The organism is Roseateles terrae (genome assembly GCF_014192155.1).
GTDB lineage: Bacteria > Pseudomonadota > Gammaproteobacteria > Burkholderiales > Burkholderiaceae_C > Roseateles > Roseateles terrae.
Map to the genome: position 1 here is coordinate 400,851 of NZ_JACHXO010000001.1, position 57,671 is coordinate 458,521.

48 protein-coding genes, 1 pseudogene and 1 riboswitch (2 of these 50 cut by a window edge) are annotated in these 57,671 nt (G+C 67.0%); of the genes and pseudogenes, 14 read left to right on the forward strand and 35 right to left on the reverse strand.

Going from position 1 to position 57,671, the window contains the following annotated elements; genetic code table 11:
- A protein-coding gene (gene ligD, locus FHS28_RS01685) for a DNA ligase D (protein ID WP_088449383.1) crosses the window boundary here: on the forward strand, positions 1-2,641 show its 3' portion. Its footprint begins 299 nt before the window's first position; 2,641 of the gene's 2,940 nt are visible here — the last part of the coding sequence; its start codon lies beyond the left edge, outside the window; it ends in the stop codon at positions 2,639-2,641.
- 52 nt (positions 2,642-2,693) lie between these two features.
- On the opposite strand, the gene FHS28_RS01690 is transcribed toward ligD, so the two are convergent.
- Positions 2,694-6,548, reverse strand: a complete 3,855-nt coding sequence (locus FHS28_RS01690) for an ATP-binding protein (RefSeq protein ID WP_246409401.1) — start codon at positions 6,546-6,548, stop codon at positions 2,694-2,696.
- Between the two features lie 165 nt (positions 6,549-6,713).
- Here FHS28_RS01690 and FHS28_RS01695 point away from each other — a divergent pair, with 165 nt between their 5' ends.
- Positions 6,714-7,190 carry a SixA phosphatase family protein gene (locus tag FHS28_RS01695; RefSeq protein ID WP_088449382.1) on the forward strand — a complete coding sequence of 159 codons (477 nt, stop codon included), beginning with the start codon at positions 6,714-6,716 and terminating at the stop codon, positions 7,188-7,190.
- Between the two features lie 39 nt (positions 7,191-7,229).
- On the forward strand, positions 7,230-8,600 hold the full coding sequence (paeA, locus tag FHS28_RS01700) for a polyamine export protein PaeA (RefSeq protein WP_088449381.1): 1,371 nt from the start codon (positions 7,230-7,232) through the stop codon (positions 8,598-8,600).
- Between the two features lie 34 nt (positions 8,601-8,634).
- Here paeA and FHS28_RS01705 read toward each other — a convergent pair whose 3' ends face one another.
- The 9 genes from FHS28_RS01705 to FHS28_RS01745 form a co-directional block, all read right to left on the reverse strand.
- Positions 8,635-10,578 (reverse strand): helicase HerA domain-containing protein, encoded by a 1,944-nt coding sequence (locus FHS28_RS01705; RefSeq protein ID WP_088449380.1) that lies wholly within the window; start codon positions 10,576-10,578, stop codon positions 8,635-8,637.
- Between the two features lie 70 nt (positions 10,579-10,648).
- Positions 10,649-11,374 (reverse strand): lytic transglycosylase domain-containing protein, encoded by a 726-nt coding sequence (locus FHS28_RS24000; protein WP_246409403.1) that lies wholly within the window; start codon positions 11,372-11,374, stop codon positions 10,649-10,651.
- 68 nt (positions 11,375-11,442) lie between these two features.
- Complete coding sequence (locus FHS28_RS01715) at positions 11,443-12,525, reverse strand: type II secretion system F family protein (RefSeq protein ID WP_088449378.1); 1,083 nt, start codon at positions 12,523-12,525, stop codon at positions 11,443-11,445.
- A 15-nt stretch (positions 12,526-12,540) separates the two neighbouring features.
- Positions 12,541-14,346, reverse strand: a complete 1,806-nt coding sequence (locus tag FHS28_RS01720) for a GspE/PulE family protein (protein ID WP_088449377.1) — start codon at positions 14,344-14,346, stop codon at positions 12,541-12,543.
- Between the two features lies 1 nt (position 14,347).
- Positions 14,348-15,061 carry a hypothetical protein gene (locus FHS28_RS01725; protein ID WP_088449376.1) on the reverse strand — a complete coding sequence of 238 codons (714 nt, stop codon included), beginning with the start codon at positions 15,059-15,061 and terminating at the stop codon, positions 14,348-14,350.
- Positions 15,062-15,068: 7 nt separating this feature from the next.
- Entirely contained in the window at positions 15,069-16,487 is a 1,419-nt protein-coding gene (locus FHS28_RS01730) for a type IV pilus inner membrane component PilO (RefSeq protein ID WP_088449375.1), read from the reverse strand.
- Positions 16,488-16,498: 11 nt separating this feature from the next.
- On the reverse strand, positions 16,499-18,235 hold the full coding sequence (locus tag FHS28_RS01735) for a secretin N-terminal domain-containing protein (RefSeq protein ID WP_088449374.1): 1,737 nt from the start codon (positions 18,233-18,235) through the stop codon (positions 16,499-16,501).
- A complete protein-coding gene (locus tag FHS28_RS01740) occupies positions 18,232-19,128 on the reverse strand; it encodes a toxin co-regulated pilus biosynthesis Q family protein (RefSeq protein WP_088449373.1) in 897 nt (298 codons plus the stop codon). Before FHS28_RS01740 ends, FHS28_RS01735 begins: the two co-directional genes overlap by 4 nt.
- Before the next feature lie 65 nt (positions 19,129-19,193).
- Complete coding sequence (locus tag FHS28_RS01745) at positions 19,194-20,057, reverse strand: prepilin-type N-terminal cleavage/methylation domain-containing protein (RefSeq protein ID WP_184293991.1); 864 nt, start codon at positions 20,055-20,057, stop codon at positions 19,194-19,196.
- A 40-nt stretch (positions 20,058-20,097) separates the two neighbouring features.
- Between FHS28_RS01745 and ligA the strand changes: the two genes are divergently transcribed.
- A complete protein-coding gene (ligA, locus tag FHS28_RS01750) occupies positions 20,098-22,164 on the forward strand; it encodes an NAD-dependent DNA ligase LigA (RefSeq protein WP_088449371.1) in 2,067 nt (688 codons plus the stop codon).
- Positions 22,165-22,193: 29 nt separating this feature from the next.
- Here the strand turns inward: ligA and FHS28_RS01755 are convergent, their stop codons facing one another.
- The 3 genes and pseudogenes from FHS28_RS01755 to FHS28_RS01765 all read right to left on the reverse strand — a co-directional run bounded on the left by FHS28_RS01755 (position 22,194) and on the right by FHS28_RS01765 (position 25,416).
- Positions 22,194-23,087 (reverse strand): DMT family transporter, encoded by an 894-nt coding sequence (locus FHS28_RS01755; protein WP_088449370.1) that lies wholly within the window; start codon positions 23,085-23,087, stop codon positions 22,194-22,196.
- 128 nt (positions 23,088-23,215) lie between these two features.
- Positions 23,216-23,743: pseudogene (locus FHS28_RS01760) on the reverse strand (methylated-DNA--[protein]-cysteine S-methyltransferase); the annotation flags it as partial.
- Positions 23,743-25,416, reverse strand: a complete 1,674-nt coding sequence (locus tag FHS28_RS01765; protein WP_246409405.1) for a DNA-3-methyladenine glycosylase 2 family protein — start codon at positions 25,414-25,416, stop codon at positions 23,743-23,745. The pseudogene FHS28_RS01760 and the gene FHS28_RS01765, both read right to left, overlap by 1 nt.
- Positions 25,417-25,713: 297 nt before the next feature.
- Here FHS28_RS01765 and FHS28_RS01770 point away from each other — a divergent pair, with 297 nt between their 5' ends.
- Both FHS28_RS01770 and FHS28_RS24005 read left to right on the forward strand, forming a co-directional pair.
- Complete coding sequence (locus FHS28_RS01770) at positions 25,714-27,102, forward strand: phosphomannomutase/phosphoglucomutase (protein ID WP_088449367.1); 1,389 nt, start codon at positions 25,714-25,716, stop codon at positions 27,100-27,102.
- 6 nt (positions 27,103-27,108) lie between these two features.
- Positions 27,109-28,575, forward strand: a complete 1,467-nt coding sequence (locus tag FHS28_RS24005) for a 3-deoxy-D-manno-octulosonic acid transferase (RefSeq protein WP_310736724.1) — start codon at positions 27,109-27,111, stop codon at positions 28,573-28,575.
- A 176-nt stretch (positions 28,576-28,751) separates the two neighbouring features.
- Here FHS28_RS24005 and FHS28_RS01780 read toward each other — a convergent pair whose 3' ends face one another.
- On the reverse strand, positions 28,752-31,340 hold the full coding sequence (locus FHS28_RS01780) for a GspE/PulE family protein (RefSeq protein ID WP_184293992.1): 2,589 nt from the start codon (positions 31,338-31,340) through the stop codon (positions 28,752-28,754).
- Positions 31,341-31,460: 120 nt separating this feature from the next.
- Between FHS28_RS01780 and pcp the strand changes: the two genes are divergently transcribed.
- A complete protein-coding gene (gene pcp / locus FHS28_RS01785) occupies positions 31,461-32,099 on the forward strand; it encodes a pyroglutamyl-peptidase I (RefSeq protein WP_088449366.1) in 639 nt (212 codons plus the stop codon).
- Between the two features lie 103 nt (positions 32,100-32,202).
- Here pcp and FHS28_RS24010 read toward each other — a convergent pair whose 3' ends face one another.
- Entirely contained in the window at positions 32,203-32,370 is a 168-nt protein-coding gene (locus tag FHS28_RS24010; RefSeq protein WP_246409407.1) for a hypothetical protein, read from the reverse strand.
- 10 nt (positions 32,371-32,380) lie between these two features.
- Positions 32,381-33,217 carry a helix-turn-helix transcriptional regulator gene (locus FHS28_RS01790; RefSeq protein WP_246409409.1) on the reverse strand — a complete coding sequence of 279 codons (837 nt, stop codon included), beginning with the start codon at positions 33,215-33,217 and terminating at the stop codon, positions 32,381-32,383.
- A 93-nt stretch (positions 33,218-33,310) separates the two neighbouring features.
- Between FHS28_RS01790 and FHS28_RS01795 the strand changes: the two genes are divergently transcribed.
- A complete protein-coding gene (locus FHS28_RS01795) occupies positions 33,311-34,129 on the forward strand; it encodes a LysE family translocator (RefSeq protein ID WP_088449365.1) in 819 nt (272 codons plus the stop codon).
- Here the strand turns inward: FHS28_RS01795 and tolA are convergent.
- The 14 genes from tolA to FHS28_RS01865 form a co-directional block, all read right to left on the reverse strand.
- Positions 34,113-35,033, reverse strand: a complete 921-nt coding sequence (tolA, locus tag FHS28_RS01800) for a cell envelope integrity protein TolA (RefSeq protein ID WP_088449364.1) — start codon at positions 35,031-35,033, stop codon at positions 34,113-34,115. The genes FHS28_RS01795 and tolA overlap by 17 nt on opposite strands.
- 6 nt (positions 35,034-35,039) lie before the next feature.
- Entirely contained in the window at positions 35,040-35,477 is a 438-nt protein-coding gene (gene tolR, locus FHS28_RS01805) for a protein TolR (protein ID WP_058935041.1), read from the reverse strand.
- A gap of 27 nt (positions 35,478-35,504) precedes the next feature.
- Positions 35,505-36,197, reverse strand: coding sequence for a protein TolQ (gene tolQ, locus FHS28_RS01810; RefSeq protein ID WP_088449363.1), 693 nt, complete (start codon positions 36,195-36,197; stop codon positions 35,505-35,507).
- A 120-nt stretch (positions 36,198-36,317) separates the two neighbouring features.
- On the reverse strand, positions 36,318-36,770 hold the full coding sequence (ybgC, locus tag FHS28_RS01815) for a tol-pal system-associated acyl-CoA thioesterase (protein WP_088449362.1): 453 nt from the start codon (positions 36,768-36,770) through the stop codon (positions 36,318-36,320).
- Positions 36,767-37,975, reverse strand: a complete 1,209-nt coding sequence (locus FHS28_RS01820) for a pyridoxal phosphate-dependent aminotransferase (RefSeq protein ID WP_088449361.1) — start codon at positions 37,973-37,975, stop codon at positions 36,767-36,769. Before FHS28_RS01820 ends, ybgC begins: the two co-directional genes overlap by 4 nt.
- Positions 37,976-38,061: 86 nt before the next feature.
- Positions 38,062-38,580: a transcription antitermination factor NusB gene (gene nusB, locus FHS28_RS01825; protein WP_088449360.1), complete on the reverse strand. Its 519-nt coding sequence runs from the start codon at positions 38,578-38,580 to the stop codon at positions 38,062-38,064.
- On the reverse strand, positions 38,577-39,041 hold the full coding sequence (gene ribH / locus FHS28_RS01830) for a 6,7-dimethyl-8-ribityllumazine synthase (protein WP_088449359.1): 465 nt from the start codon (positions 39,039-39,041) through the stop codon (positions 38,577-38,579). The genes nusB and ribH overlap by 4 nt, the downstream gene beginning before the upstream one ends.
- Positions 39,042-39,053: 12 nt before the next feature.
- Positions 39,054-40,148 carry a bifunctional 3,4-dihydroxy-2-butanone-4-phosphate synthase/GTP cyclohydrolase II gene (gene ribBA / locus FHS28_RS01835; protein WP_088449358.1) on the reverse strand — a complete coding sequence of 365 codons (1,095 nt, stop codon included), beginning with the start codon at positions 40,146-40,148 and terminating at the stop codon, positions 39,054-39,056.
- Between the two features lie 45 nt (positions 40,149-40,193).
- Positions 40,194-41,357 carry a bifunctional diaminohydroxyphosphoribosylaminopyrimidine deaminase/5-amino-6-(5-phosphoribosylamino)uracil reductase RibD gene (ribD, locus tag FHS28_RS01840; protein WP_088449357.1) on the reverse strand — a complete coding sequence of 388 codons (1,164 nt, stop codon included), beginning with the start codon at positions 41,355-41,357 and terminating at the stop codon, positions 40,194-40,196.
- A gap of 9 nt (positions 41,358-41,366) precedes the next feature.
- Positions 41,367-41,783: a hypothetical protein gene (locus FHS28_RS01845; RefSeq protein ID WP_088449356.1), complete on the reverse strand. Its 417-nt coding sequence runs from the start codon at positions 41,781-41,783 to the stop codon at positions 41,367-41,369.
- Positions 41,780-42,901, reverse strand: coding sequence for a hypothetical protein (locus FHS28_RS01850; RefSeq protein WP_088449355.1), 1,122 nt, complete (start codon positions 42,899-42,901; stop codon positions 41,780-41,782). The genes FHS28_RS01845 and FHS28_RS01850 overlap by 4 nt, the downstream gene beginning before the upstream one ends.
- Complete coding sequence (locus FHS28_RS01855; RefSeq protein ID WP_184293994.1) at positions 42,898-43,560, reverse strand: PilW family protein; 663 nt, start codon at positions 43,558-43,560, stop codon at positions 42,898-42,900. The genes FHS28_RS01850 and FHS28_RS01855 overlap by 4 nt, the downstream gene beginning before the upstream one ends.
- A gap of 130 nt (positions 43,561-43,690) precedes the next feature.
- On the reverse strand, positions 43,691-44,128 hold the full coding sequence (locus FHS28_RS01860; protein WP_184294262.1) for a type IV pilin protein: 438 nt from the start codon (positions 44,126-44,128) through the stop codon (positions 43,691-43,693).
- Positions 44,128-44,712 carry a GspH/FimT family pseudopilin gene (locus FHS28_RS01865; RefSeq protein WP_088449352.1) on the reverse strand — a complete coding sequence of 195 codons (585 nt, stop codon included), beginning with the start codon at positions 44,710-44,712 and terminating at the stop codon, positions 44,128-44,130. The genes FHS28_RS01860 and FHS28_RS01865 overlap by 1 nt, the downstream gene beginning before the upstream one ends.
- Before the next feature lie 246 nt (positions 44,713-44,958).
- Here FHS28_RS01865 and FHS28_RS01870 point away from each other — a divergent pair, with 246 nt between their 5' ends.
- From FHS28_RS01870 to FHS28_RS01880, 3 genes are all read left to right on the forward strand, one after another.
- The gene (locus FHS28_RS01870; RefSeq protein ID WP_088449351.1) at positions 44,959-45,453 is read left to right on the forward strand and encodes a DUF2938 domain-containing protein; all 495 of its coding nucleotides are present in this window, start codon (positions 44,959-44,961) and stop codon (positions 45,451-45,453) included.
- Between the two features lie 109 nt (positions 45,454-45,562).
- Positions 45,563-46,156, forward strand: coding sequence for a flavodoxin family protein (locus tag FHS28_RS01875; RefSeq protein WP_088449350.1), 594 nt, complete (start codon positions 45,563-45,565; stop codon positions 46,154-46,156).
- 2 nt (positions 46,157-46,158) lie between these two features.
- Positions 46,159-46,386: a DUF2798 domain-containing protein gene (locus tag FHS28_RS01880; RefSeq protein WP_088449349.1), complete on the forward strand. Its 228-nt coding sequence runs from the start codon at positions 46,159-46,161 to the stop codon at positions 46,384-46,386.
- Between the two features lie 158 nt (positions 46,387-46,544).
- Here FHS28_RS01880 and FHS28_RS01885 read toward each other — a convergent pair whose 3' ends face one another.
- The 4 genes from FHS28_RS01885 to FHS28_RS01900 all read right to left on the reverse strand — a co-directional run bounded on the left by FHS28_RS01885 (position 46,545) and on the right by FHS28_RS01900 (position 49,945).
- Complete coding sequence (locus tag FHS28_RS01885; RefSeq protein ID WP_088449748.1) at positions 46,545-47,000, reverse strand: helix-turn-helix domain-containing protein; 456 nt, start codon at positions 46,998-47,000, stop codon at positions 46,545-46,547.
- A gap of 72 nt (positions 47,001-47,072) precedes the next feature.
- On the reverse strand, positions 47,073-47,516 hold the full coding sequence (nrdR, locus tag FHS28_RS01890) for a transcriptional regulator NrdR (RefSeq protein ID WP_058935056.1): 444 nt from the start codon (positions 47,514-47,516) through the stop codon (positions 47,073-47,075).
- Positions 47,517-47,529: 13 nt separating this feature from the next.
- Positions 47,530-48,780: a serine hydroxymethyltransferase gene (gene glyA, locus FHS28_RS01895; RefSeq protein ID WP_088449348.1), complete on the reverse strand. Its 1,251-nt coding sequence runs from the start codon at positions 48,778-48,780 to the stop codon at positions 47,530-47,532.
- 127 nt (positions 48,781-48,907) lie between these two features.
- A riboswitch (ZMP/ZTP riboswitch) is annotated at positions 48,908-49,041 on the reverse strand.
- Between the two features lie 40 nt (positions 49,042-49,081).
- Positions 49,082-49,945, reverse strand: a complete 864-nt coding sequence (locus FHS28_RS01900; RefSeq protein ID WP_088449347.1) for a lytic transglycosylase domain-containing protein — start codon at positions 49,943-49,945, stop codon at positions 49,082-49,084.
- Positions 49,946-50,212: 267 nt separating this feature from the next.
- Here FHS28_RS01900 and FHS28_RS01905 point away from each other — a divergent pair, with 267 nt between their 5' ends.
- A complete protein-coding gene (locus FHS28_RS01905; RefSeq protein ID WP_088449346.1) occupies positions 50,213-51,766 on the forward strand; it encodes a UbiD family decarboxylase domain-containing protein in 1,554 nt (517 codons plus the stop codon).
- 265 nt (positions 51,767-52,031) lie between these two features.
- On the opposite strand, the gene FHS28_RS01910 is transcribed toward FHS28_RS01905, so the two are convergent.
- Positions 52,032-52,799 carry a YdcF family protein gene (locus tag FHS28_RS01910; protein WP_184293996.1) on the reverse strand — a complete coding sequence of 256 codons (768 nt, stop codon included), beginning with the start codon at positions 52,797-52,799 and terminating at the stop codon, positions 52,032-52,034.
- Positions 52,800-52,860: 61 nt separating this feature from the next.
- Here FHS28_RS01910 and FHS28_RS01915 point away from each other — a divergent pair, with 61 nt between their 5' ends.
- A complete protein-coding gene (locus FHS28_RS01915; RefSeq protein WP_184293998.1) occupies positions 52,861-57,042 on the forward strand; it encodes a DUF748 domain-containing protein in 4,182 nt (1,393 codons plus the stop codon).
- A 70-nt stretch (positions 57,043-57,112) separates the two neighbouring features.
- Positions 57,113-57,671: the 5' portion of a peptide-methionine (S)-S-oxide reductase MsrA gene (gene msrA / locus FHS28_RS01920; RefSeq protein ID WP_088449343.1), read on the forward strand. It continues 47 nt past the right edge of the window; 559 of the gene's 606 nt are visible here — the first part of the coding sequence; the start codon lies at positions 57,113-57,115; its stop codon lies beyond the right edge, outside the window.

A 57,671-nucleotide genomic window follows, 5' to 3' on the forward strand; every position in this document is an offset into this window, starting at 1 on the left:
CATCCCGCCCAAGCAGTACGGCGCCGGGGAGGTGATCATCTGGGACAACGGCACCTGGGAGCCAGTGGGCGAAGCCCATGCGGGACTCAAGGCCGGGAAGCTGGTATTCCGGCTGCACGGGCAGAAGCTGGCGGGGCTGTGGCAACTGGTGCGCACGTCGAAGGACGATGCCAAACGCGCGCAGTGGCTGCTGATCAAGAAGCATGACCCCTGGGAACGGTCCCACGACGACTACGACGTGACGATGGAACTGCCGGACAGCGTGGTGGCGCAGCCGCTCGGGCTGCTGGAAGTGCGCGAACCGAAGGAAGGGGGGACGTCCCTGCCTGCCTCCGCCGTGCCGGAAGGCGATGGTGCGAAGGGCCAGGCGCGGTCCACGAAGTCCGCCAAGTCTGCCAAGTCCACCAATGGCAACGGCTCGGCGCGGGCCGCCAAGGCATCGGCCGGGACTGGTTCGGCCGCGACAACGTCCGCCGCGGTTACAGACGGCGATGGGGAGGATGCCGCTGCGCCTGACCTCTCCAAGGCGCGCAAGACCCGTCCACCGACCGAGCTCACGCCGCAGCTCGCCACGCTGGTCACGAGCACGCCACCCGGCGACTGGATCAGCGAAGCCAAGCTGGATGGCTACCGCCTGCTGACTCGCATCACCAAAGGCCGGGTGCAGCTGATCACCCGCGGCGGTCACGACTGGTCCGACCGGATGCCGACGCTGGTGAAGGCCCTTGAGGGCCTGGATCTGGAGTCCGCCTGGCTGGACGGGGAAGTGGTGGTGCTCGGCCCCGAAGGCGCCCCGGAGTTCAACCGGCTGCAAAACGCCATCGGTCGCTCCGGACGGGCCGGACGCGGCGGGCCGGGTGAGAAGGACATCGTGTATTTCCTGTTCGATGTGCCCTACCTGCAAGGCTACGACCTGCGGGAGGTGCCGCTGCGGGAACGCCGCCGAGCCTTGCAGGCGCTGCTGGCCGACCAGCCCGACGAGCATGTGCGCTTCAGCGAAGCGCTGGATGCGCCGCCGGACCAGATGCTGACGGCTGCCTGCCAGATGCGGCTGGAGGGTCTGATCCTCAAGCGCCCGGATGCGCCGTATGTGTCCGCCCGCAGCGACACCTGGGTCAAGCTGAAGTGCCAGCTGCGGCAGGAATTCGTGGTGGTGGGCTTCACGCCGCGCAGTGACGCGCCCAATGGCCTGGGCAGTCTGTTGCTGGCGGTGCGGGACGCGCAGGGCAACGGCGACGGCAGCGGCGACGGCAAGGGCGCCGGCTGGCGGTATGCCGGCCGGGTGGGGACGGGCTGGTCACTGGCGCAGGGCGGGGTGCTGCGCAAGCAGTTGAACGCACTGGAGACCGACCAGCCACATTTCACTGCGGAGGACATCAAGCGCAGCCACTGGACCCGTCGCCCGGGTGGCGACGAGCACTGGGTGCGACCGGAGATGGTGGTGGAGGTGGCGTTTGCGGAATGGACGCCGGACGGACATATCCGGCATGCCGCCTTCCAGGGCGTGAGAGAAGACAAACCCGCGGAGGAGATCGGGATGGAAGCGGCCAAAGCACCGAATGAAGTGTCCGGCTCGCCTGACGCGTCGGGCAAGGGACGAAAGAAGGCATCGGCTTCGGCCGGTGCGTCGCCTGGCGGCAAGTCGCCGACCAAGGCGGCCGCCAAAGGAGCCACCAAGGGAGCCACCAAGGCGTCATCCAACGCTTCCAGCTCGGCATCGAGCCAAGTCGCCGCGAAGGCCCAATCAGACACCGGCCGCAACGCCAAGCCTGCCGCCGCCCAGCGCGCTCGGGCGACGTCCGCCGCCAGCAGCCAGCTCCGCATCACCCACCCCGACCGCGTCATCGACGAAGCGTCTGGCACCACCAAGATCGAGCTGGTGCGCTTCTATGAAAGCGTGGCCGACTGGTTGATGCCCCACCTAGAACAGCGCCCGCTCGCCCTGGTCCGCGCTCCCGAAGGTGTCGGTGGTGAGCTGTTCTTCCAGAAACATGTGGAAGGCAACGACCTGATCGTCGTGCGCAACATGGCGGAGGTGCTGGCCTTCACCCAGCTCAACACCATCGAACTGCACACCTGGAACAGCCGGTCGGACAAGCTCGACAAACCCGATCGCATCGTCTTTGACCTGGACCCTGGCGAGGGCGTGGCGTTCGCTCAGGTGAAGGAAGGGGCGCAACTGGTGCGCGCATTGCTGGAAGAGCTCAGCCTGAAGTCCTGGCTGAAGACCAGCGGCGGCAAGGGCCTGCATGTGGTGGTGCCGCTGACCCGACGCGCGGACCACGAGACCTGCAAGGCCTTCAGCCGCGCCGTCGTCGAGCATCTGGCCGCCACTCTGCCCAAGCGCTTCTCCGCCAAGAGCGGCCCGCGCAACCGGGTCGGCAAGATCTTTGTGGACTACCTGCGCAATGGGGAAGGACAGACCACCGCATCCGCCTTCTCAGTGCGGGCGCGGCCGGGGCTCGGGGTGTCGATGCCCATCGCCTGGGACGACCTCGCTGACCTCAAGGGCGGCGACCAATGGAAGGTGCGGGACGCCCGGGACCATTTGAGCTTTGTGAAGCAGGATCCGTGGGCCGACTATTGGACCTGCCGTCAGACGCTCACCGCTGGCCAGAAGATGCTTGCAGCGGACGACTGAGCGCGGAACCGGTGCCGCAAACGCCCGGATGTCGCCGGGCGCCGCGAACTGCTCACTGCAGCGCTGCAATCGTCCTGAGCAGGGTATCCGGATCGGCCGGCTTCACCACGTGCGCATCGAAGCCGGCCTTCAGGGCCCGCTCCCGATCTTCCTGCCGCCCATACCCGGTCAGGGCGACCAGCCGTAGCGTCGCCCACGCCGGCTGCGAACGGATCTGCTGTGCCAGTTCGTAGCCGCTCATGCCGGGCAGACCGATGTCGAGCAGGGCCAGATCCGGCACCGCCTTTGCCAGCTGCCGCAGGGCATCAGCCCCGCTGTGCACCTGCGCCACCTGATGGCCTTCCATCGACAAAATCATCGCCAGGGAGGCCGCTGCGTCTTCGTTGTCGTCCACCACCAGGATGCGTCGGGGCGCGCCGGTCGGCAACGCCACCGGGGACAGCTCCGCCGCGTCCTCCGCCAGGAGGGGCAGCCGCAATTCAAAGCGGGCGCCCCGTCCCGGACCTTCGCTGAAAGCCGCCACCGAGCCCTGATGCATCTCAGCCAGCCGCCGCACCAGCGACAGGCCGATGCCCAGCCCGCCTTGCGACCGGTCGAGGGCACGCTCGCCCTGCACAAACAGATTGAAGATCTGCGGCTGGAGCTCCGCAGGGATGCCGATGCCGTTGTCCGTCACCGTGATGACGGCCTGCCCGCGCTGCGGATCTTCCTCCAGGCTCAGATGGATCAAACCCTCCGGGTCGGTGTACTTGGCGGCATTGGTGAGCAGATTGGCCACGCACTGCACCAGCCGCGCCTGATCGCCGCGCACCCGCAGCGGCCGCCCGCTGGTCATCGAGAACTGATGCCGACGCTCGCGCATCAGCGGCTCCACCGTCTCCACCGCCTGGGCCAGCACATCCACCAGCGCCACCGGGCTGAGCCGCAGCTGCACCCGTCCCTGGGTGATGCGGGAGATGTCCAGCAGGTCATCCACCAGCCGGGTGAGCGTGCCCACCTGACGCTGGATGATGCTCACCATGCGACGCGGCCGTTCGTCCGGCAGCTCCAGTCGGGTCAGCACGTCGCTGGCACTGCGGATGGGCGCCATCGGATTGCGCAGCTCGTGGGCCAGCATCGCCAGGAACTGGTCCTTCTGCCGGTCTGCCGCTTCCAGGTGCTGGCGGGCCTGGACATGCGAAGAAATCTCCCGGAAGTAACACACGACCCCCAGCCCGCCTTCGGCCAGCGGAATGCGGTGGATCTGCCAGTCATAGGCTTCCAGCCGGCCGTGATCGCTGCGCTGGGCAATGAACTCCGGCGAATGGAAACTGTTGCCCGTGTGCAGGGTGGTCCAGAAGCTCTCGCTGATGTCGGTTGCCAGCGCTTCGCCCCACTGACGATGCAGCATGGCTTCGAAGTCGCCGCCCGCCGCATCCTCCGGTCGGCTGAAGGTGGCACGGGCCGCCGGATTGGCATCGCGCAGATGCAGGCGTCCGTCCACTTCATGCACCAGAAAGACGCCGATGGGCGCCGCATACAGCAGGGTCTCGAACTGCGCATTGCGGCGGCGCGTTGCAGCATCGGAGGTCTGGCGCATGTGGCGCAGCTCCAGCAGCGCGCCCAGCCGCGCCAGCAGCTCGCGGGCGGAGAACGGCTTGATCAGGTAGTCGTCCGCGCCGGCGTCCAGGCCTTCGATGCGGGATTCCTCACCGGCGCGGGCCGACAGCAGCACCACTGGCGTCAGCCGCAGCGCGTCGTCGTCGCGGATGGCCGCGAGCAGGCCCATGCCGTCCAGGCGGGGCATCATCACGTCGGTCAGGATCAGGTCCGGCGGCTGGCGGCGGGCCGCCTCCAGCGCGGCCCGACCGTCCGGCACGGCCTCGACGTCGTAGTAGGGGGCCAGCAGCTCGCGCACATAGCCGCGCATGTCGGCGTTGTCATCGGCCAGCAGGATGCGGGCGCCGAAGGTGTTGGCAAATCGCCGGTCGGTGGATGCCAGGGGGGGCGGGGCCAGGACGTCAGGGGCCAGTGCCGGCTCCGCATCAGGCAGCCAGCGCATCGCCTCATCCACAAAAGCCCGTGCGGCCGAACTGCGGGCCATGCGGCTGGGCTGGCGGCCCCGCTGCTGGTCGGGCGGCACATGGGCTTCACCCAGGGGCACCGTCAGCCGGAAGGTCGTGCCCTGCTGCGGCGCGCTGCTCGCTTCGATTCGGCCACCGTGCAGTTGCACCAGCTCCTGCACCAGCGCCAGGCCAATGCCGGAGCCCTCATGGGTACGGCCTTCCACGCCGGCAATCCGGTGGAAACGCTCGAACAGCCGCGGCAACTCGTCGTCGGCGATGCCCACGCCGGTGTCGGCGACGGTCATCCAGACGTGGTTCTCGTCCTGGCCCATGCGCAGCGTCACGCCGCCGGCCAGGGTGAACTTGAACGCGTTGGAGAGCAGGTTCAGGACGATCTTCTCCCACATGTCCCGGTCCACCATCACCGGCTCGGACATCGGCGGACAGTCCACCTCAAAGCGCAGCCCGGCTTTTTCCATCGCGGAGCGGAAGGTGCTCGCGATATCACGGGTGAGGGCGGCCAGATCGACCGGCTCGAAGTAGGCCTGGGCACGGCCGGCCTCCAGGCGGGAGAAATCCAGCAGCGCATTGACCAGACGCTGCAGCCGGTTGGCATTGCGCAGGATCAGCGAGAGCCGCTGGCGCTGCACCTCGGTGAGATCGCCGCCGACCATCAGCTCCTCCAGCGGGCCCAGCATCAGGGTCAGCGGAGTCCGGAACTCGTGGCTGACGTTGGAGAAGAAGGCGGTCTTGGCCCGGTCCAGTTCTGCCAGGGCCTCCGCCCGTCGGCGCTCTTCCTCGTACGCCTGCGCGTCGGTCAGCGCCGCGGACAGCTGACCGGCCACCAGGTTCAGGAAGCTTCGATACCCCTCATCCAGCGGACGGCGCGGGCTGCATCCCACCATCAGGAAACCGGTCAGCTCTGCACCGGAGCCCTTGAGCGGCAGCAACAGGCCCTGGCGCACCGGTTCGGCCCAGCCGTCGATGCTCAGATGCAGGGACAGGGCTTCCAGCGAAGGCAGGTCCTGCGCCGATTGCTGCCGGTACAGCCCGGCCAGCGGCCAGCCGCTGGGGGCGTCGTCCAAGGACATCACCTCCGGCAACTGCGCCGCCTGTGCAGGGGCGGTGGACAGCTCCAGCCGCGCGGTGCGCTCGCCCGGCTGCGTCAGGTACACGGCGGCGAAAGGCACGTCGCGCGAATAGTCACCCAGCACCTTGCAGGCATGGTGGCAGCACTGGTGCAGATCTTCAGCACCGGTGGCGCGGGCGGCGAGATCGCGCAGCACCCGCAAGCGCCGCTCATCAATCACCCGCTCGGTGACCTCGGTCACCACGCACAGCATGCCGGCGACCTGATCGTTGTCATCGAACGCAGGGCTGTAGGAGAAGGTGTGATAAGTCTCTTCCTTGAAGCCACTGCGCTCCAGATAGAGGAGAAGGGCTTCGTCCCATGTCGCTTCTGCATGGGTCAAGACGTGTTCGATGCGCGGGCCGATGTCAGGCCAGATTTCTTCCCAGACCTTGTCGGCGCGTTCGCCCAGAGCCCAGTCGCGCTTCATGCCGAGCGTGGGCATGTAGGCGTCGTTATAGAAGAAGCGTAGCTCCGAGGACCACGCCATCCACATGGCGTACCGGGAGTCCAGCATGATGCGCACGTGGGTGCGCAGTGACTGCGGCCAGCTGTCCGGTGGGCCGAGCGGCGTCTGCGACCAGTCATGCTTACGCATGAGCGCGCCGACTTCACCGCCGCCGCGAAGAAACGGCGGGGGGGTGACGGCGGAGTTCGTTGGGCTCAGGCCCGTGTCGTTGATATCGGCGGCGCCGATCACGTCGCCGGCTTTGCCACCAGTAGGGGAAGGCATGCGGTCAGGCTCCCAGATCCAGATCGCTGGTCGGACCAGTCTACCGGTGTGACGCAACTCCACACGCCGTTATTTGAACCTGTGCGGTGGAAGTACGGAGAGGGTTAGCCTCGCCCCCGTCGGGCCTGTCAATTGCCCTGTCGCACAAGATATCGAAGGACGGTCATGGATCTCATCTTGTGGCGGCATGCGGAAGCCGTCGAACCGGGGCCCGGCATGGACGATATGTCCCGGGTGCTCACGACGCAGGGCGAACGCGACGCCGGACGCATGGCCGATTGGCTGCATCGTCATTTGCCTCACGACACCAGCGTGCTGGTGAGCCCCGCCGTGCGGACCCGGCAGACGGTGCAGGAGTTGCGCCGTCCCACACGCCTCGTCGAGGACCTGGCACCGCGCAAGGGAGCGCAGGCGATGCTGGACGCCACCGGTTGGCCCCATGCCGGCAAACCGGTGGTGGTCGTCGGGCATCAGCCCACGCTTGGCATGGTGCTGGCACATCTGGTGGGTGGCGTACCACTGCAGCAGGCGATGCCCTGGCGCATTCACAAGGCGGGGCTCTGGTGGATCCGCTGCGAGCACCCGCGACAGGACCGCCCCGGCGTGGTGGTGATGGCGGTGCGCATGCCTGACCTGCCCTGATCGCAAGGCGGTGCGCGTCGGCAGACGCAAGCATGAGGCATGGCGCGCCCTGAGCCGCCCGGTACACTGGCGGCTGTTCATACTCCGAAAGCTGCCTTGAGTTCCAGCCTGCTCTTGATTGTTGTCCTGATTGCCGCCAGCGCATTCTTCTCGATGGCGGAGTTGTCTTTGGCCGCGTCCCGTCGCCTGAGGCTTCGTCAACTGGCGGATGAGGGAGACAGTCGCGCGGCGCAGGTGCTGAAGGTGCAGGAGCAGCCCGGCTACTACTTCACCGTGGTGCAGATCGGCGTCAACACCTTGGCCATCCTGGCCGGTGTGGTGGGCGAGGGCGCATTGACGCCGCATTTCGAGGCGCTGCTTCGTCCGGTCATGGAGATCGACAATGCGCAGCGACTGGCGTTTGCGCTGTCCTTCGGCTGCGTGACCATGATGTTTGTGGTGCTGGCCGACCTGCTGCCCAAACGGTTGTCGATGAACGAGCCGGAACGGGTGGCCATGACCCTGGTCGGCCCGATGATCTTCCTGACACTCGTGCTGCGGCCGGTGGCCTGGGGGCTGAATGCCCTGACCGATCTGCTGCTGCGCATCCTCGGCCGCCCGGTCAAGCCGGACAACACGATCACCCATGCGGACATCCTGGCGCTGGCGGAAGCCGGACATCAGGCCGGTGTGGTGGCCGATGCCGAACAGCAGGTCATCGAAAACATCTTCGAGCTGGACACCCGGACGGTGGAGTCCTCGATGACCTCGCGCGAGCGCATCGTCTACTTTTCGCTGGACGACGATGAAACCCTGGTGCGTACGCGCATTGCGGAATCGCCGCATTCCACCTATCTGGTGTGTGAGCAGGACATTGATCAGGTGGTCGGTTATGTGGATGCAACCGACCTGTTCCAGCGGGTGCTGCGCGGAGAACCGATCAGCCTGCGGTCCGACCCGGCGCTGATCAAGAAGGTGCTGATCGTGCCGGACCGGCTCACCCTGGCCGAGGTGATGACCCAGTTCCGTCAAGCGCATGAAGACTTTGCGGTCATCGTCAACGAATACAGCCTGGTGGTGGGCGTGATCACCCTCAACGACGTGATGTCGACGGTGATGGGCAGTCTGGTCCACACCGATGAAGAAGAACAGCAGATCGTCCGCCGGGACGATGGCAGTTTCCTGGCTGACGGCATCACGCCGATTCCGGATGTTCAGCGCTCGCTGGGCCTGGACGAGTTTCCGCATCCCGGCCAGTACGACACGCTGGCCGGATTCCTGATGGTCATGCTGCGCCGCATTCCCAAGCGCACCGACGTGGTGGAGTGGGAAGGATGGCGCTTTGAAGTGGTGGACGTGGACAGCCACCGCGTGGACCAGGTGATGATCACCCGGGTGCAGCCGCCGTCCAGGGACACCCCGCACGACTGAGCGGGGCGCTCTGGGACGCTCTGGGCGCTGCGGCTCAGCGCATCAGCAGCGTCTTGCCGTCATACCGATTGGCCTGCACCGGCACCGGATAGCGGTGGGACGCGGTCAGTGCCCGCATGAAACCCGGCGTACGGGAGCGCATCAGGTCCTCTTCCATGCCGCGGAAGGCATATTGCACCGTGCTGAGAATGGTGGTCTCGTTCTGGCTGGAGAGGTGGCCGATGAAGAAGTTCTCGGTCTGGGCCAGCAGGTCCTGGTTGATGGTCGACGGCGACTGCGTCGAATACACGATGCCGATGTTGAACTTGGCGCCTTCCTTGGCAAAGCGCGAATAGACGTCGATCACGTTGCCGGCATTGGGGGGGAAGATCATGTGCGCCTCTTCAAAGTAGATCTGCACATACCGGCCCGCCATCTCGTTGCGGACGAACTTGCCTTCCTGATGCAGGAACACCGCGCTGGACAGCGTCTTGGCGAAGTAGCGGATGATCCGCTCGTTGGCACTGCCCAGGTCCACGATGACGGTGCCCCCCTGATCGACGGTGGCCAGGATCTCGGTGATGAAGTTGTCCACCCGCGGGGAATGGAACGGCGTGGCCGGGCGTAGCACGTAGGCGCCCGCGCCGGCCTGCGGATAGATGAAGTGCGCCATGATTTCCTCGTCGGCATCGAAGAGGAAACTGCCTTGCTTGCGCAAGGTCGGGTCGTTCGGATAACTCAGGCTGAAGCGCAGCATCAGGGAGATTTCCGCCACCATGTCGGCGAAGGTGCGCGGCTGCGGCGGTGGGCTGGAGCCGTTCACCGCCTGATAGGCGGACAGGCGGAGCGGCTGATTGAACCCCGGGTTGAAGGGCTGGATGTAGCCGTGGGCCTGCAGCGTTTCGGTGAGCCGCGCCTCGTCGTGCTCAAAGCCGGCGTGATGCAGCACCGTCCAGAAAATCATCAGCTTGCGCAGACGTCGCTGCACCACATCGGCCGACTCATCCGGATTGAAGCGCAGCCCGGGCAGGCGGCAGGAGAGCAGCGGGCGGACATAGTCCGACTCGGCCACATCGGCCGGCAGCAGCTCTCGCAGCGTGGTCATTGCATCTTCCGGCCGCTCATGGAAGTTGAACCGCAGCAGCTGGCTGTTGGGGCCGCCAATCTTGCCTTCGGAGAGGTAGTAGAGGTTGCAACGGTCGGCATAGACGCTGCCGATGTTGTCGGCGCCATCTTGCGGGTTGCTGTTGGCATATTCGCCGTTCACATCAAAGATGAGTTGGCCGACATCCCGCCGTTCGGCGGTGACATCCATCATCCCCTGCACCAGCAGCTTCACCACGTTGGACTTGCCCAGCCGGGTCTTGCCAAACATGGCGGTGCGGCGGCCGCGGATGTCCAGCATCGACAGGCAGCTGGTGACCGGGTGCTGCTGGTAGACCTGGGATTCGTCATGGCGCAGCAAGCCGAAGCGGATGCGCTGGTCCGCGGTGACGGTGCCGTTGATCAGCAGGTCCTGCATGCGCGGCGTGGGGGCGAAGACGCCGTAACGGTCGGCATGCAGCAGGTGACCGGGTTCGCCGGCGAAGCGCGGCGTGTGGGAGAGCGCTGGAGGGGTGTCGCGGTAAAAGGCGCCCAGCACGAAAAAGCGCACCAGCATCAGCTCGCTGTGCGGTGCATGGCTGCCCGAGTGGCGCTGCATCAGGGTGTCGATGCGTTCCCGGACGCCGGAGCTCGCATCCGGCCAGGGCGGGAAGTCGAGCAGGCGCAGCAACAGCAGGCGATCGGTGCGGACTTCGTGGTGGCTGGGGGGCTGGTCCAGGCGCAGGGCCGTCTGGCGTGTGGACGTCTCGACCATGAAGCAGAAGGCGCCCCGGCACAGCGCCGCCTGATCGTCCCAGTGGGCGCGGTCGGCCATCATCAATACCTGGTCGTGACACAAGGTGACTACGGGCCCCAGCCACTGGCTGGGCAGCATGTCTTCGGGATGAACGAGCATAAGAAGGTGGGAGACAAGAAAAAAAGGCCGATGCTCGTGGGAGCCTCGGCCGGTGCAAAGCCTCGCAGGACTACGGCGAGGTGTGGAAGGAGGGGGCGGAGGCGTCCGCTTGGGCAGAGGCGGAGTGGGCGCGGGGCGGGCTCAACTGGTGCAGCCGCTGAAGCACCTTGCCGGCATAGGCGGCACGTTTGGCGGGGTCCCGCGCGTTGTAGGCGCCCAGCGCATTCACCGTCGGCCCGAGGCGGACCAGGTTGTCCCCCAGGATCCACGCGCCCACCAGGATGTTGGTGCAAGGGTCCCAGAGGTCTTCGGCGCGGATGCCATAGCGTGCCAGCACCGGGGTCCAGCTCGAGTTGATCTGCATCAACCCAATGTCGGTGGAGCCATTGGTGTTGCGGTTGACCGCCCGTGGATTGAGGCCCGACTCCTGCAGGGCGATGGCCTGCAACAGGTGGGCGGACATGCCGTAGCGGCGGGAGGCCCAGTCGAAGCACTGGGCCATGGCGGGCGTGAGTGCATGGGCGGCCCTGCGGGTGCCGGTGGGCCGCGCTGCTGCTGTTGTGGACGTCCTGGTTGACGTTTGAGTGCGCGTCTGTGCGGACGTCCAGTCCGAGGCGGGGACCGTGCTGGTCCGCCGGGCTCGGCCGTTGGCGCCGTTGAGGGGCGATGGAGTGGCTGCGGCGGTGGCAGCGTCGCCAGCGGTGCCAGCAGAGCCAGCAGTGACGGCAGCGGTCGCAGTGCCAGCAGTCGCGGCGGCAGCAATGGTGGTGCCGACGATCGCGACAGCCAGGACCATCACCAGCCACCTCAGCTGAAGCGGAAGCAGAAGCAGCCGACCCCCCGTGGCCTTGATCCGCCGCGTGTTCATCGCGTCTGCACCGTAGGGATCTGCTGGATGCCGCTCTGCATCTCGAAGGCCGTGGCGAAGAAGCCCGCCATCATGCCGGCCAGGGTCAGGCCCGCCACCGCCATCAGCGTGGAGTTGAGCCGGCTGGCCGAAGCCTGGATGCTCCGCTCGATGCGGTCGATCGACCCCACCCCGATCTTGACGAAGGCCGCAATCGGGTCGCGCCGCTCGGAGGCATCCTGCACACGGTCTTCCAGTGCGCCATTGAGCACGCCGGTCGAGAAGGCTTGACCGAACTGAGTGGACTGTTCCGATGACAACCGGGACAGAATCTCTCGCAAGTGCCACCGCATCCAGGGCGAACTGAACCGGGTCGCCCGCTCCAGCGCCGAACGCAGGGACACGCCGGCCCGCATCAGCGAAGAGATCGAGACAATCAGCATCGCACCGGAAAAGTCCCGGTACAGGCTGTAAGGCGCCAGTCGATCCAGCCGACGTCGCATCGGCCCCTGCCAGCGGGGCAGGGACACGCCAAAGGCCACCAGCAACGCCACCACGCCCAGCGCGATCAGAATCCCATAGTGGCTGACGACATAAGACACGGCGTAGAGACCGCGGCCGATGGCGGGCCATTTCTCCGGCGGCAGCAGGTCCGCCAGCACGGGCACCGCGAAGAGGGAGAAGCCAGTCATCAGTCCGGCGAACAGCACCAGCAGGATCAGCGGATACACCACCGCCTTGCGGACGGTGGCGATCATCCGGTCCACCTTTTCCACCGTCTCGGAGAGGAAGTACAGCCCCCGCGCCAGCCCGGTGTCCCCGCTGCCCTGAATGGCGTCAATCAGGATCAGTTCGGTGGTGGGCACGACGCCGATCAAGGATTGCGACAGCGATCCGCCCATCGCCTCCCGCAGCATGTGCCGGTAGAGGAGGGCGTCGCCCCGTGAGCGGGTGCGGCCACGGGCTTCGTATTTACGCAGGATGGTGAACAGCGGCACCTTGTCTTCCAGGGCGCTGGCCATGTCGTAATAGAAGTCCGCCCGGCGCTGCTTGAGCCGATGCGCAGCGGCGCGAAACAAAATCCAGTCGATGATCTGCATGGAGGCGGGGGTGTCTTAAAGCAGGGACTGGGCGAGTAGTGAAGCCCGGCCAAAGGTTCGTTCGAAGTAATAGGGGTCGACACGGCCCTGAGACAGGTCATACAGCACATGTCCCCAGGCTTCCTTGCCATCCATGTCCGGATCGGTGAAGGGCGCCTTCTGCCGGCTGCGCCAGTAGCGACGGGCTTCCAGGTCCCGGCGTTCCAGCAGCAGCTCCAGCAGGTGCAGGTCCGGAACGATGACCTCGGCGCCCACCTTCAGGCCCATCGTGCCGTTGCGTTCGCCGACGCTGTAGTCGATGAGCGGCTTGCGGCAATGAGGACAGCCGGTGTCGCTGGCGCAATGGATCTTGTCGATGTCCAGGCCAAAGCCGCGGGCGTAGACGTCCAGCGCTTCGGAGGACATCACCTCGCGGGCGGGGCGCTTGCAGTGGTCGCAGTTCAGCGGCACCAGCACCTGGTAGACCAGGGCGGAGATGAACTCGGGGCTGCACAGGTCATCCCGCTGCAGGCCGACGATGTGCGAGTTGAGCCGGCTGATCACGCCCAGGGCCGAGGTGGCATGCACGGTGGAGAGGATCTTGTGGCCGGTCTGAATGGCCACCTGGGCCATGTTGGCGGACAGCGAATCCCGGATTTCGCCGAACAGGCCGACGTCCGGGTCCATGCGCAGGAAGGACAGCATCGCACCGTGGAAGGGGTTGCTGCCGGCGGTGGCTTCGAGTGCTCCCCGCTGAATGGACAGATGCGACGCCCCGGCCAGCTCATATTCCACCGGGTCTTCGATGGTGATGAGCTTGCGGGTGCCCTCCCGCGCCAGGTAGGCCAGCATGGTGTTGAGGGTGGTGGTCTTGCCCGACCCGGTGATGCCCGCCACAAAGATGCCGCCCCAGGCGGAGCTCAGTGCATCGTGCAGCCGGTCCACCTGCCAGGCTGTGAAGCCTAGCCGGTCCAGCGTGAGCTGCTGCGTACGGGCGGCATTGTTGGAGCGCAGGATGCGCATCACCACATCCATGCCGCCGACGGCCGGATGGCTCTGATAGCGCAGGGTCAACCGGAGGTCCGGCAGGTCCAGCGGAATCATCGCCGTCTGTGGCACGCCGCCGTTGAAGGCCACTTCGCTTCGGGAATTTTCCTCCGCCAACACGGTGTAGGCGGCCGACACGGCGTCCATCACGATGCGGGCGGGGAAGCTGCCGAGGGTACGCATCAGTCCGTCCAGACGGACCCGGGCCCGGCCGATCTCCCCGCGCAGTTCCAGATGCAGGTCGCTGGCGCCGGCCAGCACACAGCGGTGGATGACGGTCCGGAACCATTCCAGCGGCGACGAATTCGCGACCATCGTCTCGATGGCGCGGGCCGATTCCCCCGCGCCGTCATTCACGTCCCGGCGTTCGCTGCGGTAGGAGATGAGTTCAAAGATCTCGGGTTCGGCGGTGAAGAAGCCCTGGAAGTCGAAGCCCAGTCGCTTGCCCGCCTGGACCACGTGGTACCAGTCGGGACTGCGCAGTTCCTCCTCGGTGGACAGCACCAGGAAGCGCTGCGCAGGCAGGGCCAGCGCCATCAGCTTGTTTTCCTTCTCGCGGGAGACCCGCACCTGCCGTTCTTCCCGGCCCGCCATCACGTTGTCCGACACGACCGACAACACGCGGTCGAAGGGCGGCAGATGGGCGTAGTCGGTCAGGTGCCGGGACGACGCGGCAGGGGCGCTGGCAGTCCCGCGGCCGGGGGCGTCCTGGCTGGCGGCGTCCCGGCTGGCGGTGTCCCGTCGGGGCGCATTGGCATCGGCTGAAGGGGGCTCTACGGTGGCATCGGTGCCCATCTCAGTGGCCTTGCTGCTGGGACAGGGCCATCTGCCCCTCCAGGGGCAGGCGGCTGGCGCGCAATGCCGAGGGCGGGAGCGCTGCGCTGTTCAATGCACTGGCGGGCAGGGGATCGGCGCCACCGCCGACACCCGAGAAGGAAAACCCTCCCATGGAACTGCCACGGGCCGGTGCAGGCAGCATCAGGGACGACGCTGCCTTGCCCCCGGCCGCCGAGCCGCCGGACAGGGAGACCGTCACGCCGCTCGGGGTGATGGCGCGCACCTGCCAGGGGCCGACCTGAGGCGTATGACCCGGGCTGATCGCCACGCGGTGGATGCGGCCTTCATAGAACAGCTCGGCCTGCAGGCGCTGGCCGACACCCGTCAAGGACCACACACGCGGCACTTCCGAGTGTTTGGTCGCAGGCGGAGGCGGAGGCATCGCCGAAGGGCCCGGGGCGGCCGGCGGAATCTCGTTTCCCAGCATGCGGCGCGCCGCCGCATCGAGCTCCTGGGCTTTCTTGCGGCGCGCGGCGTCGATGATCTGCTGCATGGAGGTGGATGAGGCGGTGGTGCCGTCTTCCGCTGCGACAGCGGCAGGTGCCACGGCGAACTGCGCGAGGCTCACCGCCAGCAGCCCACCTGCGGCGCGGGAAAAGCGCCGCGCGGAGGCGAGGCGGACGATGCGGGCGATGCGGGCGAGGAAGCCCCGAACGATCGGTCGACGTGACACGACGACGTCAGAAGTTTTTGCCTTTGGCATAGATGTGTCCGGTGAGGGTGTAGGTGATCTGGCCGGCGTTCAGCTGAACCGTGAGGGTGTCCGGCACGGCCGTGGGCGACAGGTCGATCGAGGGCAAGGACCAGAGCCCGTCCGTCACCTGCCAGGCCAGGCGCACCACCGGGCGATGAAGGACACCCAGGTTGGTGACGGTGGGCGGGCCAAAGAGTTGGGCGGGTTTGAGCATGGCCGCCTGAGAGCTGCCGGCGACCAGGGCGACATCCTGCAAGCGGCTGCCCCAGGTCTGGGTGACCGTCTCCACCTGCGGCAGCTGCTCGCGCGCCAGCACCGCCGGCACGGGGCCGCTCTCCACCCAGGTGTAATGGGTGGTGATGGTGGCGCCGAGCAGGTCGTTGCTGTTGTTGTCCGCATTGAGCTGCGGGTCGGGGCTCTGAGGGTCCTGGGGCGGCCGCGTCAGGAAGTCGCTGAAGTTGCCGAAGTTGCGGCTCCAGGTGGCTTCGCAGTCCGGACTCGACTGGCTGCAGGTGAAGCGTTGCAGCGCCCAGCCTTCACGGCTGAGCGGTACACGGTTGAGCAGCGCGCGCCAGCGGTCCAGCACCGCATTGCCCGGCTGGCCGGCGCTGCGCAGCATCGGCTCGATGGACCGCTCGTAGAGGCGATTCGGATCGTTCTCCTGTGCAAGTCGCGCGGCCGCTTCGGCGGCCTTGCGTTGCTGATATTGGCTCCAGAGCGTATAACCCACGCCGGAGCCGAGCAGCACCGCCGCCGTCACGCCACCGGCGACCGCGCGGCGCAACATGCGGTTGACAAGGGGACGCACCAGCGAGCCGGTCTCCGGCATCTCGAAGATGGTCTGGACCTGCAACGGCTCGCCGTTGGCCACGACGTTGGGCAGGTCGGTGGCGACCCGCACGTCCTGGTCGATGTGGATGTCCCGAAACTCCTTGAGCAGCGCCAGCGCGGATTCCAGGTTGTTGACCAGCCGGTCAAAGCCCGGCACGGGCCGCCGGTCCATCAGGCCAATGAAGGCCACCCGATTGCCGGCGGACAGCACCACGGCTTCCGCGCCGCCGGAGGAGAACCGCTCGATCAGCATCACCACTGCGGAATGCGGCCGACCGGGGCCGGGCTGCAGCCCGCGGGCCAGACCGATCAGGCTCTTGTCCGGCAGCATGGTCGCGAAGCTGTAGCCCAGTTTGCGGGCACGCTGGAACTCCGCATCCGGATGCCCGCGGTCCTGGGTGGGACTCCATTCCAGCTCGAAGATGACGCGGGTGCCGGCGATGATGCAGGTCTTGGCAAGCGCGGTGGCGCCCGAGCCGCTGCCGGGGAGCTCCTTGGAGAAGCCATCGGACGCACCGGCGAATTCACCACGGTTTACGCCGCCGGAGCTGCCGGCGCCAGGATTGAAGGCCATGGCTCTCCCTTTCAGCGGTCGGTCAGACGCGGCGTGATGAGAATGACGGTGCCTTGCTTGCTGCGGCCGCCGCGCTTGGCGATGGGCAGCAGGCCGCGGACCACATCGGTGTCATCGGCCTGCGCCTGCTCGCGCTCATAACCCACCATGACCAGCGTCTGCCCCGCCGGCACGCTGACGCGTTGCAGCGACGAGAAGCTGACCGTGTTGGGCAGCTGGATCGATTGCGCCGAGGAGCCGCTGCCGCTGGTGAAGGCCTTGATCTCCCGCAGTTCGCTGACCTGCATGGCGGTCTGGAGCAGCACGCGGTTGGAGTCCAGAATGACCGGCAGGATCATCAGGCCCAGGCCGGTGGAGATGGAGCCCGGCACCAGCGAGCCTGCAGTGGTCACGCCGGTGGTGCCGTTCACCACGGGGGCCGTCGTCTGCTTGACGTAGGACTGCGTCTGCAGCGACCCCACGGGCACCGGCATGCGGTTGGTGGTGGTCACCACGCTGGAATAGGCGGTCGAGACCTTGCCATATTCCTGCAGGGAATCCGCGACCAGACGGCTGGGCGAGCTGCGGGAGGAGGAGGGCGCCAGCAGGAAGGACAGCGACCCTGGCGTATTGCCGGAGAGCGCGCCGGGCCCTTGCGGGCTGGTCAGGCTGAACTGATTGCCCGTCGCCTTGCCCAGCACTGCCTGCCAGTTGATGCCATTGCTGTATTGGTCGGTCAGGTCGACCTGCAGCACTTCCACTTCCAGCACGACCTGGCGCAGCAGGGTGGTGTTGACTTCCTGCAGGAAGGATTCCACCCGTTCGACGTTGCTCAGCGCGTCCGTCACCGTCACCAGGCCGGAGCGGGGATCGACCTGCAGGTGGGCGCGGGCGGAGAGCATGCCCTTGAGCGAATCGCGCAGGCCGCTCCAGTAATCGCTTTCGGTCTGGAAGTCGATGTTCAGGGAGCCGGAGCTGGAGCTGCCGCTGCTGCCACCGCCCGATCCGCTTCCCCCGCCGCCACCGCTGCTGGATGCGCCGCTGCCAAAGACGTCGATGGAACCGCTGGTCTTGAGGCCGTTGGGCAGCGCCTTCACCAGAATGGAGCGGGTCACCAGACGGCTGAAGATGATCTTGCCGCCGTTGTATTCCCATTGCAGGCCGGCGCGGGTGGCCACCAGGTCCAGCAGGCCGGAGAGGGGGCCGGAGTAGTCGAGCTCCATCGTGTTCTGCAGGTCGCGGCCCTGCACCGCCAGTGACAGCGCACCAGCGGCTTCGGCCTGCCGCGCCAGCGTGGCGTGATCGGTGGCCCCCGGCGTCGTCTGACGACCCGCCTGCGTCTGGGCTTCGCTGGAGGCGAGACCGCCCGGTGCGTAGTCGCTGGCGCTCGTCATCGCGTCCGGCGTCATGATGACGGGAATGTCGATCAGGCGGGAGATGAGTTCGGCCACCGTCGGCAAGGGATGGCGGCCCGGATAGCGCAGGGTGACCTGGCCGATGTGGGTCGGCAGGGTGGACGCGCGCTGCAGCGGCACCGAATGCCGGGCGAAGCGCGGCACAGTGTCCGCCTGCACCAGCGCCGGCAGACGCTGTGGTTCCCGCGCCAGGGTCTGGAACTGTCCGAGGCGGTTCTTGTTGTTGGTGTATTCCTGCTGGGTGAGATGGGTGGACTGCACGGCGCAGCCGGTGGTGAGCACGCAGCCCAGGGTCAGGGCCAGGCGTCCCGGTACGAGGCCGGAAGCCCGTTCAGGGTGGGGCAGTCGGATCAACGCCGTTCTCCATCGAGCATGTAACGCACCACGCGGACAACGCGGGTGTCGGGATTGATGCGGGCCTGCACCGGATAGTCGGTGTCCCGCAGGGAAGTCATGGCCTGGTTCAGCGCGTCCAGGAAGTTGCCGTTGAGGGTGACTTGCGCGTCAATGGCGAAGTCGCGTTCCACTTCCCAGACCAGTTGCCAGTTGGCAACGCGCGTCCAGCGCAGCAGCGTCTGGCGGAAGGTCTGGTCCGACAGCTCAACCGTCCATTCGGAGGGGGCTTCACTGCGCAGGACGTCCAGGGCGTGGTCCTCTGAAGAAGCATCGGGACGTGAGAGCTGGGCCTGGGCGCGTGGGGTGCGGATCCATTCCACTTCGCCGTAACCGGGCGGATCGGCAGCAGTGCTGCTGGCGGCATGGCCATTCGGGTCGTGCATGCCCCGCCCACCTGGCATCACGCTGATGACGTGGGCGTGACCCGCGCCATCGCCGCGGTTGCCGGTGCCCGCGGAAAGCTTGGTGCTCCAGCCCGCCGCACTACCGGTGGACGCGAGGGCCGCACGTCCGCCATCGGCGGGCGCGGTGGAGGCGATCGCCGCCGCCGCCGCGACCGTGGCGACGGCAGGCGCTGCCCGACGAGCGGGCTGCGCACTCGACGTCCTGGCGGATGCAGCGACCGGCGTGAGCGTGGCAGCGGGAGGAACAGCCGCGGACGAGGCTGTGGCCGGGGTCGCTGGGGTCACCTTGACCACGGGCACTGGCGGAGTCGCCGAGGACGCAGGGGGCGATGCCGAGGAAGACGACGGAGACGATGAGGACGATCCGACCTGAGCCGATGCGGGCGCAGCCTGCGCACCCGCGGTCAGGCCCAGGACGAGCACCGGAAGCAACCTGAGAGTTTTCATGGGGAGCCGTTCAGGACGAACCAAGGTCCGGACCTGTGATGAGCAGGCCCGGACCGCGAGGGGAATTACAGAGGGATGAAGGCGTTGATGACGCGGGTCGGCCCCTCGCCGTCAGCGCGGCACTTATCAGCCAGCCTGATGAGGTTCACTGCGGCGTTTGCGGCGGGTCCCTTCACCAGGTTTGCCTCGGTGAAGTTAGTCAGCGCACTGCCGGGCTCCGCGGTCGGAGCTGTGGTTTCCACCCACATCGCTTGTGCAAGGGGAGCCAGTCCATTGACCACGGTTGCGCACATGTCGGTCGGAATGCCGGTTGCGATCACGATGTAGCCACGGTCAGGGCCGCCGACGCCGTCAAAGTTGGCCGCGTTGCCCTGGATGAAGAGCGCGCCGCCAAACGAGTTGGTGACAGTGACGTTGTCGCCATTCCAGGCCACCGTGTTGGGTGAGAAAGCACCCAGCGCGGCGGCACGCTTCGTGGTGATGTCAGAGAACGTCGCGCTGTTGACCGCTGCACCCACCAGCGCCGCATTGATTCGCGGCACTTCGGCCAGCAGATTGTTCGCACGGTTGTTGGCCAGGATCCGCTGCACGCCAAACAGCGAGCCGACGATGATGACCGAGATGATGGCCAGCGCAATCGACAGCTCGATCAGCGTGTAACCCTGCTGACGGGCCGCGCGGGCGGTGAACTTGCGAGGAAAAGAATGTCGTTTCATGAAGGGTCCTTGGTGGTGGAGTTCACAGCGCGCCACGGATGCTCCGAATGAATGTGTGGCGGCCGATGCGATCCGGAAAGAATCAACATGGGACGGGATCGTAGGAGGGGATGTGATAAAAATAACTTCCAAACATTGATAGAAATAGCAGCCTGCATAGGCCATGCGTGATGCATGCAGGGGGGGTGCTTCTGCAAACACGTAGCGCTTCAAGTGACCTCCGTCTCAGTGGCGCTGAGCCACAATCCGGGGCATGAATTCCGATCGTTCCCACGAGGCTGTCCCCCAGGAAGCTGCCGCCCGTGCCGCGGCCCTGCGCGAGCAACTGCACCACCATGCGCATCTGTATTACGTGCTGGACGCGCCAGCCCTCCCGGACGCCGCCTACGACCAGCTGTTCCAGGAACTGCAGGCGCTGGAGACCCGTCATCCGGCCCTGCTGACGCCGGATTCACCGACGCAGCGGGTGGGCGGCAAGGTGCTCGACGGGTTCGTGCCGGTGCGTCATACGGTGCCGATGCTGTCCATCCGCACCGAGACCGATACCGAGGCCAGCGGCGCCGAAACCTTCGATGCTCGGGTGCGCCGCGAACTCGATCTGGACCCTGCGGCGGCACCGGTGGAATACGCCGCTGAACTGAAATTTGATGGTCTGGCCATTAATCTCCGCTACGAGCATGGCGTACTGATGCAAGCCGCCACCCGCGGCAATGGCGAGACTGGCGAGGACGTCACCCAGAACGTGCGGACCATCGGCCAGATTCCGCTGCGTCTCTCCGGCGAGGGCGCCAAAGCCGCTGTGCTGGAAGTGCGCGGCGAGGTCTACATGCGCCGGGATGACTTCGAAGCGCTGAATGAACGTCAGCGTGCCGCGAATGAAAAAACCTTCGTCAACCCGCGCAACACGGCGGCGGGCGCCATTCGACAACTGGATCCCCAGTTGGTGCGGCAACGCCCACTGAGTTTCTTTGCCTACGGGCTTGGCGATGTGCAGGGCTGGGACATCCCGGGCACCCATGCCGGGCTGCTGGAGGCGCTCAAGTCCTTCGGCCTGCCGGTGTCGGAAGATCGCGCCGTGGTGCGCGGTGCTGAAGGGCTGGTCAAGTTCCACCAGCAGATGGGCGCCAAGCGGGATGAGTTGCCGTTTGACATCGACGGTGTGGTCTACAAGGTCAACAGCCGCGAGTTGCAGCGTCGGCTCGGATTCGTCTCACGTGAACCGCGCTGGGCCGTCGCGCACAAGTATCCGGCCCAGGAACAGATCACCCGGCTGAATGCGATCGACATCCAGGTCGGTCGCACCGGCAAGCTGACGCCCGTGGCCAAGCTGGAGCCGGTGTTTGTCGGCGGCACGACGGTCAGTAACGCGACGCTGCACAACGTCTTCGAGCTGCGCCGCAAGCGGGTGCGGGTGGGCGATCAGGTCATCGTGCGGCGGGCCGGGGACGTCATCCCGGAGATCGTGGGCAAGGTGGACACTCCCCGCGAGACCTACGTGGCCAACTTCCACATGCCCCGTCACTGCCCCATTTGCGGCAGCGATGTGCTGCGTGAGAAGGGCGGCATCGACCATCGCTGCAGCGGCGGCATCTTCTGCCCGGCGCAGCGCAAGCAGGCGCTGCTGCACTTTGCCGGTCGCCGAGCGATGGATATTGAAGGACTGGGCGACAAGCTGGTGGACCAGCTGGTGGACGGCGGCATCGTGACCAGCCTGCCCGGGCTGTACAAGCTGGGCGTGGCGAAGCTGTCGGCCCTGGAGCGCATGGGTGAAAAAAGCGCGCAGAACCTCTTTGATGCGCTTCAGAAGAGCAAAACCACCACCTTGCCGCGATTCCTGTATGCACTGGGCATCCGGCATGTCGGGGAGACCACGGCCAAGGATCTGGCGAGGCACTTTGGCAACATGGATGCGCTGATGGCAGCGACGGAAGAGCAGTTGCTGGAGGTCAAGGACGTCGGTCCGGTGGTGGCCAAGAGCATCGCCGCCTTCTTTGCGGAGCCGCACAATCGTGAGGTGGTGGAGCAGTTGATCGCCGCCGGCGTTGACTATCCCAAGACCGATGGCGCCGCTGCCGAACCGCAAGGGCCGCAACCGCTGGCGGGCAAGACGCTGGTGCTCACCGGCACGCTGCCGACGCTGTCCCGCGACGAAGCCAAGGCCTTGATCGAGGCGGCGGGGGGCAAGGTCAGCGGGTCAGTGTCCAAGAAGACCAGCTTTGTCGTGGCGGGCGACGAAGCCGGGTCCAAGCTGGACAAGGCCCAGGAGCTTGGCGTGACCGTGCTGGACGAAGCCGGTCTGCACGAACTGCTGAAGGGCTGATCAGCCCACTCGCCCCGCCCGGCGACGTCTTACTTCGCCGGGCGCGTCACGGGCGGCATCGGCAGACGCAGCACGCCCACCGCGAGCCCGGTGCCCAGCAGCACCACCAGGCAGCCGATGGCCATCATCACCGTCAGCGTTTCGTGCAGGAACAGGAAGCCCCACACCAGCGCAAACACCGGAATCAGGAAGGTGACGGCAATGGTGTTGGTCGGTCCCACGCGCTTCATCAGCCGGAAGAACAGGATGTAGGCCACGCTGGTGCACAGCAGGGCCAGCAGGGCCACGGCCCCCCAGGCGCGCATGGACGGCATCTGTGTCGGCTGATGCAGCCATGCCGGCACCAGCAGCAGCAGGGCCGCGGCAAACTGGCTGCCGCTGGCCACCGCCAGGGGCGATGCCTGGCTCAGAAAGCGCTTCGTGCCGTTCGCGGCCACGCCGTAACTCAGCGTCGCCAGCAACACCGCCAGAATGGCGAAGCCTCCGCCACCCGGTTTGAACGAGGCCTTGTCCCAGGCCAGCACCACCACGCCGATGAAGCCCAGCGCCAGGCCCATCAGCCGCGAGGCGTCCAGCCGCTGCCCAAACCAGGCCCAGGCCACCAGCGCGCCCCACATCGGCGTCGTGGCATTCAGGATGCTGGACATGCCGGCATTGATCGACAGCGCCGCAAAACTGAACAGCGCGAAGGGCAGGGCGCCGTTGAGCAGTCCCACCAGCAGCAGTCCCGGCCAGAAGCGGCGCAGGTCTCCGAAGCCCTCGCGCATCAGCAGCAGCGGCATCAGCAGCAATGACGCGCCGGCCACCCGCACAAAGGCGGTGGCGATGGGGCCGAATTCAGGTGCGGCGATGCGCATGAACAGGAACGAGGCGCCCCAGATGGCCGCCAGCAGCGTCAATTCACTCAGGTCGCGTTGCTTCAAGCGCCTGCTCCTTCCAACGAGGTGAATAAAGAACCTTGGGGCCACGGACTGGAGGTCCGTGGAGGGGGTGAGGCAGGGGGCGCCAAGGCCGGGGCCGGCGAAGGTGGAGGATGCGCGCCTGGGTCCGTTGCACGGGCCTCCATCGGCAGCTGCTGGTGGCATTCCAGCGCCAGCAGCGCCTGCTTGCGCGGCAGCCCGCCGGCGTATCCGGTCAATTGTCCGTTGCTGCCGATGACACGATGACAGGGCACCAGCACGGACAGTGGATTGCGGCCCACCGCCGCGGCCACCGCGCGGACAGCGGCCCGGCAGCCCAGTCGGTCAGCCAGCTCGCCATAACTGACCGTTTCGCCCGATGGGATGTCGAGCAAGGCCCGCCAGACCGATTGCTGGAACGGTGTGCCGATCAGGGACATCGGTGGCAGTCCGTCGGCATGCGCCGCTGCGCGTCGGCTGCCGTCGAAGTAGGCATGCAGCCAGTCGGCGGCCTGGCGCAGGCAGGGATCGGCATCGTCGCGCGGGACGGACAACGGTCCGGGGTGGTATTTCTGAGCTTCGAACCACACACCACACAGCCCCTGCGCGTCCCGCGCCAGGAGCATGCGGCCGAGCGGCGTGTCGATCTCGGACTGACTGAGCATCAGGGTCTTGAGCATCACAGAGTTCCTTCCAGATCTGGTACGTGTTCCGACGGCTGAAGAGCGGGCGGGTTCTGGGCGGCCGGGTTCGCCTTGGCGTCCACCTCCGCGCCCGTTGGCTTGGTGCCGGGCTTCCCTGTCGGCGGAGTCGCCCCCGCGCCTGCCTTGGGCGGGCGCCCCAGCGCCGTTGCCTCTCGCCACAGTTGCAGCACCGCGTAACTGCGATAGGGCGCGTAGACCTGCGCCGCAGCGGCCAGCGCGGCCGGGCGCATCGGCCCACCGGTCCGGCTTTCCAGCCGTTGCCGCAGGATCACGTCGCCGGGCAGGAAAGCGTCGGGCCAGCTCCAGCCCCGCATCAACATGTAGTGGGCGGTCCAGGGCCCCAGCCCAGGCAGCGCAGCGAGCTCCGCGATGGCGTTCTCGATGCTGCCGCGACCTTGTGCGAAAGCCAGTCGCGGCCACTGGGCAGCGAGGTGGATCAGCGCCTGCGCCCGGCGACCGGGCATGCCCAGGCTTGCAATGTCATAGACGGACGCGGCAGCCAGCCGGGTGGCGGACGGGAACGCATGGGTGACCGGCGCGGGTGCGCCCAGGTCCGCCGGCAGCGGTTCTCCGAAGGCTGCGACGAGGCGGGTGGCCAGCGTCCGTGCCGCGGCCACGGTCACCTGCTGTCCCAGCACCGCGCGGACGGCCAGCTCGAACCGGTCCAGCGTGCCGGGCAGGCGCAGGCCCAGGGCGCCGGGGCCGAGCGTGTCGCCCAGGGCCGAAGCGATCGCATGCGGATCGGCATCCAGGTCCAGCCACCGCCGCAGGCGCGGCAGGAGGGCCGCCACCTGCGGCCACAACGAGGCGCTCATCCGCACGCGGACCTGAGGGCGCTCCGCCCCGTCCGGCGGAAACTGCACGGACAGCCAACCCACCAGGTCCGAAGAGGCCGTCTCCGACAGCGACGACAGGCGCACGCTGCGATGCACCTGCAGCCCCTCGACATCCACCGATTCCACCCCCGGCACGGCACGCGCCGCCAGGAACTGAAGCAGGGCGCTGGTCTGCAGCGGCGGCCGCAGGTCCAGCCGCAGCGCCGGCGTTTCGTCCTCCGCCGCTGCACGCCGACGTGCGCCGCCCTCGCGCAGCGCCGTCGGGCTCAGGCGGTAATGCTCCGAAAATGCCGCATTGAAGCGCCGCAGGCTGGCAAACCCCGCCGCCAGCGCCACCTGGGACACCGGCAGGCGGGTATCGGTCAGCAACTGCTTGGCCAGCAGCAGTCGCCGCGTCTGCAGATACTGGAGCGGCGCCACCCCGTGCACCGTGGTGAAGATGCGCCGCACATGCCGCTCGCTCACCCCCAGGTGTGCCGCCAGCGCCGGCAGGCTGGCCTGATCTGGCGCGCATTCATCCAGCCAGCGTGCCGCTTCCCGAGCCAGCACCTCGCTGGCGTCCATGCTGCTCCAGACGCGGGCAGCAGGCGCCAATTCAGGGCGGCACTTCAGGCACGGGCGGAATTGCGCCGCCTCCGCCTGGCTGGCGGTGGAGAAAAACAGGCAGTTCTCCATCTTCGGCGCCCGCACCCGGCAGATCGGCCGGCAGTAGATGCCGGTGGTTTTGACCGCCACGAACCACTGGCCGTCAAAACGCGCATCCCGGGCCAGCAGGGCCGGGTAGCAGTGGTGGGGGGCCAGGGAGGAGGTCATGGAACGCATCATAGGGAGCGCCCCGGGGGGACGCTCGCCGTTTTCGGACATGTCCCTGACACCCCGTGACAGTTGCGTGTGAGCCGCTGTATCGAGGAGCGCCTCCCCAGACGCCTGCACCCGGGTCCGTTTCTTGCCCTCCTCGCCGCTGGCTGGAACCGAGTTTCGTGCCGTTGCCGGGCGCCGATGACATCCCACGACGCGATTCATCACCCCGGGTTACACGGGACAGTCGTTTCTACTGCCTACAATCCGCCCCAGTTTTCGTTACTTGATCACATTTGCACAGGGACGCTCATGCAAGTTCATGCTTCCATTTTCAAAGCCTATGACATCCGCGGTGTTGTGGGCCAGACCCTGAACGAAGAACTGGCCGAGCACCTCGGCCGCGCGTTCGGCACCGAGGCCAAGCTGGCCGGCGAAACGGCGGTGGCCGTGGGCCGTGACGGCCGCGTGTCGGGCCCGGGCCTGGTGGAAGCGCTGATCCGCGGGCTGACCTCGACCGGTCTGGACGTGGTGGATATCGGTGGGGTCACCACCCCAATGCTGTATTACGTCGCCGCCACGCGCGGCAAGCATGGCTGCCATTCCGGCATCCAGGTCACCGGCAGCCACAACCCCAAGGACTACAACGGCTTCAAGATGGTGCTCAAGGGCGCCGCCGTGTATGGGGAGCAGATCCAGGGCCTGAAGCGCCGCATCGAAGCCGAGGACTATGAAACCGGCAAGGGCCGCGTCGGCCAGATGGACATCGTGCCGGAATACAGCCACCGGATCGTCAGCGATGCCAAGCTGTCCCGCCCGATGAAGGTGGTGGTGGACAGCGGCAACGGCATCCCGGGTGCGACCGCGCCGGCCATCCTGCGCGCCCTGGGCTGCGAAGTGGTGGACATCTTCTCCAAGGTGGACGGCGACTTCCCGAACCACCATCCGGATCCGTCGCGTCCTGAAAACCTGGAAGACCTCAAGCGCGTGGTGCATGCCACCGACGCCGAACTGGGCCTGGCCTTTGACGGCGACGGCGACCGCCTGGGCATCGTCACCAAGGACGGCACGATGATCATGCCGGACCGCCAGATCATGCTGCTGGCGGCCGACATCCTCAAGCGCAAGCCCGGCTCGGAAATCATCTTCGACGTCAAGTGCTCGCAGCGCCTGGGCCCGTGGATTGAAGAACACGGCGGCAAGCCGCTGATGTGGATGACGGGTCACTCGCTGGCCAAGGCCAAGCTGAAGGAAACCGGTGCTCCGCTGGCCGGTGAACTGTCCGGTCACATCTTCTTCGCCGAACGCTGGTATGGCTTCGACGATGCGATGTACACCGCCGCCCGCATGCTGGAGATCCTGTCGCGCAGCGACGACCCCAGCCAGGTGCTGAACGATCTGCCCAACAGCATCAACACGCCGGAACTGAACGTGCCGTGCGCCGAAGGCGAGCACCACGAAGTGGTGGCCAAGCTGAAGGAAATCGCCGAGTTCCCCAACGCCAGGGACGTGATCACCATCGACGGCCTGCGGGTGGAATACGACGACGGTTTCGGCCTGGTGCGCGCGTCCAACACCACCCCGGTGCTGGTGCTGCGCTTCGAAGGTCACACCCAGGAAGCGCTGGAGCGCATCCAGAAGGAAGTGCTGGCCCAGCTCAAGCGGGTGAAGCCGGACATCACCTTCACCGCCGGCCACTGATCTGCAGTGACCGCACGGGCCCCTGGCGAGTCCTGGCGTGAGCGGCTGGCTCGCGGCTTCTTCAGCACGGTGCTGCGGCTCGGAACGCCGCTTTACCTGCTGAGGCTGATGCGCCGTGGGCGGGCGGAACCGCTGTACCGGGCCCATCTGCCGGAGCGCTTCGGCTTCGGGCTGGATGTGGCCCCGGGTGCCGTCTGGGTGCATGCCGTCTCGCTCGGAGAGACCCGCGCCGCGGCGCCGCTGGTGGAGCGCCTGCGGCAGGCGCGGCCTGGCCTGCGCCTGCTGCTGACACACACCACCGCCACCGGTCGCGAGGCCGGCCAGGCGCTGCTGCGTCCCGGGGATGTGCAGCGCTGGCTGCCCTTTGACACGCCCGGCGCGGTGCGGCGCTTCCTGCATGGGACGCAGCCGGCCGTCGGCGTGCTGATGGAAACCGAGATCTGGCCCAACCTGCAGCAGGCCGCTGTGCAGGCCGGCGTCCCGATGGTGCTGGCGAATGCGCGGCTGTCCGCGCGGAGTTTGCGCCGGGGGGAGCGGTTCAAGTGGCTGCTGGCGCCGGCGGCACGCACGCTGCGCCTGGCCCTGGCGCAGACGCAGGAAGATGCCCAGCGCCTGACCCAGGCCGGTGTGCCGGAGGTCCAGGTCTGCGGCAATCTGAAGTTTGATCTGCAGCCGGATGAGGCCCTGCTGGCACAGGGGCGGTCCTGGCGCGAGCGCCTCGGACGGCCGGTGGTGATGCTGGCGGTCTCCCGCGAGGGGGAAGAGGCGGCGCTGCTGGCGCGCTGGGCCGCCATAAACGCCAACCCCGGTAGCGATGACTCGGGGCCGCAGCCGCGGTCGCAGCCGCAAACGCAAACGCAGTCGGTGACACACCCGCTGCCTGGGGCCGTGTCGCCGTCGGTGCTGCATCCGCATGCACCTGCGCATTTGGCGTCGAGCGAAGCGCAGCGGCCGCTGTTGCTGATCGTCCCCCGTCATCCACAACGTTTCGACGAAGTCGCAGCGCTGGTCCAGCAGTCCGGCTTGAGCCTGATCCGCCGGAGCGGGTTCTCGTCTGACGGGCCCAGCGCTGAGGGCGCCAGCGCGGACGTCTGGCTCGGCGACTCCATGCGCGAAATGGCGCTGTATTACGGCCTGTCGGATGTTGCGCTGCTCGGTGGCAGCTTCGAGCCGCTGGGCGGCCAGAACCTCATCGAGGCGGCGGCCTGTGGCGTGCCGCTGCTGATGGGCCCCCACACCTTCAATTTTGCGGAAGCGGCCGCGTTGTCGCTGGAGGCGGGTGCGGCCCGCCGCGTGGAGACGCTGGATCAGGCCGTGACGGAAGCGATGGCGCTGCTGGCAGATCCGGCACGCCGGGCCGGTATGGCGGCTGCCGCGACGACGTTTGCCGCGGCACACCGCGGCGCCGCGCAACGCATGGCGGACCGTATCCTTGCGTTGCTGCCATCGTCCGGGCCAGCCACGGCGGCTTGAGCCGCATGATCCGCAAAAGCGCGTTGGAGGGCGGCAGCGGCCGATCAGATCTGCCGGGTCACTGCGGTCAGGGCGGCTCGCGCGGCTAGGGCAGGTCGGGCAGGTAGGGCAGGTAGGGAGGGCGTGCAGCGCCGGACAGCAGCCGGTGGAGGCCGCTCGCCTGCACTCCGGCCGCCTTACTGGTTACTTGTCGCCCGCACTTCCGCGAGGCTCGTCACGCCCTGCAGCACCTTGGCAATGCCGTCCTGACGCAAGGTCCGCATGCCTTCAGCCATGCCCTGATGCATCAGTTCCTCAGCGCGGGCGCCGGTCTGGATCAGGCGACGCAGCGTGCGTGACACCACCAGCAGCTCGTGCAGACCCGCACGGCCCTTGAAGCCGGTGTTGTCGCACTTCGGGCAGCCGGGGCTGTGATAGTGCAGCAGGCCCGGCTGGCCATACGCGCCTTGCCACTGCGCCAGCACCGATTCGCGGGTCGGGCGGTTCTCAGGCGTAAACACATGCAGGTAGTCGTCCAGCAGTTCCTGCAGCTTTTCGTCCGGCATCGGCTCGGACTTGCGACAGGACGAGCATAGCCGTCGCACCAGGCGCTGCGCCAGCACCGCCAGCAGCGAATCCGCGAAGTTGAACGGATCCATGCCCATGTCCAGCAGACGGGTCACCGTTTCCGGGGCGCTGTTGGTGTGCAGGGTGGAGAGCACCAGGTGACCGGTCAGGGAGGCTTCCACCGCGATCTCGGCGGTCTCCTCGTCACGGATTTCGCCGACCATGATCACGTCCGGATCGGCCCGCAGGAAGGCGCGCAGCGCCTTGGCGAAGGTCCAGTCGATCTTCGGATTTACCTGCACCTGCCGCAGGCCGGCCTGGGTGATTTCGACCGGATCTTCCGCCGTCCAGACCTTGCGGTCGGGGGTGTTGATCTGCGCCAGCACCGAGTGCAGCGTGGTGGTCTTGCCCGAGCCGGTCGGGCCGACGCACAGCACCATGCCGTAGGGGCGGGCGGAGGCGATCTTGAGCTGCTCGAAGTTGTAGGCGGACAGCCCCAGCTTCTCCATCGGGATCGGTCTGGCCGAGGCCAGAATCCGCATCACCACATCTTCCAGGCCGTTGTTGGTCGGAATGGTGGCCACCCGCAGTTCGATCGCATGCTGCGACGAGAACCGCGCAAAGTTGATCTTGCCGTCCTGCGGCTTGCGGCGCTCGGAGATGTCCAGATCACACATGATCTTGATCCGGGCGATCAGGGCGCTGCGATAGGTGTGCGGCAGTTCCAGGTGAGGCTGCAGCACCCCGTCCTTGCGGAAACGGATGCGCACCTTCTCCTTGCCGGGATAGGTCTCGATGTGGATGTCCGACACATGCTGGCTGTGCGCGTCGATGATCATGCTGTTGATCAGACGCACCAGCGAGTTGTCGCTCTGCTCGATCGGGCGCTCATCTTCCCGAGCGGCCTCGCGGGCCACCTGCTCCTGGCCTTCGCGCTCCAGGGTCTCGATCAGCTTGTCGGAACTGTCCAGTTCGAACTCGATGCCGAGCGTCGGCAGACCGGTGTCCCGGCCGGACTGGGCCTGATTGCCGTAGCGCTCATACGCGGACGGCAGGGCGAACTGCAGCGAGCCCACCCGGGCCAGCGCCGGCACCACCTTCAGCTGCGTGATGAATTCGACCTCGTCGATGCAGTCCCGGCGGGTCGGGTCTTCCATCGCCACGATCAGTCGGCCGTCCCGCACCACCAGCGGCAGCACCTCCAGCCGACGGGCCACCGACACCGGCAGCTTCACCACCGCTTCCGGCTCAATGGCGAAGTGATCCACATCCACCAGCGGGTAGCCCATCTTTCGGGCCAGGGCCGACTGCAACTGGGCACGGGTGACCACGCCCTTGCGCACCAGCAATTCGCCCAGTGGCACCGAGCGGTCGTTCTTCTGCTGAGCCAGGGCTTCGTCCAGCTGGGCCTGGGTGACCAGTTCCAGCGCCAGCAGCGCCTCGCCGATGCGCACCATCGGCATCTTGGCCTGTTGCTCGATGGCCTGCATCAGCTGTTCGCTGCTGACAATGTGGGTCGCCACCAGGATGTCGCCGACACGTCGGTCGCGCAGGTCCTTCTGTTCCTGCACCGCTTCTTCCACCTGGGCGGTGGTGGCCACCTGCTCGCGCACCAGCAGGTCACCGATCCGGTCGCCGACCTCGTAGCTGGTCAGCACCTCGCGCGGCACGAACATGCAGCGCACCCAGTCGCTGGTCTCGCTGACAGGAGGGAACAGGAACAGGCCGATCTCGGACTCGACATGACCGATGGTCGTGCCCTTGAATTCTTCACCGCCCTGATAGACCAACCGGAACTCGTCACGCGGACGCTGATCCAGGGAGGTGGGGTCGTTGGCGGTGGCCGGATCCCGCGGCGGCACTTCGATCGCGTGCAGCAGCTTCAGCGCACGGAACTGCGAAAACTTCAGCGGCATCGCATTGCGGGCCGGCGGCACCAGCACCTGTGCCAGCCGCTCCTGCGGGACCATCATGATCACCTTGCCGACGGTCCGGCTGCCGTTCAGGCCGAGGATCTCGCAGGCCAGCGGATCCCGCTGCGGCTTCGGCCGAGGGTAGGCGGCGAAGGGGGGCGTGGGCCATTCGAAGTCGCCGTCCGCATTGCGGCGTGCCGCTGTCCGGGCCACCGGCGCGGCACCCAGCGAGGCCGGCCGGGAAGGCTCGGGCAGCGCGCCTGCCTCGGTTTGGGGCCATTTCAGCGGCACGGACGGGTCGGACATGTAGCGGTCTCCGCGATGATTCTGGTGAAGGCAAAAGGACGCCCTAGGCCTAAGCCTAACGCGTTTGTCGATCACCGATGACAAGGAATAGCAGGAGAGAGGCCCGCTAGACTGGGTTCCGTGAAGAACATCCTGATCACGGGCTTCGAGCCCTTCGGGGGCGAGGCCCTCAACCCGTCGTGGGAATTGGCGCACGGCCTGGCCGGCGAGGTCATCGCCGATGCCAAGGTCGTGGCGGTGCAATTGCCTTGTGTGTTCGGTGCCGCACTGACGCAGCTGGACGAAGCGCTGCTGCGGGTGCGGCCGGTGCTGGTGCTGGCGGTGGGGCAGGCCGGGGGGCGCTGCGACCTGTCGCTGGAGCGGGTCGCGATCAACGTCGACGACGCCCGCATCCCCGACAACGCAGGGGCTCAGCCGGTGGACGAGCCGGTGGTGGCGGACGGGCCGGCGGCCTACTTCAGCACCCTGCCGATCAAGGCCATGGTCGCGGCGCTGCGGGCGGGCGGTTTTCCGGCGTCGGTGTCGCAGACGGCCGGAACCTTCGTCTGCAATCACGTGTTCTACGGCTTGCAGCACCGGCTCTGGGGCCAGGGCGTGCCAAGCGGCTTCATGCACATTCCGTATCTGCCGCAGCAGGCGGCCCACCACCCCGGCGCGCCCAGCCTGCCGCTGGAGACGCTGCTGGCGGCCACCCGTCTGGCGCTTCACACCGCGCTGACACAGCAGGAAATCCGCATGGGGGCGGGTCAGCTGGACTGAGCGGGAGAGGCGGCTTCACTCGGCCGATGCGTCCGTTGCGGTCGGCGCGTCCGTCACGTCCGTCACGTCCGTCACGTCAGTCACGTCAGTCACGTGGGTCGCGTCAGTCGTTTCGCTCGCGCCCTTCGCTTCCCTGTGCGTGCTGCCCCCGGGCCACGGTCGTCCCCGCGCGACGGGCCAGTGAGGCGGCCAGCCGCGCCAGCTCCTGATTCAGCTCCGGCGGATGCAGCACTTCAAAATCGAAGGGCAGGGCCGCGAGACTCCGAGCCATCCATGGCAGCTCATCCGCCTGACACTGCATCAGCACACCATGGCCCGTGGCCGCCAGGCTGCTCAGCGCTGCTCAGCGCTGCCAGCGGCTGGCGCACCAGGGCCTCCAGGGGCGCGAAGACCCGCAGCTGCACCGCATGCGCACGGGGAACCTGCACGAAGGACTGCTGCAGATGCGCCAGCACGTCGAAGGACTCCGGTCGGCCAAAACTCTGCGGCAGCGGCGTGACGGTGTCGATCCGGTCGAGGCGGAAGGAGCGCAAGGCCTGGCGCAGTCCGCACAGGCCCACCGCATACCAGTGCCCCCCGCGAAATCCCAGGCCGTAGGCATCGAAGTCGCGCTCGGACCGGTCGCCCTGGGCGTCCCGGTAGCTGATCCGCATGCGCTGCTGGGCAAAGGCAGCGGCCCCCAGGGCGGCGATGACCGCCGGGGCGGCCAGGTCCTGCGTCGGGGTCAGGTCCAGCGCAATGCGCTCGGCAATGCCCCGCTGACGCTTTCGCAGTGGCGTGGGCAGCACCCGCTCCAGCTTCGCCTGGGCGCTCGCCACGGCCGGGCTGGCTTCGGCCCAGCCCAGCTGCCGCACCGCCAGCAGGCCGAGCCCCAGGGCCAGGGCTTCGTCGTCGGAAAACATCATCGGCGGCAGCCGGTACCCCGGCATCAGGCGATAGCCACCGAAACGGCCCCGCTCGGCCTGGATGGGGATGCCCAGCGCCTCCAGCGTCTGGATGTAGCGCCGCACGGTGCGCCTCTCCACCTGCAGCTCCTGGGCCAGGGTGGCGCCGTCGATCTGGCCGCGGGACTGCAGCAGCTCCAGCAAGGCCAGGACACGGGAGGCGGGACGGGACATGCCGCGCAGTCTAGATCCTGGCCGGTTCGATAGCGGTCGGGAATCGTCCTATATCGCTTCTACCCTGGCGGCCTTGATCCATGGGAGCGACCAATGAATGCTGCAGAACTCGGGGTGTATTTCGCGCTGGTGCTGGGGGTGGTGCTGCTGCCCGGGGTGGATATGGCCTTTGTGCTGGGCTGGAGCCTGGCCCGCGGCTGGCGGGGCGGCGCAGCGGCGCTGGCAGGTGTGGTGGCGGGGGCGCTGTGTCACCTGACGATGGGAGCACTGGGGCTGGCGCTGTTGATCAAAGCCGTACCGGGCGCCTTCACGACCATGATGCTGGTCGGCGCGGCATATCTGGCGTGGTTGGGTTGGGGCTTGATGAGGGCGCAACCGCAGGCGTCCCAGGCGTCCCAGGCGCCCCTGGAGGTCCACCCGCTCCCCTCAGACAGTGCGGAGGCTGCGTCCGGCGCTCCCCATGGCGCCATCCCCGCGAGGCAGGACGCAGGCGGACGGAGCTCGGCCGCCGTCTTTGGCGGGGCGGTCCTGACCAATCTGATGAATCCGAAGGCCTATCTGTTCAGCCTGGCGGTGCTGCCGCAGTTTCTCCATCCGGAGCGCGGAAGCTGGGGCTGGCAACTGGGCGCCATCGGGGCGGTCACGGCGCTGACGCAGATCGGCGTCTACGGCGGCCTGGCCGTCATGGCGACAGCCGGCCATCAGCGGCTGCGCGGTATGTCTGCAGGTCAGCAGCGCTTGCTGATGCGGATGGTCGGCCTGCTGCTCTGGGCCATGGCCGCCTACACGATCTACAGCGGCTGGCAGGTGGAGGGGGGCGGGCGCGTGAAGGGCGCTCCTGCCGCGCCCAGCGTCCCGACCACGCCAACCACCCCCGTCCCTGCGCCCCTCGCGATCACTCGCGCGGCTTGAAGGCCAGGATCATCACGCGGGGCACCGTGCCATCGGTGTCGCGCGGCAGGATCTCGGTCTTGTCCAGCGCCCGCAGCACCGCTGTGTCGAAGTCCGGCAGGCCGCTGGACTTCAGGATGCGGCGCGCGATGATCGTGCCATCCGGACTGCAGCGCACTTCCACTTCAGCTTCCGGATTGGCGGCGCCGCCCGGATCCTGATAGACGATGTTGGGCTTGACCCGCGCCTTGATGCGACCCGCATAGTTGGCCGACGGCCCCGCGCTCTTTTGCGCCGTGCCGGTGGCATTGGGCGCACCGGTGGCGCCGGCCATGCCCATGATGCGCTTCAGGTTCTCCTGACGGGCCTGCTCGGCACGGGCTTCGGCATCCTTGCGGGCCTTCTCGGCCTTGGCCTTGTCCGCCTGCTCCGCCTTGTCCTTCTCTTTGTCCTTCTTGGCTTGCGCTTCCTTCTCCTTGCGGTCGCGCTCCTGCTTCTCGGCTTCGTCCTTTTTCTGCTGCTCGAGCTTGCGCTTTTTCTCTTCCGCTTCGCGCTGCTCCTGCTCTTCCTTCAGCTTGCGCTCCTTGGCCTTGGCGATGGCGATGTCGGCATCACGCTGGGCCTGCACTTCCTGAGGGGTGGGCTGCTGCGGTTTGGGCGGCTCGGGTTTGGGCTCGGGCTTGGGCGGGGGCGATTCTTCCGGCGGCAGCTGCTCCTTGGGCGCAGCCGCCACGGGGACGGCGGCCCACAGCTCGGCTTCCGCCGCCGGGATGGTGGTCGAGCGCCAGCTGACGCCGAAGCTCAGCGCCGCCACCAGCAGGACGTGCGCGACCAGCGCGACTGCGAGGCCTCGACCCAGGCCGGGCGCTGGCGGCGGTCGCAGCGGGTCGCGGTCCGCAGGAAAACGGGAAACAAGACTGCTCATGGGCGATCAGCTGTCCGAAGGACCGTTCTTGACCGACAGACCCACCCGCTGAATGCCGGCACGCTGCAGCACGTCCATGGTCTTGACCACGGCTTCGTACTTCACATTCCGGTCTGCGGAAATCACCACCGGCGTGTTGGCATCGCCGGCCTGGGCGTCCTTGACGCGCGCGGCCAGCGCCTTGAGTGGCACGGGCTGCGGGTCCTGGTCACCGTCCAGCTTGATCTTGAGCTGTTCATCCTTGCCCACCACCACCTGGATGACGTGGGTCGGTTGCTGCTTGCTGGTGCCGACGCTGGGCAGGTCCACCACACCCGTGGTGATCAGCGGCGCGCTCACCATGAAGATGATGAGCAGGACCAGCATCACGTCGATGAAGGGCACCATGTTGATTTCATTCATGGTGCGGCGGCGGGAGCCGCTGCGGGAGGACATCGCGGGCATGGCGGTGCGCTTTCCGTGGTGTCGGCTTCAGCGGGCGGCGGCAGGTGCCGGCTGGCCGGCATTGCGCTGCAGGATGTTGGAAAACTCTTCGATGAAGCTCTCCAGCGTGATGGCGTTGCGGTCGATCTGGCGGGCAAAGCGGTTGTAGGCCAGCACCGCCGGAATGGCGGCGAACAGGCCGATGGCGGTGGCCACCAGGGCTTCGGCGATGCCGGGGGCCACGGTGGCCAGCGTCACCTGGGTCAGATTCGACAGGCCGACGAAGGCATGCATGATCCCCCAGATGGTGCCAAACAGGCCCACATACGGGGAAACCGAACCCACCGAAGCCAGGAAGGACAGGTGCGATTCCATCGCGTCCAGCTCGCGCTGGAAGCTGGCCCGCATGGCGCGGCGCGCGCCGTCCAGCAGGGCGGAGGTTTCCACCACGCGGCGTTCACGCAGCTTCAGGAATTCGCGCATTCCGGAGGCGAAGATGCGCTCCAGCGGCGCGCCGTCCTGCTGATTGGAGACGCTGTTGTAGAGATCGTTGAGGTTCTTGCCGGACCAGAACTCCTGCTCGAATTCCTCGTTCCGTGCCTTCACGCGGGACAGCGCAAACAGCTTGCTGAAGATGACAGCCCAGCTGGCCAGCGAGACCAGCAGCAGCGCGGCAATGACCAGCTGCACCGTCAGGCTGGCATGCATGATCAGGGAGATGATGGAAAGGTCTTGGTTCATGAAGTCAGCGGGGGGTCAACAAAAGGCCGACGCCGGGTCGGCGCTGGAGGGCTGTCCGTAAACCGGTCATTTTTGCTCGAAATGTGACCGGTCTTGTGTCTGGATGTTGGCTGATCCGTTTCAGCGCTGCAGGCACTGCAGGATGCGTGCCGGGATGCGGGCGGGTTTGAGACTGTTGGCGTCGACGCAGCCGATGCGGATGCGGCCTTCGGTCAGCAGCGTGTCGCCGCGCCAGACCTGCTGGTCGAAGGTGAGGCTGACCCGGCCGATCTCGGTCGGGTTCACCGTCACCCGTAGCCAGTCGTCGAGGCGGGCAGGGCTGAGGTAGCGCAGGGCCGTGTCACTGACGACAAACATCAGGCCCTCCTGCTGCCGCATCGTCTCCTGTTCAAAGCCCAGCGCGCGCAGCCATTCGGTGCGGGCGCGTTCCATGAACTTGAGATAGTTGGCGTAGAAGACCACGCCCCCCGCATCGGTGTCTTCCCAGTAGATGCGTAGTTCGTGCTGGAAAGCGGGCAGCTGAGGTGCGGCGGTGGCGGGGGCGTTCGGGTCGAGCAGGGCGGTGCTGGTCATGACGATTGGAGTTGGGCCAGACGGACACGGATGCGGCTCAGAGCCTCCCGCAGGTCGTCCATGCTGCTGGCAAAGGACAGGCGCAGGAATCGTTCGCCGAGCGCGGGGCCGAAGTCACGACCGGGCGTGAGGGCGACCTGTGCGTGCTGCATCAGGTCCATGCAGAGGTCCCAACTGCCCATGCCGGTGCCGCTGGCGTCGGCCCAGGCGTAGAAGGCCCCATCGGGCAACACCGGCACCGGCAGGCCCATCGCATTGAGCGCGGGCACGACCATGTCCCGGCGGCGGCGCAGTTCCTCGCGGCGACGCTCGAACTCGGCCAGCGAGTCCGGCTCGAAGTTGGCCAGCGCCGCTTTCTGCGCGATGGTGGAGGGGCAGATGTAGAGGTTCTGCGCCAGCTTCTCGACCGCTGGCACCAGGGACGGCGGCAGCACCAGCCAGCCCAGCCGCCAGCCGGTCATGCCGAAGTACTTGGAGAAACTGTTGATCGAGATCACGTCCTCGCCCAGGGCGAGGGCGCTGCGGCGATAGCGGTCGTCATAGCTGAGGGACTGGTAGATCTCGTCCACCACCGTCACACCGCCTTGCTCCCGCACAAAGGCGTGGATGCGCGCGAGTTCTTCGGGGGCGATGGAGGTGCCGGTGGGGTTGCTGGGCGACGCCAGCAGCACGCCGCGACTGCGAGGAGTCCAGTGCGCGCGGACCTGCGCATCGGTGAGCTGGAAGCGCTCGTCGCTGCCGGCCGGCAGCAGCACGGGCGTGGCATCCACCGCGGCGACGAAATGCCGGTTGCACGGATAGCTGGGATCCGGCATGAGCACTTCATCCCCCTGTTCAAACAGGGCGAGGCAGGCCAGCTGCAGCGCGGCCGAGGCGCCTGCCGTGATGACGATGCGCTCCGGCGCGATGCTGAGGTTCTGGGTGTTGCGATACCAGTCAGACAGCCGCTGGCGCAGGGCAACCAGCCCGGTGGCCTGGGTGTAGGGCACCTGACCGGCGGCGGTGAAACGAGCCGCGGCTTCCCGCACGGCGGCACTGGCGCCGAAATCCGGCTCGCCGATGTTCAGGTAGATCATGTGCCGGCCGCCCTGGCCCGGATCACAGACGGCGGAACGCGCGATCTCATCGGCGCGTTTGGCGCATTCCATGACGTAGAAGGGCTGGATGCGCTGGACGCGTTGAGCGAGCCGGAGGTCGTGCGACATGGGAGTGGGCGCGGGGCGGTCTCTATGAGGTCTTGGATGATAAGACCTTCCGCGCCGGGGTCAGGCGGCCTTTGCCGCCTGAGCACTCAGCCGCGTGCGGCCTTGACTTCCACCGGGCGCAGATCTTCCGCGGCGCGGTCCAGCACGCCGTTGACATACTTGTGGCCGTCGGTGCCGCCAAACGACTTGGCCAGTTCAACCGCCTCGTTGATCGCCACCTTGTAGGGAATGTCGATGCAATGCTTGAGCTCGAAAGCGCCCAGCATCAGGATGGCGTGCTCGATCGGCGACAGCTCGGTCGTCTTGCGGTCCGCATGGCGGGCCAGCACTTCGTCCAGCGAGGCGGCTTCTTCGACGGCGCCATTGAACAGCTTGTCGTAGTGGCCGCGGTCGCTCTTGTCGAAGCCTTCCTGCTCACGGGTGTGGGCGTCGATGACCGCCAGCTCGTCGCCGGTCAGCAGCCACTGATAGACGCTCTGCAGCGCATGCTCACGGGCACGGCGCCGGGCCGACTTGACGGCGGGACGCTTGGCTGCGGGCTTGCCGCTACCGGCCTTGGGGCCGGTCGGGGTGCCGGGGGTGGGGAGATTGTCCTTGGAGGTCACTGGAGTTCTTTCAGCAGCAGGGCCATTTCGACCGCAACGGTTCCGGCATCCCGGCCTTTTTCTTCGGCGCGGGCCCAGGCTTGGGCTTCGTTTTCGACGGTCAGGATGGCATTGGCAATGGGCAGGCCGTGGTCCAGCGTCAGACGGGTGACGCCGGCACCACTTTCATTGGCGACCAGCTCGAAGTGGTAGGTCTCGCCACGGATGATGCAACCCAGCGCCACGAGGGCATCAAACCGGCCGCTGCGGGCCATGGCCTGCAGGGCCACCGGCACTTCCAGCGCACCCGGCACGGTGACGTGGCGGATGTCCGCGTCTGCCACACCATGCTGATGCAGCGAGGCCAGGCAGGCCTTGGCGAGGGCGGTGGTGAGCGTGTCGTTGAAGCGCGCCTGCACGATGCCCACGCGCAGGCCTTGGCCATTCAGGGGGGTCGAGTGACCCTTGTCAGATCCTTGCATGCAAGCCTCGTCTCAGCAGTTCTGTGCGGCCTGGAAGCCGGTGACTTCCAGCCCGTAACCGGTCATGCTGGGCATGCGGCGCGGGCTGCCCAGCAGCTTCATGCGCTGCACGCCCAGGTCGCGCAGGATCTGCGCGCCGACGCCGTAGGTGCGCAGGTCCACCGGGGTGCGGATCTCTTCGCCTGTGGGCGCCTGGAGGCGGCCCAGCAGGCCTTCGGGTTCTTCGCCGCAGTTCAGCAACACGGCCACGCCGCTGCCGGCCGACTGAATGGCGGCGAGTGCTTCGGGCAGGGGCCATGAGTGGCCGCAGCGGCCGGCTTCCAGCAGGTCCAGGGCGGAGAAGGGCTCGTGCACGCGCACCAGCACTTCGTCTTCAGGCTTCCATTCGCCGCGCACCAGGGCCATGTGCACGCCACCGGTTCGGTCGCGGAAGACATGGCAGTCGAAGGCGCCCTGGCGGGTCTCCATCACCCGCTGGGTGACGCGCTGCACCAGGGATTCGTTGCGGCTGCGGTATTCAATGAGGTCGGCGATGGTGCCGATCTTCAGGCCGTGCTCCTGGGCGAAGACTTCCAGGTCCGGCAGGCGGGCCATGGTGCCGTCATCGTTCATCACCTCACAGATGACGCTGGCGGGCGTGAGGCCGGCCATGCGGGAGAGGTCGCATCCGGCTTCGGTATGGCCGGCGCGCATCAGCACGCCGCCGTCCTGCGCCTGCAACGGAAAGATGTGGCCGGGTTGCACCAGGTCCGCGGCCACCGCGTTGCGGGCCACGGCGGCCTGCACGGTGCGGGACCGGTCTGCAGCGGAAATGCCGGTGCTGACGCCAGTGGCGGCCTCGATCGACACGGTGAAGGCGGTGCCGTGTTTGGTGCCATTGCGCGTGGCCATGGGCGGCAGCTGGAGCTGCTCGCAACGTTCACGGGTGAGCGTCAGGCAAATCAGGCCGCGGCCGTACTTGGCCATGAAATTGATGGCTTCGGGCGTGACATGGTCGGCCGCGATGACAAGGTCACCCTCGTTTTCGCGGTCTTCCTCATCGACCAGGATGACCATACGGCCGGCAGCCAGTTCGGCCACCAGCTCAGGAATCGGAGAAATAGGCATGGGCGTGATTGTAGGCGGGCGGGGCGGTGCTGCGGGGCGGTGGGGCTACCGCCCCGGGTGGGGGACTGCGGGGGGACGCAAGCGCAGACGCAGGTCGTTGCCCACCGGGCGCATATCGACCAATTGGTAACGAGGCGCCTGCTCCAGGGTGGTCAACTGACCCAGATCGACCATGCCGCGGCCGTCTCCCATCAGCATGGGGGCCAGATAAATCAGCAATTCGTCCACCAACCCGGTGCGCAGCAGAGAGCCGTTGAGCTTGTTGCCGGCCTCCAGATGCAGCTCGTTGATGCCGCGGCGGCCCAGATCCTGGATCATCGCGGTGAGGTCCACCTTGCCGTTGGGGTCCGGCAGGGAGGTCAGTTCGGCACCTCGGTCCATCAGGGCCTGGCCCAGTGCGCCACTGTCCGGCTGGGCGTGATAGACCCACAGGCTGCCGGGTGGGTCCAGCAGCCGGGCTTCCGGAAACAGGGTCAGACGGGAGTCCACCAGCACCCGCTGCGGTTGGCGGGCGGTGGGAACCTCCCGCACATCCAGCCGGGGGTTGTCTTCCTTGGCGGTCCCGATGCCGGTGAGTACTGCACCGGCGCGACGGCGCCAGGCATGACCGTCGGCGCGGGCCTGCGGACCGGTGATCCATTGGCTCACGCCGTTGTGCAGGGCGGTGCGACCGTCCAGGGAGGCCGCAATTTTCATCCGCACGAAGGGACGCCCGCGCTCCATGCGGGAGAGGAAGCCGATGTTGAGTTCGCGGGCGGCGACGGCCAGGGGATGGTCCGTGGGCAGCAGGTGCGTCTGGACGCCGGCCGCCTGCAGGCGGGCCAGGCCGTGCCCCCCGACCAGCGGATTCGGGTCTCCCAGGGCCACCACCACACGCTGGATGCCGGCGGCGATGAGGGCGTCACAGCAGGGCGGGGTACGGCCGTGGTGGGCGCAGGGTTCGAGGGTGACGTAGGCGATGGCGCCGCGGGCGTCATGGCCACGGGCGGTGACATCGCGAAGCGCCATGACCTCCGCATGGGCCTGGCCGGCGGGCTGGGTATGGCCCGAGCCGAGCACGTCACCCTGCACGCTGGTGATGATGCAGCCGACGCGTGGGTTCGGGTCCGTCAGGCCGATGGCCTGCTCGGCCAGCGCCAGGGAGGCCGCGAGATGGTCCAGGTCCAGCGGAGACAGCGGGCCAGTGGCGGGAGAAGGATCGGGATGCATGGACGAAGTCTAGCCGTCGGCCCGGGTCAGCCAGGCATGCAGAGAGCGGTTGGCGGATGAGACCAGGGTATGCAGATGGCGCTGGTGTGGCCGACCCTGGCGGTCGGTCCAGCTGACGCGGACCGTGAGGTGGCGGATGGGGAACGGATCTGGAGAACCGGGTATCAGCGCCTCGGCGGTGCCTTCCACCTCGAAACTGCTGTTGCGGCCGGTCCAGCGGCTGGCGGGGATCTGAAGCGTGTCGCGGGCTTCCTCCAGCGCCTGTTGGGCCAGCCACAAGGCTTCCCCCTCGTGGCGCACCGCCTCACCTGCGGTGGCCAGTCGGGCCTGCAGATGGATCAGGCCGGCGGCGCCCGTTGCCAGCAGGGCAGCGGCAAGGAGGGCTTCCAGCAGCGCAATGCCGCGCGACGCATGGACGCGCTTCATCTTGAATGGCTCCAGCCGCCCGGCACAGGCAGGTAGCTCCCCATCTGGAGGTGGATCTGACGCAGGAGTGCGGGATCGGCTTCGAGCCGCAGGCCGTCGGGATCGCCGCCGAGGGTCAGCTGGCCGTCGGTCACCAGGGCACCCTTGACCGTGGAGCGGCTGCCCGGCGGCGCGGCCCACTCAATGCCAGTTCGCGCATACAGGATGCCGGAGAAGGACATTGCCGTGTTGATGTCCAGTTGCCCATCGACCAGCAGCATCAAGGGCGCACCGTCCGGTGAGTCCGGCAGCGGCTCCCGCAGGGTCACACTGCCGTCGATCCAGATCAGGCGTCTGCCGCGCGCCAGCGCCTGCCGGATTTCAGGGACGCATTGGTCGGTGCACCGAAGGCGGGTCATGGCGGGTTGCAGCTGGTATTGGCCCGCAGGGATGCCGAAGACCCGGACGAAGGCCTGAGGACCCGCGACCAGCGGCGTGGCCGGCGGACGCCGCAGGGCGCTCAGCAGGGCCAGATGCTGGATGTGCTCGGAGATGCCGGTGCCGTCCTGCGGGGGAGGGTCCGACAGGAGACACTGGGTGGAAGCACCGCCGCAGCCGCGGGAGAACAGGGTGAACTGGCCGGGGACGTCGGCATCGGCGAGGCGGATGCCGAAGGTGGTGGCAAGGTCACTGGCGGTGGGGACGGGCACGCTGACGTCAGCCATCGGAGAGGCGCCGGAGGTGTCGCCGCATCGGCATTGCCATCGCTGCGATCCGTCATGGGTACAGGTGGCGAGCCAACGCGTCGGCGCCGCCGCGATGGGCTGACCCGCCTCGTCCACCCGGAGTGCGCGGGTGCGAAAGTCCTGTCCCTCATCAAACGTCGGCCGACAGTTGTCATCGACCCGCCCGGTATTGAGCATGGCGGTGGCCCAGGCGAGGCCAGCGTCAGCGGCCTGTACGGCCATCGCGAGGCGCTGATCGTTGGCCGCCACCCGCTGGGCTGCGGCCAGCGGGCGGGCCGTCCAGAGGACGGCCATCGCCAGCAGCATCATCAACAGACTGCACATCAGCAGCGTGGCGCCACCGGTTTGAATGCGGCCGGCATGGGCGCTGCCGTCAAGGGCGTGGCGGCTCATGGGCAGCCTCCGGCGACCTGATCATTGCGCGGCTGCACCGACCAGCTGGCCCCGGATGTCAATTCTGCCTCTTGCGTCGGCTGCGCCTGGACCTGAATGCGGACGATGCGGGCGGTCACCGCGTCCGCGCAGGGGCGGTCGCCGAGCGACACCGTCGGCCGGATCTCCGCCGCGAATTGGGTGACCTGGACCAGTGTGGGATCCGTCATCGGCTGGAAGCGGCCGCCAATGGTCTGGTCCATGCGGCCGTCAATCCAGCGAAAGGCGACTTCAGTGGCCGTGTCGGGTTGCACGACGTCCTTGTCCAGTGCGCGGCTCCACCGGAGCGTGGTGCCCGCGTCGGTCAGGCTCATGGCGGTGAACGGGTTGGGCAGCCCGGCTGCGTCGGGCTGCCAGACCAGTTGCGAAGGGCGGCCGTGCGCGCCCGCCCGCCGAAGTTCCAGCTGCAGCGGTAGTGAGAGGGCCCGCAGCTCCAGGTGCACTTGCCACTCCCGGTGCTGACGAATCAGGGTTCCGAGCGCCTGACCAGCCCAGGCCATCGCAGTGGAGACGACGACCAGCCCCATCCCCATGCCGATGAGCAATTCAAGCAGGGTGAAGCCCTGCACGTCCTTGATGCGGCCACAGCGAGGGCGCAGGCCTGGGTTGATCGCTCTCATCGCTCTCATCGATCTCATTGGTCTGACGGCCTTGATGGTGCGGATGGCCTGCATGGCGTAGATGGCACAGATGGCACAGATGGAATGGCTGACATGGCTGGCATGGATGGCAGTACGGCATGGCCGGTATTCATTGCGGCCAGCATCCGGTCGACGGCGTCTGTCCCGCGCCGTAGCTGAACAGCTGGATCTGACCCTGGGCCTGCACCAGCCGCAGCCGTTGGCAGCGTTCGTCGCGCGACTGATCCCCCACGGCCTCGGCTTCCAGGGTGAAGCCATCGGCAGCCGCCTGCAGCACACTCAGGCGGAAGCGGCCATTGGGCGACAGCTCGGGCATCAGCAGCTCGGCCAGACTCTGGGCATAACGGGTCTGCCGGTTCCGGAAGGATTCCTGCGCCAGTTGCAGGCTGGTCAGGGCCTGCACACCTTCCGAGCGATGGGACGCGCGCCACTGCGCGCGGTACCCCGGCAGTGCCACCGCCGTGAGCACGCTCAGCAGCAGCAGCGTCACCGCCAATTCAAGCAGGGTGAAGCCGCGAGGGCGGGCGAAGCAGAAGGACGTGCGCATCAAACCACTCCTTCGCAGGCGGGCCATCGCTTGAAGGCTCGGTCTACAGCGCAACTGCGGGTCCGGCCGGTGATGCCCACGACATGCCGTACCTCCCCAATGCCCTCCGTCGTCACCCGGAAGGTGGCGGCCAGGGCCACGGTGCCGAGGCGGCTGCTGAAGAGCATGGAGGCGACATTGCTGGTGAGCATGGGCCAGCCGGCTTGCCTCGGCCATTGGGCAGTCTTGAGTGCCTGGCCGCCGGTCTGGCAGATGCTGGGGCCGGTGAGGGCGCACTGGCAGCTGTTCACCGGGCCGCTGTAGACGACATAACAACTGCCTGCTGAGGTGGTCAGCAGGCGCAGCAGCACATTGCGGCTGCCATGCATCGCTTCGCTACGGGCCAGGTAGAGATCCGCCAGCACCGTTTCGGCAGCATGCCAAAGGCGCTGACGCTCCAGCCAGCGCTGACCGGCGGGCAGGGCGAAGGCCAGCAGCAGCGCCAGCAGCAGCATCACGACCAGGGCTTCTGTCAGGGTGAAGCCGCGCGTGAGCCGCGGAGCGTGTGAACGAGGAGCGCGTGGTCGCGCGTGCAGTGCAGGCATCGGTCAGTCCTTCCCGGTGGTGGGGGCGACGACGGGAAGTCGTCATGGACATGACTCTAGAAATTTGTGAGCGGCGGCGCTTCGCCCTGAGGATGGGAAGCGGGACCCCTGGAAGCGGGAGGATCAGCGGGTGGAGCATCGTTGGCGGAACACGGGCGACGTCACACGGCAAGAGAGCGCTTGACTTGAACTCGACTTCAACTTCTACAGTGGCTTCATCGCATTCGGAAAGCACACGAGGCTCTCATGTTCACCCCCCAACAAATGCTGACGGTCGTCCTCATCGGCATCGGCGCCACCGCGATGCTCGATCTTTGGCTGGCTGCCCTGAAGCGGGCTGGCGTGCCCACGGGCAGCTTCGCGCTGATCGGGCGCTGGTTCGCTCATATGTCTCGAGGGACCTTCAGGCACGCATCGATCACCAAGGCCGAGCCTGTACACAACGAGCTTGTCATCGGCTGGGCCATGCACTATGCGGTCGGCATTGCATTCGCCACGGTCATGGTCGCCGGTCAGGGTGCGAGCTGGACTCGGCAACCGACCTTCCTGCCGGCCTTCCTGACAGGCGTGGCCACAGTCGCGATTCCGCTGTTCGTGATGCAGCCCGCCATGGGTGCCGGGATCGCAGCTTCCAGGACGCCAACGCCCTTGAAGAACTGCGTTCGCAGTCTCGCCAACCACGCGGTGTTTGGCGCCGGCATGTACCTCAGCGCTGTCGTCGTCAGCCGATTGCTCCGGTGATGTTGGTCCTCGGGCCCGCACCTCCCATTCAACACGCCTCCGACCGGCGGACTTCGCCATGAGGGACGCATCGGTCGAGCGAATCCCCAATTCCCACAGGAGAAAACGCATGATTCATCTGGCCATCATCTATCACTCCGGCCACGGCCACACGGAGCACATCGCCGGTCACGTCGCGGACGGCGCCCGTGAGGTCGTCGGTGTCGAGGTCCATCTCATCAATGCGCAGGATATGACAACGCGCCTGAACGACCTGAGCGGCTTTGACGGCATCGTCCTGGGCTCTCCGACCTACCTTGGCGGAGTGTCAGGACCGTTCAAGTCCTTCATGGATGCCACCGGCAAGCTCTGGGGTCAGCAAGCCCTGAAGGGCAAGCTCGCCGCCGGATTCACCGTGTCGTCGCTGCCCGCGGGTGACAAGCAGTCCACGCTGATGTCGATGGTCGTCTTCGCAATGCAGCACGGCATGTTGTGGGTCGGTAACCCCATTCTCCCCGAGCAGCATCGCGGCGTCCCCTACGACGACGCGGCCAACCGGCTGGGCTCCTGGTGCGGATTGATGGCGCAGGCGGGGCATTCGGCGCCGGCCGACTCGTTCGTTCCAGGCGACGTGAAGACTGCCCGCATGTTCGGGCGCCATGTCGCCGCCACGCTCCAGCGCGTCACCCACGAGGCCCAGCGACCCGTCGGGGCGGAGTGCTGACCGTGGTGCCCAAGAAGTTCGCACCGGCCCTTTCTGGGCTCATCCTCTCAGGGTTGATGTCCCTGCTGGTGTCGGGCATTGCCACGTACCGTGCGACTGAGCTCGCGCCTGGGTTCGTCGCCATGTGGATGACCGGCTGGTTGACCGCCTGGCTGCTGGCATTCCCCATGGTCCTTGTCGTGGCGCCGCTCACGCGCCGCGTGGTCGGCGCCCTGGTCAGCCGCGACTGAGGGCCCCTGATCGCCGAAGCATCATCACGAAGACTGTCTTTCGGCGCTGTGCCAAACCTGAGTGGGGCTTGCGGCTCACAGGCCTGCAAGTACCCCGTTCAGCAAACGGTTCTCGGCGTCTCTGGAGGGCGTGAGCTGCTGCTCATTCCCAAGCCAGGCTAGCCTCGCGGACTTCTACGTTTGCGGCTCAGCGTCTCCGACGGCGGCGCCAGCTGTCGTTGGCGACTCTCGAGCGCACCGGAGGCCGCCGCTTTCAGGAGCTTCTGGAACGACGGGCAGGCTGCGTGGCTCGTTGCGGGGCAGTCGATCGCGTGGCGAAGGCCATTAATCATGGCTCGCATGCGCGCGACCGTCGCTTCGAGTTCATCCGCTTTTGCTGCCAGCATGGTCCGGTCGATTGCGGGCTCGCCATCCGTGAGCATCGTCCGGATCTCGTCCAGGGAGAACCCGGCAGCCTGACCCAGCGCGATGAGCGCCAGCCGGTCGAGAACGCCAGGTCCGAACTTGCGCCGGGCGCCCTCCGACGCCACCGAGCGAATGAGTCCTTTGCGTTCGTAGTAACGCAGCGCAGAGGCTGCGACACCCGACTGCTTTGCCACTTCTGAGATATCCAGCACCATGCGCTCAAGCCAGTTTGAAGTTTGCCTCAACTTCGATGGCGGACGGGTTGAGCAGCAGCGTACCCATCAAATATCCCGAATCAACTGCCGGAACTCGTCCACATCCTCGAAGCTGCGGTACACCGACGCGAAGCGCACGTAAGCCACCTTGTCGATTCGCTTGAGTTCACGCATCACGTGTTCCCCCAGCTTGGTCGATGCGACCTCGCGCGCGCCGCTGGTCAGCAGCTTTTCCTGGATGCGCTCCAGCGCCGCATCCACCTGCTCGATGCTCACCGGCCGCTTCCGCAAGGCCAGTGCCATCGACGCACGCAGTTTCGCGGGATCGAAGTCGGCCCGGGTGCCGTCCTTCTTCACCACCATCGGCAGGGCAATGTCTGCCCGTTCATAGGTGGTGAAGCGCTTGTCGCAGGACTGGCACCGGCGGCGCCGGCGCACCACGTCACCTTCATCGGACTCACGGGTTTCCGACACCTGCGTGTCGCCATGGCCGCAAAATGGGCAACGCATGCGCGCGGTCCTCTCAGCGGTAGACCGGGAACTGGCGGGCCAGTTCAGCCACCTGTGCGCGCACCTTGGCCAGGTTGGCCTCGTCGTGCGGGTTGTCCAGCACATCGGCGATCAGGTGGGCGGTCTGGCGCGCCTGCTCTTCCTTGAACCCGCGCGTCGTCATGGCCGGCGTGCCCAGACGGATACCGCTGGTGACCATCGGCTTTTGCGGGTCGTTCGGAATACCGTTCTTGTTGCAGGTCATGTGCGCCGCGCCCAGGATGGCTTCGGCTTCCTTGCCGGTCAGGCCCTTCGGACGCAGGTCCACCAGCATCACGTGGCTTTCCGTCCGGCCGGAGACGATGCGCAGGCCGCGCTCGATCAGCGTGTCCGCCAGCACCTTGGCATTGGCCACCACCTGTTGCTGGTACGCCTTGAATTCCGGCGTCAGCGCTTCCTTGAAGGCCACGGCCTTGCCGGCGATGACATGCATCAGCGGTCCGCCCTGGATGCCGGGGAAGATGGCGGAGTTGATCTTCTTGGCGATCGCCTCGTCGTTCATCAGGATGATGCCGCCGCGCGGGCCACGCAGGCTCTTGTGGGTGGTGGAGGTCACCACGTCCGCATGCGGCAGCGGATTCGGATAGACACCCGCCGCGATCAGGCCGGCATAGTGGGCCATGTCCACCATGAAGTAGGCGCCGATTTCCTTGGCGACCTTTGCGAAGCGTTCAAAGTCGATGCGCAGGGCATAAGCCGAGGCACCGGCGATGATCAGCTTGGGCTTCTTCTCACGCGCCAGGGCTTCCATGGCGTCGTAGTCGATCTCTTCCTTGTCGTTGAGACCGTAGCTGATCACGTTGAACCACTTGCCGCTCATGTTCAGCGGCATGCCGTGGGTCAAATGGCCGCCTTCGGAGAGGCTCATGCCCATGATGGTGTCACCCGGCTGCAGCAGCGCGAAGAACACGCCCTGGTTGGCCTGGGAACCGGAATTCGGTTGCACGTTGGCGTATTCGGCGCCGAACAGCTGCTTGAGGCGGTCGATCGCCAGCTGTTCCACCACGTCCACATATTCGCAGCCGCCGTAGTAACGCTTGCCGGGATAGCCCTCGGCGTACTTGTTGGTCAGCTGGCTGCCCTGCGCCTGCATCACGGCCGGCGAGGTGTAGTTTTCGGAAGCGATCAGCTCGATGTGATCTTCCTGACGCTGGGTTTCCTGCTGGATCGCGGCAAAGACTTCCGCGTCCACGTTGGCGAGGGTTTGTTGATTGCGGTCAAACATGATGGTGTCGGCTCAAGGGTTGGCGCCGCCCGGCCGTGGCCGCAGCGTCGCCCAGTGTGGATCCAGCCCCGCCGGAGGCAGGGCCGAAACGAGATCAGCAACACGGGACGAACCTGCATCCACGGCGAGTGGCGGCCCAGGCGAACGGCACGGACAACGTGGCCCGGATGGCCGGCATGACACGTTGTTCGCGCTCCCCGGTGGTGACCCACCTTGGCCGAGCGTTGCTGCCCAGCCTGATCGCCAGTTGCGCGAGCCCCGAGTGTACCTCCGCCGCGTTCGCGGGGAGGGGTCGCGGGCATCAGTTGGTGGTGTGGCTCACCATGGCGACCTGTTCGCCGTTGGGTGCATTGGGCGTCGGCGACGATGCAGCCTCACGGGCCGGGCGCGGTGCGTTCGGCGACACATTGCGGCCGGCCACCACCATCTTCAGCAGATCCTGCTCGGCCAGCACGCGGGCCGCGTAGCCGGTGTCGTCGGGCAGGTTGGCGGCGCCCACATAGCGGCGCAGACCTTCCTCGATGCTGCCGGCGCGCTGGATGCACTCCTTCAGCACCTGCACACCCACCCGCAGGTTGGTGATCGGGTCGAAGGCCGCGAGGTTGCCACCAAAGGCCTCGTACTTGTCGTCATGCACGCGGGTCAGCACCTGCATCAGGCCCTGCGCACCGACGGAGCTCTGGGCAAACGGGTTGAAACCCGATTCGATGGCCATGATGGCCAGAATCAGCGTGGGATCGACCCGGGCACGCTGACCGACGTCATACGCTTCCTTGACCAGACGGCTCACAGGCTCCGGCGCCACGCGGTAACGGCGGGCCAGGTACTGTGCAACCGCGGCCTGTTGGCGATTCAGCTGCTTCGGATCCACCGCAGTCGCGCGGGTGATGGCTTCCGGCTCGGCCATCAGGGCGAGCACGTCGCCGGAGGCTTCCACCCGGGCTTCATGGCGAGCATTGAGCCAGCCGAGCACCTTGCTTTCGGTGTCCTGGCGCAGGTCCGCCTGACTGGCGAACACGACGCCAATGGCGAGAACCGCGAACCCCAGCAGGGCGAGTGTGTTGTGACTGACGACCAGAAGACCCTGGCCAATGTCCTTGATGAAAAGAACCAGGGCGGCACGCGCCTGGAGCGAGAGGGAGAGAACTTGCGAACGCGCTGTCATGCGACTCCTTTCTCCGACATCCCCGGCAGTGACCTCTCGGAAGAGGGCATCACAAGGGCTGGCGATAATGGGCCGGTTCTGACCTGCGCCGCCATCGTCAATATTGACCGAAGCGGCACCAGGACTTCCGGCGTCCATTGGCAGCGGGCCGGTCTCGCTGTCCCAAAGCGAAGACCGGGATTACCCTGAAGTCAGGGCAGGGCGCGATTCTATGGACCAAAAATAACCCGTCAAGCTGATGGGGCCTCTTCTAAATTTCTTTTAGTTATGAAGTATCGGGATTTGCGTGACTTTATCGGCGCTCTGGAGGGCATGGGCGAGCTGCGGCGCGTCGCTGAGCCGGTGTCTCCGGTGCTCGAAATGACCGCCCTGAGCGACATGGTCCTCAAGGCAGAAGGCCCTGCATTGCTGTTCGAACAACCGAGCGGATACCGCACACCTGTGCTGGCCAATCTGTTCGGTACCCCACGAAGGGTGGCGCTTGGAATGGGAGCGGAGTCGACCACTCAATTGAGGGAGGTCGGTCAACTCCTCGCCAGCCTCAAAGAGCCGGAGCCGCCGCGGGGTCTGAAGGATGTGGGGCGTCTGGCTCAGATGGCCAAGGCGCTGTGGGACATGAAGCCGTCGGTGGTTCGGCGTCCCCCCTGCCAGGAGCAGGTGGTGGAGGGCAGTGATGTTGATTTGAAAAAACTGCCGATCCAGACCTGCTGGCCCGGGGACATCGGCCCGCTGCTGACCTGGGGGCTGGTGGTGACGCGGGGGCCGCAGACGGTGGCACAGCCTCGCATGCGTCAGAACCTGGGCATCTATCGGCAACAGCTGATCGGACGCCGGCAACTGATCATGCGCTGGCTGGCCCATCGGGGAGGTGCCCTGGATTTTCGGGACTTCGCGCTCGCGAATCCGGGACAGCCTTTCCCCATCGTGGTGGCCCTGGGCGCCGACCCCGCCACCATCCTGGGGGCGGTGACGCCAGTGCCGGACACGCTCTCTGAATATCAGTTCGCCGGGTTGCTGCGCGGCTCGCGGACCGAGCTGGCCGACACGCAGGTCGGGGAGGCCGGCCGGATGCTGCAGGTGCCGGCCAGCGCGGAATTCGTGCTGGAAGGCTGCATCCCGCCGGCCGCACCAGGATTCACCGGCGTGAGTGAGGACGGAGTGCCGCTAAAGGAAAAGGGCGGCTACCTGCATGCGCTGGAAGGCCCGTTTGGCGACCACACCGGCTATTACAACGAGCAGGACTGGTTCCCGGTGTTCGAGGTCAACCGCATCACCCAGCGGGATGGCGCGATCTATCACTCGACCTATACCGGGAAGCCGCCCGATGAGCCGGCAGTGCTGGGCGTGGCGCTGAATGAAGTGTTCGTTCCCATCCTGCAGAAGCAGTTCCCGGAGATTGTTGACTTCTATCTGCCGCCGGAAGGATGCAGCTACCGGATGGCGGTCATCTCCATCCGCAAAGCGTATCCCGGCCATGCGAAGCGCCTGATGTTCGGGCTGTGGAGCTACCTGCGCCAGTTCATGTATACCAAGTTCATCGTGATCGTCGATGAGGACGTGAACATTCGCAGCTGGCAGGACGTCATCTGGGCCATCACGACCCGAATGGATCCGGCGCGTGACACGACCTTGGTGGAAAGCACACCGATCGACTACCTGGACTTTGCGTCTCCCGTCAGCGGATTGGGAGGCAAGATGGGGCTGGATGCCACCAACAAGTGGGTCGGCGAGACATCCCGCGAGTGGGGCCGGGTGATCGAGATGCCTGCGGAGCAGACCGCACGGGCGAAGGCCCTGTATGAGCGCCTGTTTGGCGGGTGAGCGAGCGGCACCGGTTGGAGGGCTACGGTGCGTGGCGAGGTGAGGGACGAAGTGAGGGGAAGGGCGCTCGCGCGCCTTGAATCTCTCCGGGCTGCCGCCTAATCTATAGAGGCCTTTCGAGGCATTCCCTCTGGCGCAGTCACTGCGCGCCAGGAGCCCCTCGGCAGATCGCCTTGGAGCCCCAAAGGCGGCTGGTCCGCCCACCCCTTCCCAGTCCGGCGCAATGCGGTTGGGGAGGGGTTTCTATTTGGGCGTCCCGCCTGAATCAGTGGCCGGCGATCCAGCCAAGCCATTCATAACCCAGATAACGAGCGCGGTTGACCCCTTCGGCGGACGGCAAGGCGTCGCGCCATTCCCAACCATCGCCGCTCAGACCGACGGGGGCGGGGATCAGTGCCACGTCCGGGGGCAGGGCCGAGCGGAATGCGCGCATGGCGCGCCGCATGTGCAGATCGTGGGTCACCAGGATCACCCGTCGGATCCCTGTTCCCCTGAGCATCTGTGCGCTGTAGAGCGCGTTCTCTCGGGTATCGAAGGCCTGATCTTCCAGCCATCGAGGCTCGAAGCCGAATTGTTCGCGTGCAAGCTGGTCGGCCAGAGCCGCTTCACTGGGTTGGCCCGGCCTGGCAGCGCGCCCGGTGCCGCCAGTGAAGAGAAGCGGCGAATGACTGCGGCGTGACAACCAGATGCCGTAGCGCAGCCGTTCGATCGACAGGGTCTTGAGCTGCGCCGATTGATATTCAGGCACCATCAAACGGCCCCCGGCGCCCAACACCACGATGGCGGTCTGTTCGGGCGGGCCCTCCTGAAGGGTGTCCAGCGCGAGGGGTTCATACCGTCCCAACAGGTGGTCCTGCAGCCATTGGGCGCCCAGGTCGCTGCTGCCCAGCCACAGCGCCACCAGGGACAGGGCAAAGAGTGCATGGGCCAGGCGGGCGCGCCGCGCGCGCCAGAACCACGCCAGCAGGAGCAGGGGAACGGCCCCCATGGGGGGAAGCAGCCAGGCGGCCACACTGTGGATGAGGTCGTTCATCAGTGTCAGGTGTTGAGCCCGCCAGCATAATCGGTGCTCCTGCGTCTGCCGCCACTTGCCCTTGTCTTCCTCCATCTTTCCCGCCGCCTGGACCGCTGCCTGGAACCAATCGGTCCCCCGTTGGCTTCGTCGCCTGATCCTGAGCGTCTTCGGACTGCTGTCGCTGCTGGTCGTCCTGCTGCTGATCACCTGGGCGGCCCTGCCGTTCTGGCTGGAGCGGCAAGGCGTGCGGATGGTCGGCCAGCAGCTGGGGCGGGAGGTGTCGCTGGAAGCGGCGCATTTCACACCGTGGCGGCTGGCATTGACGCTGGACCGGCTGCGGATTGCCGGTCCTCAGGCTGGAACGCCCGATCTGCTGGCCGTGCAGCGGGTGGAAGTCGTGCTTTCCCCGCGCACCCTGTGGCGATTCACGCCGATCGTGTCGTCCCTCAAGGTCGAGCAGCCGGCGGTGCACCTGACCCTGCTTGGGCATGGGCACACCGATGTGGATGACATCCTGGCGCGGCTGCGCAGTCGGCCGGTCCAGCCGGACGAATCGTCCAGGGAGACGCCGCTCGCGCTCTACAACCTGGAACTGAGCAACGGCCGGGTGCAGCTGGAAGACCGGGCCGCCGGCATGACGCACCAGCTGACGGCCCTTCAGCTGGGCTTGCCCTTCATCTCGACGCTGGATACTGATGTGGAGGTCACGGTAGCCCCCCATTTGTCGGGGCAGGTCAACGGCGTGCCCTTCAGCACCGAGGCGCAGGCCCAGCCTTTTGCACAGACACGCACCGCCAGCCTGCAGTTCAAGATGGACGCGCTCGATCTGTCCGCCTACCGGGCTTACTGGCCCCGGACCTTACCGGTGCGGCTGGCTTCCGGGCTGGTCGATGCGAATCTGACGGTGAAGTTCCAACTGCCCAAGGACCAGACGCCAAGTTTGGGGATCAGCGGAACGGCTGAGGTGCGGGACCTGGCGTTGCAGCGACGGGCGGAGACCAACGGAAGCGGCGACCCGGCCGCCGCGGGATGGAGCGACTGGCTTCGATGGAAGCGCGTACGGGTCGGCGTGGCCGATTTGCAGCCGCTGAAGCGGCAGGTGCTTCTGGATCGGCTGCTGGTGGAGGCGCCTGCGCTGCAGCTGACCCGTGAAGCCAGCGGTCAGATCTGGCTGCCAGTGCCCCAGGGCGATGCGGTCAAGGACAGCGAGCGGGTCGCAGCCGCGCCGCCGGTGCCACCGGCACCGGCGGCCTCGGCAGCCGCGAGTGCCGTCGTGCAGTCCCAGCCAGCGCCGGGCGCCTGGCGGGTGAGTATCCGGGAGCTGGACTTGACGGAAGGGCGGGTGTCCTTGCTGGACGCCGCGGTGTCGCCTGCCGGGGACTGGCGACTCCAGGACCTGACGGTCACGGGCAAGGCGCTGAATTGGCCACTGGCCTCGCCGGCAGCTTCAATCACCGTAGCGGCATCGCTGAAAGGAAGTGGGTCGGGTGCGTCCACCGGTGGGGGTAGCGCCAATCTGAAGGCCTCGGGTCAGGCGGCTACGAATGGATTGAACGTCGACTGGGAGCTGAACCGCGTGGCGCTCGCCTGGCTCGCGCCCTATCTGCGCAGCGTGACGCCGCTTCAGGTGCGCGGCGAGCTGGCTGCGCAAGGGCAGTTCAGGGCGGACGCGCAGGGACATCCGGGCGCCTTGCGACTGAAGGACGTCCGTCTGACGCAGGTGGACGTGCTGGACGGCGGCAAGCCGGCCATCAGCCTGGCTGAGGCCTCTCTGGATCAGGCGACCGTCGAGCTGAACCGCCATGACGTGCAACTGGGGCGGCTGCTGATGAAGGAGCCGCAGGTGCAACTGGCCCGGGACGCCAGAGGCGCCTGGAACTGGGCCGCCTGGCAGACGCCGGCTGCTGCCGTGAAGCCGCCGGTGCGGGTGAAGGCGGAGGGCCGGCCGGTCCTGCGCCTGTCGGATCCTGCAGCGCCGGAAGCCGGAGAGACGGCCTCGTCCGCCCGGTCGGCCCCGGCCGTCGAAGTGGCGCCGACGCCGGTTCCCTGGCGCCTGCGGCTCGGCGAGCTGATCGTGGAGGGCGGTCAGGTCCAGCTCCTGGATCAGTCCACCCATGTGCTGGATGATGAGCCGATTCGCCCGATCGGCGTTCAGGAGCTGTCGCTGCGTCTCGCGCGTCTCGACTGGGACGGCGCACAGCTGCGCGGTGAAGTCCCCGGCAGGCTGTCGCTCATCACCCGTCGTCCCGACGCCAAGATCCGCAGCGTCCGTGATCCCGCGAAGCTGCAATGGGAGGGGCAACTGTCCTTCTCTCCCGTGCGCCTGACCGGCAAGGTGCTGGCAGATCATCTGCCGCTGCACTGGGCCGACCCCTATCTCGATCCGTCCATCGGCATTCACCTGCAACGGGCGGAAGGCAGTTTCAAGGGTGATGCGATGCTGGCGCTGCTGGCGGCAGGTCCGCAGTTGCAGGCGTCCGGCGATCTGCAGCTGTCGGATCTTCGGCTTCGCCAGACCCGTCTGCAGGACGGACGCCGTCGTTCGGCGGAGGATCTGCTGAGCTGGCAGGCGCTCCGTCTGGCGGGCCTCAAGCTTCAGATGGCGCCTGCGGCCGTGCCGGACATTGCCATTCGGCAAGCCAGTCTCGACGAGTTCTATGCGCGCCTGATCGTCAACGAACAGGGTCGGCTGAACCTGCGCGACCTGCGGCAGACGTCGCAGGGTCAGGCCATTGCCGCAGTGGCCGGGAGCGCGGCTGCGTCGGAGCCCGTGTCCGCACTGATTGCGGCAACCGGGGGAACGCCTGCGGCCAGCGCAGCCAGCGCGTCCGGTGCGGTCAGCGCCGCCGGCAGCGGGCCCTCGGCGCGGGAGGGATCATCGCCGGGCGGCACGGCGACGGCTACCGGCGCCGCAGCAGCTTCAGGACCGCCGCTGCGCCTGAGCATCAACAACACCCAGCTGACCGCCGGCCGGCTGGACTTCACCGACCGCTTCATCAAGCCCAACTACACCGCGCAAATCAGCGATCTCACCGGTTCATTGGGTCGCTTCAGCGCCGGTGCCAGCGACATGGCGCCGCTGCAGCTGAAGGGGCGCGTGGCCGGCACCGGGCTGCTGGACGTCAATGGCCAGATCAACCCCGGCAGCCTGCCGCTGACGCTGGACATCACCGCCAGTGCCACCGACATTGAGCTGGCGCCGCTGTCGCCCTACGCCGGCAAGTACGCCGGTTATGCCATCGAACGGGGCAAGCTGTCGTCACGCGTGCACTACCGCATCGATCCCAGCGGGCAGCTTGTGGCCGACAACAAGATCATCCTGAACCAGCTCAGCTTCGGCGACCGCATCGACAGCCCCGTCGCCACCAAGCTGCCCGTCCGGTTGGCGGTGGCGCTGCTCAAGGACAGCAACGGCGTCATCGATGTGAATCTGCCGGTCAGCGGCTCGATCAACGACCCGGAGTTCAGCGTCGGTGGGGTCATCGGGCGGCTGATTGTGAATCTGCTGGCCAAGGCGCTGACCGCTCCGTTCTCGCTGCTGTCGGGGGGCGGTGGTGCGGACATGAGTCACCTCTCGTTTGATCCCGGCACGGCTGCGCTGCCGGCCGCAACGGACCAGGCGCTGGATCACGTTGCCAAAGTGCTCAAGGAAAAACCCAGCCTGCAACTGAGCATCACCGGCTGGGTGGATCCGGTGGCGGAGCGGCGCGCAGCGCAGGCCGCGCGGCTGGAAGACGCCATGATCAATGAGCGTCGGCGCGAGCTGCGGCGTCAGCAGTTGCTGGCCCCGGCTCCCGTCTCAGCGCCTGCGGCCCGGGCCGCAGGCTCGGCGGCAACCTCCGGTGACTCGTCCGCTGGCGGGGAGCCAGACCCCTCTGGCGATACAGCCGCCGCTCAGGCGGCGAGGACCGCGCCACCGGCTGCGACCCCCATCAGCCTCGACGACGCCCAGCGGCAACGCCTGCTCAAGGTCGTCTACGACAACAGCAAGCTGCCCAACAAGCCGCGCAACTTCCTCGGTCTGGCCAAGGACCTGCCGCCCGCCGACATGCGGGAACTGCTGCTGGACAGCTACGTGGTCACCGATGAACAGATGCGCGAGCTGGCGCTGCAGCGCTCGGTGGCGGTGCGGGATGCGCTGATCAGCAAGGGTGTGCCGAATGCCCGCATGTTCCTTGCGTCGCCCAAGCTTCACGAAAGCAAGGACAGCACTGGTCAGGCCTGGTCGCCCAAGGTCGATCTGTCGCTGGCGACTCAGTGAGGCGATGCCGACCTTGGCTTCGGCGACCGCGCCCCCATATGCGCAGAACACTGCAAGAAAGGACGATGCAATGAGCACCGCAACCCCTCCCGCTGGCACCCACCCCGGCAGCCAGGCGGCAGACCTCTCCGCGACGCGCACCGAGGACATCATCACCCTCGGCGGCGGATGCTTCTGGTGCACTGAAGCCGTGTTCCTGAAGGTCAAAGGCGTCCTGTCCGTGGAGTCCGGCTACACCAATGGTCAGGTCCAGCATCCAAACTATGAGCAGGTGTGCTCCGGTCAAACCGGGCATTCGGAAGTGGTGCGGGTGCGCTTCAACCCGTCCGTCGTCAGCCTGACCGAATTGCTGCAGGTGTTCTTTGCCGTGCACGACCCGACGACGCTGAACCGTCAAGGCGCGGATGTGGGCACGCAGTACCGCTCCGGCATCTACTATCACCGCCCCGACCAGCTCGGCGAAATTCGCCAGGTGCTGGATGAGGCCAATGCTGCCCATGGCGGCAAGGTGGTGACCGAGGTGCAGCCGGAGCAGAACTACTGGCCTGCCGAGGCCTACCACCAGCGGTATTTCGAGAATCACCCGGAGCAGGGCTATTGCGCTTTTGTGGTGGCACCGAAGGTTGACA

Coding starts and splice junctions, on each gene's coding strand:
- FHS28_RS01790 (WP_246409409.1), bottom strand. CDS start 33,217: ATGTCCCGTCCCGCCTCCCGTGTCCTGGCCTTGCTGGAGCTGCTGCAG.
- FHS28_RS01795 (WP_088449365.1), top strand. CDS start 33,311: ATGAATGCTGCAGAACTCGGGGTGTATTTCGCGCTGGTGCTGGGGGTG.
- FHS28_RS01905 (WP_088449346.1), top strand. CDS start 50,213: ATGAAGTATCGGGATTTGCGTGACTTTATCGGCGCTCTGGAGGGCATG.
- FHS28_RS01770 (WP_088449367.1), top strand. CDS start 25,714: ATGCAAGTTCATGCTTCCATTTTCAAAGCCTATGACATCCGCGGTGTT.
- FHS28_RS01820 (WP_088449361.1), bottom strand. CDS start 37,975: ATGTCGCACGACCTCCGGCTCGCTCAACGCGTCCAGCGCATCCAGCCC.
- glyA (WP_088449348.1), bottom strand. CDS start 48,780: ATGTTTGACCGCAATCAACAAACCCTCGCCAACGTGGACGCGGAAGTC.
- ribH (WP_088449359.1), bottom strand. CDS start 39,041: ATGCAAGGATCTGACAAGGGTCACTCGACCCCCCTGAATGGCCAAGGC.
- FHS28_RS01845 (WP_088449356.1), bottom strand. CDS start 41,783: ATGAAGCGCGTCCATGCGTCGCGCGGCATTGCGCTGCTGGAAGCCCTC.
- FHS28_RS01715 (WP_088449378.1), bottom strand. CDS start 12,525: ATGCAGATCATCGACTGGATTTTGTTTCGCGCCGCTGCGCATCGGCTC.
- FHS28_RS01855 (WP_184293994.1), bottom strand. CDS start 43,560: ATGAGAGCGATCAACCCAGGCCTGCGCCCTCGCTGTGGCCGCATCAAG.
- FHS28_RS01900 (WP_088449347.1), bottom strand. CDS start 49,945: ATGACAGCGCGTTCGCAAGTTCTCTCCCTCTCGCTCCAGGCGCGTGCC.
- ribD (WP_088449357.1), bottom strand. CDS start 41,357: ATGCATCCCGATCCTTCTCCCGCCACTGGCCCGCTGTCTCCGCTGGAC.
- FHS28_RS24000 (WP_246409403.1), bottom strand. CDS start 11,374: ATGGTCCTGGCTGTCGCGATCGTCGGCACCACCATTGCTGCCGCCGCG.
- FHS28_RS01695 (WP_088449382.1), top strand. CDS start 6,714: ATGGATCTCATCTTGTGGCGGCATGCGGAAGCCGTCGAACCGGGGCCC.
- FHS28_RS01705 (WP_088449380.1), bottom strand. CDS start 10,578: ATGCTCGTTCATCCCGAAGACATGCTGCCCAGCCAGTGGCTGGGGCCC.
- nrdR (WP_058935056.1), bottom strand. CDS start 47,516: ATGCGTTGCCCATTTTGCGGCCATGGCGACACGCAGGTGTCGGAAACC.
- FHS28_RS01730 (WP_088449375.1), bottom strand. CDS start 16,487: ATGGCCTTCAATCCTGGCGCCGGCAGCTCCGGCGGCGTAAACCGTGGT.
- FHS28_RS01850 (WP_088449355.1), bottom strand. CDS start 42,901: ATGAGCCGCCACGCCCTTGACGGCAGCGCCCATGCCGGCCGCATTCAA.
- FHS28_RS01865 (WP_088449352.1), bottom strand. CDS start 44,712: ATGCCTGCACTGCACGCGCGACCACGCGCTCCTCGTTCACACGCTCCG.
- FHS28_RS01860 (WP_184294262.1), bottom strand. CDS start 44,128: ATGCGCACGTCCTTCTGCTTCGCCCGCCCTCGCGGCTTCACCCTGCTT.
- FHS28_RS01740 (WP_088449373.1), bottom strand. CDS start 19,128: ATGAAAACTCTCAGGTTGCTTCCGGTGCTCGTCCTGGGCCTGACCGCG.
- tolA (WP_088449364.1), bottom strand. CDS start 35,033: ATGAGCAGTCTTGTTTCCCGTTTTCCTGCGGACCGCGACCCGCTGCGA.
- ribBA (WP_088449358.1), bottom strand. CDS start 40,148: ATGCCTATTTCTCCGATTCCTGAGCTGGTGGCCGAACTGGCTGCCGGC.
- FHS28_RS01765 (WP_246409405.1), bottom strand. CDS start 25,416: ATGACCTCCTCCCTGGCCCCCCACCACTGCTACCCGGCCCTGCTGGCC.
- ybgC (WP_088449362.1), bottom strand. CDS start 36,770: ATGACCAGCACCGCCCTGCTCGACCCGAACGCCCCCGCCACCGCCGCA.
- tolQ (WP_088449363.1), bottom strand. CDS start 36,197: ATGAACCAAGACCTTTCCATCATCTCCCTGATCATGCATGCCAGCCTG.
- paeA (WP_088449381.1), top strand. CDS start 7,230: ATGGCGCGCCCTGAGCCGCCCGGTACACTGGCGGCTGTTCATACTCCG.
- FHS28_RS01870 (WP_088449351.1), top strand. CDS start 44,959: ATGTTCACCCCCCAACAAATGCTGACGGTCGTCCTCATCGGCATCGGC.
- FHS28_RS24010 (WP_246409407.1), bottom strand. CDS start 32,370: ATGGCTCGGAGTCTCGCGGCCCTGCCCTTCGATTTTGAAGTGCTGCAT.
- tolR (WP_058935041.1), bottom strand. CDS start 35,477: ATGCCCGCGATGTCCTCCCGCAGCGGCTCCCGCCGCCGCACCATGAAT.
- FHS28_RS01690 (WP_246409401.1), bottom strand. CDS start 6,548: ATGCCTTCCCCTACTGGTGGCAAAGCCGGCGACGTGATCGGCGCCGCC.
- FHS28_RS01780 (WP_184293992.1), bottom strand. CDS start 31,340: ATGTCCGACCCGTCCGTGCCGCTGAAATGGCCCCAAACCGAGGCAGGC.
- ligA (WP_088449371.1), top strand. CDS start 20,098: ATGAATTCCGATCGTTCCCACGAGGCTGTCCCCCAGGAAGCTGCCGCC.
- FHS28_RS01875 (WP_088449350.1), top strand. CDS start 45,563: ATGATTCATCTGGCCATCATCTATCACTCCGGCCACGGCCACACGGAG.
- FHS28_RS01720 (WP_088449377.1), bottom strand. CDS start 14,346: ATGGGCACCGATGCCACCGTAGAGCCCCCTTCAGCCGATGCCAATGCG.
- FHS28_RS01910 (WP_184293996.1), bottom strand. CDS start 52,799: ATGAACGACCTCATCCACAGTGTGGCCGCCTGGCTGCTTCCCCCCATG.